Genomic DNA, 56,637 nt, shown 5'->3' on the forward strand with positions numbered 1-56,637 from the left:
CAGGCGTGAGGGTCACCTTGTGAACCACAAGCGGCTCTTCCGGCTCTATCGGGAAGAGAAGCTGACGGTACGCAAGCGCGGTGGTCGGAAACGAGCGATGGGCACACGAGCACCGATGCTGATCCCGTTTGCCGCCAATGATCGCTGGTCACTGGACTTCGTGTCGGATCAGTTGACCGATGGCCGCAGGTTCCGGATTTTGACGGTCGTCGACGATTGTACCAGGGAATGCCTTGGCCTCGTCGCCGATACGTCCCTTTCCGGCCTGCGGGTTGCCCGCGAGCTGGACCGGATCATCGAGGGACGAGGCAAGCCGAAGATGATCGTCAGCGACAATGGCACCGAGTTCACCAGCAACGCGGTCCTGCAATGGACGGATCGGACCAAGGTGGAATGGCACTACATCGCACCGGGCAAACCGATTCAGAATGCCTTCATCGAAAGCTTCAATGGGCGGCTGCGAGATGAGTTCCTGAATGAAACTCTCTTCTCGTCACTGACCCATGCTCGATCAGCGCTTTCAAACTGGCGCAGCGATTACAACGATCATCGACCACACTCTGGACTCGGCTGGATGACACCTGCTGAGTTCGCTCAGACAATCAACCCGCGACGTGATGCGGTGCTGCGCAGCCGGAATGGCTCCGCACCGCAACCCGCCGCTACCGCCCCGAATACAGCAACCCAAAACCGCTGGAGCGAACTCAAAACTGGATAAAACTTGGGGGCAAGGTCAGCTCGGGCCCTCGCCGGGGAGGCTAATGTTCGCTTCTTCTCCATCTCGGGCTCCGAATTCGTGGAGATGTTTGTCGGGGGTGGGGGCTGTGCGCGTTCGTGACCTCTTCCAGCAGGCCCGCGAGGCTGCGCCGTGCATCATTTTCATCGATGAACTCGACGCTCTTGGCGTGCTCGCAGCCAGATTGGTGGCTATGGGGAAATGACGAGAAGGAACAGACACTAAACCAGCTGCTGTCCGAGCGCGATGGCTTCGACCCGCGCGTTGGGATCGTGCTGGCGATGTCACGTTGTCTGTGGCTTAACGGTTCGCGGATAGTGGGGCGAGGATGAGTGAACCCACAGTTACAAGAATCACCGCTTTCCGCCGCAGATCATCGCCCATGCAATCTGGCTGTATTTTCGGTTCCCTCTGAGCCTGCGGCTGGTTGAGGAGATGCTATTGGAGCGTGGAATTGTTGTGTCGTATGAAACGATCCGGCAATCGGGCTGCAAATTCGGTGCGGCCTTCGCAAAGCGACTGCGCCGTAAGATGCCTCGGACGATGAAGGCTCGGCTGTAGCTCAGTTTCGTATGGGCAACCTGCAGCTTTGTGCGCTCATTGCCGATGATGGCCCAGTCCTCCGACAAGTCGAACTGGAACGCTTCACCGGGCTCGAAAGCAAAAGGCTCGAATGTGCCCGTCCTGTGGTCTGAAGTTCCCTCTGCCGATCCGCCTTCCATTCACGAGCAAAGGCTGCAACGCGATTATAGGAACCCTCGTAACCGGGGCTTATCAGGTCGGCATGCAGTTGCTTCATTGTCCGCTTCTGCTTGCGGCCCTTCTTGGATTCCGTCTTCAGCCATGCCGACAGCCGATCTGCGAACGGGTCAAGCTTGCTCGGCCGCTCCGGCACCTTGAACTTCGGCTCCCCGCCATCAAGGCGCAGGGTATTTGCGGACGGTGTTCCGGGACAAGAAGTCTGGACTATGGCCGCGGTGCAAAACACCGGCCGCTAGGACTTCAGCTCTCAAAGATTGCGCGGCGGAAGCGGTACAAGGCAAAGCCGAAGTAGACACTGCCGATGACGGTCATGGCTAGAATCTCCGGCCAGACAATCCAAAAATCCGCGCCGCGATAAAGCACGCCTTGGGCGAAAACCACAAAATGCGGCGTTGGGCTAATGATGTTCATGAGATACCGCAAAAACTCCGGCATGCTTTCCATCGGCGTCATTGCCCCGGAAAGCAGCATCAGCACCAGTATCACCGGAACCGCCAGCAGACCGAACTGGCCCATCGTGGCGGCAATGGTACCGAGAAGAATGCCTAGCGCTGCTACCGTGAACACATAAAAGCATGTCCCACCCAGAAAAAGCAGGATCGATCCGGCAATTGGGACGTGCAGCCACCATTGCACCACAAACACCAGCGACAGGCCGGTGGCAATCACGATGACAATGCCATTGGCCAGGATCTTTGAAAGCATGATCTCGGAGGGAACCACCGGCATTACAAGGAGATGCTCGACAGTCCCCTGTTCGCGCTCGCGGATCAACGCCGCGCCGGTCAGGATAATTGCCAACATTGTGATGTTGTTAATGATCTGCATGACCGAGGTGAACCAGGCGGACTTCAGGTTCGGGTTGAACTTCACGCGCGTCACCATTTTGACCGGTTCACCGCTCAATCCTTCGCGGTTCGTTACGAACTGTGTCACATGATTAAGGATGACGTTCTGGATGTACGTCATGCCATTGAAGGCTTGGGCAATCGCGGTGGCATCGATATTGATTAGAACGGAAGGCTGCCGTCCGACCAGAATATCCTCCTGCAACTTCGGGGGAATTTCGACAACGAAAAGGAAGCGTTGCGAATTCATCGCTGCGTCCATTTCCGTTGATTGTATCTCCACGGCCGGTTGGAACGTGGGAGGCGTGAGGCCGTCCGCAATACGCCGTGAGAGGTCGGAACGATCTTCGTCGACGATGCCAACCGAAAGGTTTGTCGCTTCGGTCGAGGCGCCAGTGGCAGCGTCGACCGCAACGGTGAAGGAAAAGGCGACAAGCGCCAGGACAACCGCGTCAGCGCGTACGCTGCGCATCTCCTTTATCGTCAGCCGGTACATGTTGGCCAAGTGTACCCACAGCTTTGCGAACCGTCGGGTCTTCGGCGGCGTCGCTCCTGGTACTGCAGGCGGTGTCGCCTGTCGCCGTGAATCTACCGTCTGGTCCGTTTGCGACATCTCAGTTCTCCTGCTTCCGCAGCAATACATGGGCGGCACCGAGATAGCTGACCCCAAAGACCGCGAGCATGAGCGCATTGAACCAGAGATCAGAATAGTCGAGACCCTTGGTGAAGGTGCCGACGCTGATCGGCTGATACCAAGCCGCTGGAAACATGAGGCCAATGCCCCGTCCCACGCCTGTTAGCGATGACACCGGGGTGAGCAGACCCGAAAAATTCACCGTGGGAATGATCGCTAGAACCGTGGTGGCAAAGACCGCCGCCACCTGGGTCCGGGTGAAGGTCGAGATGAGTTGTCCAAAACCGCAAGTGGAGAAAACATAGAGCAGTGTCCCGAGGGCTAGGGCTCCGTAAGACCCCCTGACCGGCACGTGGAAAAGGAAAAGCGCCATCAGCAGCATGATAGTGAATGCCATCATCGCGATGACGACATAGGGGACCAGCTTGCCCACCAAGAATTCGAATTTGCTGATGGGAGTGGAGCGAAAGTTGGCGATCGAGCCCGTTTCTTTCTCGCGCACGACAGCAATGGTCGCCATGACGGCCGGGATCAGAACAAGCACCATCACGATGGTGAGCGGAACCATTGCAAAAATGCTCTTGAACGCCTGATTATAGCGGAAGCGGTTTTCGATATTGACACTGCCGAGATAGACGTTTGATGGCGCATTGGGGCCGAAGCGCTCAACAATGAGATCCCGCGCGTAACGCTGCTCCAGGCCGGCTACGTACCCTCTCGTTGTCTCACCCCGGAATGGCATGGCGCCGTCGATCCAGAAGGCCACCTCGGGCGGACGCACATTTGCAACATCACGGCCGAAACCCGCGGGAATTTCAATGGCGACAGCGAGATCTCCGCTCCGCATGCGCTGCTCGAGTTCCGCGGTAGAGCTAATCGGAGGCCGCTCCTTGAAATAATGAGAGCCCGAGAAATTTTCCAGCAGCCTGCGGCTTTCGGGCGTCCGATCCTGGTCGAAGGCTGCAAATTTCAGGTTCTCAACGTCGAATGTGATGCCATAACCGAAAGCAATCATCAGAATCACGGGACCAATGAAGGCGAACGCCATCCTGATGGGATCGCGCAGAAGCTCCATCGTTTCGCGCCGGGCATAGGCCCATAGCCGCCCGAGGTCAAATTGCCTGGACGAAGTCGATTGGGTAGACTTGGTTGCCGTAACGCCCGCACGCGCCGAAGGTCGCGGCGCTGGTTCTGGCTTCTTCTTGTCTTTGCTTTCGCCGGCTTCCTCCAGATAGGAGATGAAGGTGTCCTCGAGAGAATCGTTGCCGCGCTCCTTCACCAGCTCCTTCGGAGCTCCGACGGCGAGCACGCGTCCGCGATGCATTAGCGAAATACGGTCGCAGCGCTCGGCCTCGTTCATGAAATGGGTCGAGAGAAAGATGGTGACGCCATCGTTGCGGGAGAGATCGATCAGCGTGCGCCAGAAGGCGTCACGCGCGACCGGATCAACGCCTGAAGTCGGCTCGTCGAGAATCAGGATCGGCGGCCGGTGGAGCACGGCCACCGCGAGCTGCAGCCGCTGCTTGACGCCGAGGGGCAGGCTTTCCGGCTTCTCATCCGCCACGTTTTTCAGATCGTACCGCTCGAGCAGCTCGTTGAGCCGTGTGTCGATCTCGTTCGACGGCAAATGGTAGAGCCGCGCGTGCAGATCGAGGTTCTGCCAAACCGTAAGCTCGCCGTAGAGTGAAAACGCCTGCGACATGTAGCCGACGTTTTGCCGCGCCTTCATGTCGTTGGCGCCCATCGGCCTGCCGAATAGCTTGGCCGAGCCTTCGGTGACCGGCAGCAGCCCGGTCATCATTTTCATGGTGGTGGTCTTGCCGCAGCCATTCGAGCCGAGAAACCCGAAAATCTCACCGCGTGCGATTCGAAAGCTCACATGGTCGACTGCGACGAAATCGCCGAACCGGCGCGTAAGCCCTTCGGCTTCGATTGCAGGCGTCTTGTCCTCGGGTTCGACGCGCGGCCGCACGACCACCTCCTCGTGCATGCCGCGCTTTTCGGGCGGAAGTAGCGCAATGAAGGCGTCGTCGAGATTAGTCTTTTGCGCTTTGACGAGGATCTCCTTCGGAGCGCCATGCGCGATGACCGCGCCGTCGTCCATGGCGGCAAGCCAATCGAACCGGCCGGCCTCGTCCATGTAAGCGGTTGCGACAATTACGCTCATCTGCGGCCGACGCGCTCGGATGGAATCAATGAGCTCCCAGAATTGCCGCCGCGAGAGCGGATCAACTCCTGTGGTAGGCTCGTCTAATACGAGCACGTCAGGATCGTGCATCAGAGAGCAGCAGAGGCTGGCTTTCTGCTTCATGCCGCCGGAGAGCTTGCCGCAGGGTCGATCTGCAAACGGGTCAAGCCCGGTGGCTACCAGAAGCTCGTCGATGCGCGCGCGCCGCTCCGCTGCGCCCTGGCCAAACAACCGCCCGAAAAAATCAATGTTGTCGAAAACGCTGAGCGTCGGATAAAGATTGCGACCAAGCCCCTGCGGCATGTAGGCGATGCGGCCGTAGCTCGCCCGCCGATGGCCCTCATCCTGCATGTTTCCGCCGAGCACCGTAACCTGGCCGGTTTGAATCTTGCGCACTCCTGAGATGAGGGCGAGCAAGGTGGATTTGCCGACGCCGTCGGGCCCGATCATTCCCACCATGCAATTGGCGGGAATATCAAGGGTCAGGTCGTTAAGCGCGAACGTTTTTCCATAGCGGTGAGTGACATGCTGGACACTTGCGACAATGGTCGTGCTCATTCTGGCAGCCTCACGCTCAATTCCCCAGGCCAAGGCACCCTTGGATCGGTGCGGACAAACCCAAGCCCGCGCACCCCGGTCTTTACCTGGCGATGGTACTTATCGAGCACCTGAGCATCGCCCTGGAGTTTGACCCGGAACATCAATTTCTCCCGCTCCTCAGTGGTCTCGACACTCTTCGGCGTGAACTGGGCCTCGGTCGCCACGAAGCTGATCGTTGAGGGGAACACATATTGGGGTACGGGATCGAGAATTATGCGTGCGTCGTCTCCCAGCGCGAGCTTGCCGGCGTCGTCCGCGGGCAGATAGATGGTAAGGTAGACATCGTTCAGATCAAGAATGGTCAGAACGCGTTGTCCTGCAGCGACGACCTCACCGGCGCGCGCGAGCCGGTACTGCACCCGCCCACTTCTGGGCGAGACGAGCACGAGATCGACGAGAATTGACTGGTAACGTTCGACGTCAGATTGAGCTACGTCAATTGCGAAACTGGCCTGATCACGCTGAGCATTTGCCGCAACGTAGGCAGCCTCCGCTGCTTCGAACCTGTTGCGACGCTGATCAAACACCTGTGCCGATAGATTCCGGTCCGCAATTTGCTTCTTTCCGCGCTCATAGTCGCCTCTGGCGAAATCCAAATCGCTTTTGCGCTGTGCTATCAGCGCGTTCGCTTCCGCCAGTGCCTGTTTGGATTTCAGGACTTGCGCTTGCGCGCCGCGTAACTGTGCCTCCGTTTCCGGCGACGAGATGGTGGCGACGACCTGTCCAGCCGTGACTTCGTCACCCTCGTCCACGGTCAAGGTAGCCAGCCGGCCGGGATATTTCGCCGCAACATCGACTTGCGTTGCTTCGATTCGACCGTTCGACTTGACAATGCCGTCGGGCATCTCGTTGCCGCGCAACCGCGCGATCAGGCTCTCCACCGCCGATTGGGCTCGTTCGAGAGGGTTCTGTTGGTGCGATTGCGCCCGCGCCTTGCCGATTAGAGATTCTCCCTGAGAAAGGCCGAGCGTAGACGCGACCAATGACACAGAGACGGACACGATGACAGCGCTCAGCACGCCGACGATCAACGGCCGAAAAGACATTCGACTCTCCTTCGAGTGTGCTTGAGCACCTTGTAATCAGGTCAAGTGTTGCCAACATAAGTGCCAAGCGACCGCTCGCATTGATTTAGATCATATTTGGATCAAGAGCTAACGGCGAAGATCGTCGTGCCGTAGCCCACTTGAGGGGCTTGCATATGGTATCCGCCATCGACATAGACAGTTTCTCCAATGATCAGTTTGGCATAGTCGGTTGCCAGGAAGGCCGTTGCGATGCCGTCACCAGCAGAAGAATCGCTCCACGCCACCCTATCAGCCACGATTTGCAGGGGACCGCGCGCGCATGCCTGAGAGGTTCTTGCTGAACCCCGCGGCATATAGGCGATGTGCTTGCCTGCGTCTTGGCGCTGGCCTGTGGGGCTGAGTTCTCGATATGTCGGGAGGTCAAACTTCTCCGCGGCGGCGAGATCTCTGTGTCACACCCGTTTGCCAGCGGCCGCATACCGGATTCTGACGTCAAAGCCTAAGAATCGTTAGCCAGCATGCTGTAACGTCAGCACAGTTCGAGGAATGAACCAGCCATCCTGGCCGAAGCGGGTCCCCGACGGCGCGGGCCGCGCACTCGAACCTCTACGTCGTGCGCAGCTGGATCACTTGCGTCTCACGTTCCGCAGTGGGCCAGAGGTTTTCCACAACTGGTCTCGGTACTTTGATTCATATCAATTTGAGAACCTGGCCGCCGTGTTAGTGAAACTTCAAGCTAGACCAGCCGTCGCAGGGGGCTGCCTCGACCGTGCCAACCAGCCCGCCCGAGATGCGTTCAGGAAGACCGCTGCCCGAGCTTGCTCCTCGGACGGTGCTCAGTGTTACTACATCCGGACAAGCGTGACGTGAGGGATCACTCCATTTATCTTCCGCGCGCGATTAAAACTCTTACTCCGGAAGGAGAATAAAGGAGAACAGATTTGTTAGTAACAGCTCGCAACGAACGGATGCTCCCCTAGCTCGTGCGGAGCAGGCCGGATCGTCACAAGGTTTCGACTATGCGCGATACGCAGCCAAGGGCAATACCTGACACGTTCTCGATCGCAGACTTCGCCGAGTTACCGACGGACTGGAGTCTGCTGCTGCAATTCACCACGTTGCTGTACTACCTGCAGGTCACGAATCCGGATAACGGCCTGATCCGGGACAAGACCGAGCCGAATGCCCCGGCAAGCATCGCGGCGATCGGGATGGCCTTGGCGGCAAGTCCCGTTGGCGTGGAACGCGGCGTGGTCACCCGCGAATTTGCCGCGAAGGTCGCTCGCAGACAATTAAGATATCTGATGGAATTACCGCAGGGACCGGAGACAGACGCGTCTGGCTACAAGGGCTTCTTTTACCATTTTCTGGACATCGAAACCGGTCGCCGAGTTTGGCAATGCGAATTGTCCACCATAGATTCGGCATTCCTGTTCGCAGGTGCTCTGACAGTTGCCACCTATTTCGATCGCGACACCGCCGAGGAAGCGCAAGTACGCCAGTTTGCCAATGAGCTCTACGAGCGTGCGGACTGGAACTGGGCCTGCAACAGCGAGCCCACGCTGACGCATGGCTGGATGCCGGAAACCGGATTCATCCCTCACCGCTGGCGCGGCTACGACGAGGGCTTGCTGCTCTACTTCCTCGGCCTGGGTTCGCCGACCCACCCGCTGGAGCCCGAGAGCTACACTGCATACACGGCGACTTACGAATGGAAAAACATCTACGGGCGCGAGCTACTCTATTCAGGCCCGCTTTTCACCCATCAGTTGTCGCATCTGTGGGTGGACTTTCGGGGAATCCGCGACGATTTCATGCGCGGGCGTGATAGCGACTATTTTGAGAACAGCCGGCGAGCGACTTTCGTTCAGCAGGAGTATGCCATCCGTAATCCGATGAACTTCGTCGGCTACGGGCAATATTGCTGGGGCTTCACGGCGTGCGATGGCCCCGGTTGGATCACGCGCGAGGTCAATGGAACCGAGCGGCAGTTCTTCGACTACCTAGCCCGCGGTGCTCCCTTTGGCCCTGACGACGGGACGATCGCACCGTGGGTTGTCATTGCCTCGTTACCGTTCGCACCAGAAATAGTCGTCCCCACGATCCGCAACTTTGCACGAATGAACCTTGGAATGACCCGCCTTTACGGATTCAACCCGTCATTCAATCAGTCATTTGCAGTGAAGGACAGTCCGACCGGATGGTGGAGATCTCCGTATCATTTCGGTATAGACCAGGGACCGGTCGTGCTAGCGATCGAGAACTACCGGACGGGCTTGCTGTGGAACATCATGCGCCGCTGTCCGCCGATTTTGGCCGGCCTGAAAAGGGCGGGCTTTGCGGGCGGATGGCTCGCTGCGATCTGATTGAGCACCGTGCCCTTCCAAGGCGTTCCGCATTTGAAGTTTCGATCACGCGTCTTATTATTACCTACCCGGGGTGGCCGCGCAAAAGGGGCTTCACAACTGATAGCGCCTTCCCTCGGTCTTGAGGGGTAGTCCAGAATCGGGCTCGGTTCGGTGTCCACTTCCACCCTCCGTCCTCAACCACTCTGCTGTTGATATGGTATGCGCCGAGCCGTCACATAGGAGAAACCTCGTGAACGCATACATCTCGGCTCTGATTGGCCTCGCCGGCGTCGCAATCGGCAGCCTGACTTCGTTTGCCACGACCTGGATCACACAGGAGTTTCAGGTGAAGGCAAGACATCGGGAGGTTGAGATCGCCAAGCGCGAAAAGCTCTTTTCGGATTTCATCACCGAAGCCACCCGTCTTTATGGCGATGCAATTAGCCATCAGAAGGATGACGTTTCCGACCTCGTGCTGCTCTATGCATTAGTCGCCCAGATGCGTCTGTTTTCATCCCGTCCGGTTTTGGACGCAGCCGAGCTGGTAATGGACCGGATCGTCGAAACTTACCTCGCGCCCAATCGCTCCCTGTCCGAGATCAAGGATCTCGCGCGTTCCGGTGCAATGAACTTTCTCCTCGAATTCGGTGAGGCTTGTCGGGAGGAGTTGGCGGCAGGGCGGCCTGGCCGTTGACCGGAGGGTAAGTCGTAGCTGACCGAATGAACGCTCGAACTCAGCCGTGGGCGGCAAGCTTGACGAGGAGTTGAGTCGCATGAAAGAGATTATGAGCGATTATAGCAGCGATGCGCTGTTGCTGTTCAACGAATCCTTCGCAGCAACCAACGAGCGGGAAGGCACGGAGATCGCCAGGCAGATCGTAGGCAGCTTGCTCGACGATCGCGCGCGCATGTTCTTCGTCACCCACATGTACGAGTTCGCCAACGGCTTCGCCGAAGAAGGCCGGCCCGATGTGGCATTCCTGCGCGCTGAACGCCGGGACGACGGAACCCGCAGTTTCAATCTCATCGAGGCAGAACCGTTGCGCACAAGCTTTGGCGAGGATCGCTACAAGGAGATTTTCGCGCCGGCCGGCGGCTCCCGGCAATTGATCGGCTGACCTTGAACACTCCAGCGCCCCGGCGGCGTTGCGAGCCATGCGACGCGGGCGTAGAATGAAGTTCTGTGGACCAGGAGCGATCGAAGCATCGTGGAAGGAGGTCCGACATGAACAATGCGCTCTCCAATGGCGACTCGCGGAGACCGCCGCAACAGGCTGGCGTCATCTTCGCCGACCATGTGCATGAAGTAGCCGTCCATGCCGATGTCCTCGCCTTGCTCCCTGATCCCGCAACTGCGCGGTCTTGCCTTGATATCGCCGAGGATGCCGCAGGTGCCATCCATGGCACCATGGCCGCTGCTCATGTGGGCGCCGACCCCGAAAAGATGATCGCCGCAGCTGAGGAAATCGACCTGCAGAGGATGAGAGAGCACGATGAAGGCTCGCCGCTGAAGCGCCTTGAACGGGTCACGCGCGCCTTCGAGGATTGGAAACACCACAAGCCCGAACGAGAGCGTCTCCTTCTCGACGACTGCCGTGGTGATCTCGGCCGTTGCGTGACGAGCGAATGCCATGAGACGGCGCTCGTCATCGCCCCTTGCTATGGCAATTTGGATGCCCGCGACACGTTTCACGACATCGTATTCAACGAACACAAGCTGGTGCTGGTGCCGCCACCCGGCCACTATCACGGCAACCTCATGGGCCACGTCGTGATTGGCTGGAAGCCGCACGAGCATGCGCAGCACACCGTCGTTGCGGCGAGACGCTGGCTGGCGGCAGCCGATCGCATCACCGTTCTATGCGTCAACGACAAACCAAACGGAAGTTATCAGTTCACGGCCCGGGAGCTGCTGAAACAGCTCAGCCTTGACGGCGACGTTATCGCGATCAGCTCAGGCGGCCGCTCCGTCGGCGAAACGATCCTCGATTTCGCGAAAACCGCGAACGCCACCTGCCTGCTGGTCGGCGCCTTCAGACATGGCTATTTCCTGGAACTGCTGCTCGGTCGCGTCACCCGCTACCTGTTGTCGCATAGCACGCTTCCGATAATGATGAAGCATTAGCTAGATAGCCGTCGGCTGCCCCTCATTTGACGACCAGGACATGGCACGGCGCGACTTCGACCAATCTGTCGGTCGTGCTGCCGATCAGCCTGTTGTAGAGAGCCGAGTGACCCATAGAGCCTCAATACGCTACAAGTATACTTTTCTAAAACGCGCCTAGTTGCGGAGTAGACAAGCAGACATGAAAACCACGGCGCGCAATGCCGCGTACTGCTACGGTTTCAGCGTCGTTCATGATAAGGTTCTTTGTTTGTTTGCTGCCGATGAACCTAGACAGGGGGCGGCGATGAGGAAGACGCTGCTTTGGATCACTTCAGTGCTGATTTTGAGCATAAGCACGGCGGTTCAAGCCCACGAGTGCTCGGACATCGCGCTTGTCCTGGCCGTGGACGGTTCCGATAGCATCGATGACAACGAATATGCATTTCAGAAAGCAGCGATTTCCACTGCATTCCGCGACAAGGCGGTAATTTCAACGCTGCGAGAGGCAGGGGTCGTGGCGGTTTCGGCCGTTTTCTGGGGAGACGCCGAGTCCCCAACGCAAGAAGTGGGGTGGTTCATTATCACCGATGGTGAAGGCGCAGAGAGCTTTGCACGCGAAATCGACGACGATTCCCGCTTGGTCTTCGGGCATACCGACATCGGCAACGGCATCTGGTCAGCGCTGACTATGCTTTCGGACTCGAACTTGTGTCCGCGCAGAGCAATTATCGACATCTCGGGCGATGGCAGAGAGACAGGGGGGCTCCTCAAACGTCCGGACGTGATATCGCTGTACCAAGCACGTCTACGCGCCAAGCAAATGGATGTAAGAATCAATGCCTTGGCCGTCTCCGACGATGGCGGAGACCTGGCCAGCTACTACGCCAAGAATGTAATCCTCGGTTCCGATGCCTTCGTGATGGACATCAAAAATTATGCCGACTATTCCGCCGCCCTGAGAAAGAAACTGATAAGGGAACTGGCATCCAAAGCCGTGGACGTCCCGTTAAAAGCAAGCGCGGAATAGCGGCGCCAGGCGGCCGTGGCTTCCATACTGCCCAGTAGACAACGTCAGACGTTCCGAAGCTCTAACCCGGCCATTATGACGCAAGCCACAGAGTTTGCTGGCTCCGTACCTCTTGTCAGCGCCTGCTTAACAGGGGCGAGACCTCGGATTGCTTGGAAAATATTGTATACAAAATTCAGAAGACTTGATGTCGAAGTCTGAATGCCGTATTAACCCCTCCAGGATGGAGGAAATGATGAGCTTGAGCCAAAGCCAAATGCGGCCGGTCATTGCGCTAGCCATGGGAGATCCAGCAGGAATTAGCCCGGAACTTACGGCCAAGCTCTGCGCTCTTGAAGAGATCGCAGATATTGCACAATTGGCCGTCATCGGAGATCGTCGCATGTTCGGCAAAGGCGCTGCCGACGCCGGGCTGGACCTCACGATTGAAACAATGGCAGCGGGTCAATTTGCTGCGCTCAAGTCGGAGCGCCATGTCTTTATCGATCTTGCGCATCTTGACCCGTCAGAGTGCCCATTCCCGGCAGACACCGTCTTTCTGCGCGCGGTCAAAGAAGGCTACCGCGCCGTCCTGACGATGTATCATGATCAGGGGCAGATCGCGATGAAGCTTATGGGTTTCGATGAGGGCGTCACCATGATCGGCGGCCTGCCCTTCCCGCTCTGCACGCCTGCCCACAGTACTGCTTACGATATCGCCGGCAAGGGCATTGCAAACATCCGCGCGAGCCGCGAGGCGATTCTTCTGGCCGCGCGCATGGCGTCAAGGACGCACTTTGCTGCCGGATAGCCGTTCTTAAAGAATACCCGGTGCGAGGAGGTTCGTACCGGCTTCATCTAACAAGGAGGTAGAAGATGAAGACTTTGGCCATGAGCATGACTCTTGCAGCCGCGTTGGCGATGGCTGGCCAAGCATTGGCCTTCGAACCGACAAGGCCCGTCGAGTTTGTTGTTGCGTCCGGCGCTGGCGGCGGGACCGACAATTTCGCCCGCACGATCCAGTCAATCATCACCAAGCACAAACTCATGGGCAAGTCGATGGTGGTCTTGAACAAGGGTGGCGGCAGCGGCGCCGAGGCATTTCTTTACGCCAAGCAGAACGATGGCGACCCCAACAAGCTGTATTTTGGAACCAATAACGCCTATCTGCTGCCGCATGTTGCTAAGATGGCCTATTCGACGAAGGACCTGACACCGGTCGCGGCAATGGCTTTCGACGAGTTTCTGATCTGGGTCAAATCGGACTCTGAATATACGACGCCAGCAGCACTCGTGGACGCAGCCAAGGCGTCGCCAAACACCATTGCTTTTGCAGGAAGCCAGTCCAAGGACACTGACGAAACCCTGGTGGCGCTGATCGAGCAGGCCACAGGCGCTAAGTTCAAGTATCTGCCCTTCAACGGTGGCGGCGAAGTCGGTGTCCAGCTCGCGGGCGGCCACGTTGCCGCCAATGTCAACAACCCCAATGAGAATATCGGTCAATGGAAAGCCGGCGCCGTCAAGCCGCTCTGTGTCTTCTCCGACAAGCCGATGGCAAAAAGCGAGCCGATTTACGACGGCAAGGGCTGGGGCGACATTCCAATCTGCTCGTCGGTAGGCATCGCGATCCCGTCCTATAAGATGCCCCGCACCGTGTGGGTCGCCGCCGGGACGCCTGAAGATGCAGTCGCCTATTATGCCGATATCATGAAGAAGGTCAGCGAGACGCCGGAATGGGCGGAATATATCCGCAAGACCTCGCAAACCGGCGATTACCTTGACGGCGCGAAATTAACGGATTTCATCGGCACCAGCGAGACGAAAGCGGTGAACGTCTTCAAGACGGAAGGCTGGCTGGTTCAGTAAGCGAACTGACGGACAGGCGCCCAGGGGTCCGGCGGACACCGCCGGATCCCTTAGATGAAGGAAACCGATCATGCATATCAAGCGCCTCCATATGGAGGTCTTCGCCGCCGCCGGCGTGGCCGCAATCGGCGTGCTCGCAGCCACAGGCTCGTTGGAGCTTGGTGTGACCTGGGGGGATTCAGGGCCGCAGCCCGGCTACTTCCCATTTTATGTCGGCCTCATCGTCATCGCGGCGAGCATCGGCTGCGTCGTGCAGGCTATCTTGAAGGCAAGGAGCGCCGAGCAGCAGGAGACTTTTCTCGAGCCGGAGCAGACCCGGCGGCTTCTCTCCTTCTTTATTCCGATGATCGCCTTCGTCGTCGTGACGATCTATTTCGGTGTCTATGTTGGAAGCGCGTTGTATCTGTTCTATGTCGCCTGGCGCCAGGGAAAATACAAACCCCACCATGCGATCTTCATGGGCGTTGCTTTTTCGATCGTACTCTATTTGGTTTTCGAGACCGCGTTCCAGGTGCCGCTGCACAAAGGCCCACTCGAAGACATGCTTGGCATTTACTGAGCGCAGCGGGAGCATATCTCATGGAAAATTTCGGACTGCTGATCGACGGTTTTGGCATTGCGCTGACCCCCATGCACATCATGCTGATGGTTGCTGGCGTCCTGCTCGGCCTTGTGGTTGGCGTGCTTCCGGGGCTTGGTGCCCCCAACGGCGTCTCGCTGTTGATCCCTCTGACATTCTCGATGGATCCGGTATCGGCCATCATCCTTCTGGCATCCATGTATTGGGGTGCGCTGTTCGGCGGGTCGACGACCTCCATTCTTTTCAATATTCCCGGCGAACCAAGCTCCGTGGCGACGACCTTCGACGGATACCCGCTGGCGCGCTCCGGACAATCTACGCGTGCGCTTACCTTTGCCTTCATATCGGCCGGCATCGGCGCGCTTATTGGCGTTCTCGTCATCACGCTGTTGTCGTCCTGGGCCGCCCGCTTCGCGCTCCGATTCGGCGCTCCTGAGTATTTTGCGGTCTATTTCCTGGCCTTTTGCGCATTTGTCGGGATGGGAAGCGCTTCACCGCTGAAGACCGTCGTCTCGCTCGGACTTGGCCTGCTGCTATCGGCGGTCGGAATGGACACGGTGACTGGCTCGCTGCGGCTGACATTCGGCATCGACGCGCTTGTGAGCGGCATCAGCTTCCTTGTTGTTGTCATCGGCCTGTTCGGCATAGGCGAGTTGCTGGCGACGGTACAGGATGGTCTGAAATTTCGTGGCGTTTCCTCTCGCATCGATCCGCGTGATGTCTTTAAGACCATCTGCGAGATGCCGCGCTATTTCACGACGATCGTCCGCTCTTCCTTGGTCGGCATATGGATGGGAATCACACCCGGCGGGCCGACAGCCGCATCCTTCATGAGCTATGGCCTCGCCCGGCAATTGTCGAAGCCCGGCGCGAAGTTCGGAACCGGCCGCCCCGAAGGCATCATCGCTCCGGAAACAGCCGACCACTCGGCCGGAACCTGCGCCATGTTGCCGATGCTGGCGCTAGGGGTGCCGAGTTCCGCAACCGCGGCCGTCATGATGGGCGGCTTGATGATTTGGGGCCTGACGCCCGGTCCCATGCTGTTCACCACGAAGCCCGACTTCGTCTGGGGTCTGATCGCCAGCATGTATGTGTCGAATATCGTCGGCGTCTTCCTCGTCCTTTTAACCGTTCCATTTTTTGCTGCCCTATTGCGCATCCCATTCACTATTATTGGTCCGATCATCGTCGCGATCTGCTTCGTAGGCGCCTATACGGTTGCGAGCGCCACTTCCGATCTGTGGCTGGTGTTGATCTTCGGTGCTGTCGGCTTCATCTTCAACAAGCTTGAATTCCCGCTGGCACCGTTGGTTCTGGCGATGGTGCTTGGCAACAAGGCGGAAGAATCCTTTCACCAGTCCATGATCGTCTCGGATGGATCGCTCGCGGTGTTCTTCTCCAACTTTCTGGTCGGTACCATCATGACGATTGCGCTCGCGCTTCTCATCGTCCCGCAGGCCGCTAAGCTTTGCTCCCACCTCAAGCGGCGTCAAGAAGTCGACCCGGCGGCATGAGCCGCGTCGACTTGATTTTCACACTCGTCAGCAAGGTCCACATTATGAATTACCATAGCTATTTCGGCTCCAATGCCGAGGCGGTCGAATGCTGCATTGTCGGCACCGGGGGATTTGGCCGGACCTTTCTCGCCCAAAGCCTGAAGACGCCGCTTATCAGCACGCGGGTCGCCGTCGATGTAAGAGCGGAGATGGCTTTCGACGTCCTTCGCGGTCTCGACATCGATGACGCCAGGATCGCGCGGTGTGACACGGTTGCTAAAGCGAAAGCCGCATGGGAGAAGGGCTTCTTCATCGCAACCGGCGATATTGCAAACATTCTCGAACTGCCGATTTCCGTCGTCGTCGAGGCAACCGGCCACCCGGAAGCCGGCGCCCGCCATTCGCGGCTTGCGATCGATGCAGGCAAGCATGTGGCGTTGGTCTCGAAGGAGGTCGATAGCGTCGTTGGGGCTGGCCTTTCTTTGCGCGCACGCCGCAATAATGTCATCGTTACCCCGGTCGACGGCGATCAGCCAAGCCTGCTCATCGGCTTGATCACATGGGCGGAAGTATTAGGACTGGAGATCGTCGGCGCCGGCAAGGCGAGCGAATATGACTTCGTGTTTGACCCAGCGCTCAAGACCCTGAATTCAAACGGCAAAGTCATAGCCGCTCCCGAATTCGGGGACTGGATTGAGCCCACCAGCTTAGAGATATCGGCGGTCGCCGCGAAGCGCGCCGCGATCGCATCAGCGTTGCCGCAACGCGCAGTGCCGGACCTTTGCGAACTGACGGTTGTCGCCAATGCCACCGGTTTTCAGGTCGACAGATCCGACCTGCACGCGCCGATCGCCCGCATTTCCGAAGTCGCCGACTTCTTCTCCCCGCAAACGAGTGGCGGGCTGCTCAAGACGCCCAGAAGTCTCGAGGTGTTCCATTGCCTTCGCCTTCCCGGCGAAGTGAGCTTTGCCGGCGGCGTCTTCGTGACCGTGCGATGCGATGACGCGCTGACCTGGGAGATGCTTGCGGAAAAGGGCCATGTCGTCAGCCGCAAGGGCGATGTCGCGATGCTTTATATTCCCCGGCATCTTCTTGGCGTTGAAGCAGCCACCAGCATCCTGGAAGTAGGGCTGCGCGGCATCTCCAGTGGCGCATCAGAGCCGCAGCCGGTCATCGACCTCATCGCCTATGCCGATGCAGATATTCCCGCCGGCACCGTTTTGACCGCCAGCGGACACCATCATTCGATCGTGAACGTATCGGCCAGAATGGTGCCCGCAACCCGGCTGTCGGACCGAACCCCGGTACCGTTTTATCTCGCGGCAAACCGCAAGCTCGCGAGAGCCGTTTCGGCGGGTCAGCCGATCCTCTGCGGCGACGTCGAACTCGACGAGGCGTCGGAACTACTGTCACTCCGGCGGGAACAGGACGAAGCCTTTTTCTGACAAGCCTTAGGGCCTGTGGACAGTTAGGTTTCGGGCGCGGCGCGAGCCGGATTTTGTGGATGGCGAGGAGAAGGAACCGCCGCCGTGGAGCGCATCTCCACAAGGGGGCCGACGCTAAGGAATCAGAATCTCGGAAAGGAGTTTCAGCGTAGTGATGGACATCATCACCCTGACGTCTTTAGGGCCGACCGAGCCGGTCAGCCCCGCGCGTCAAGCGTCAGCGCGATCGCCCGATAAAATCGGATACCAGGGCCGCGACCATGGCAAGCGATACCGCGCCTGCATCCGGATGACCGATGCTCTTTTCCGCAAGCGGCCTTGCACGGCCGAGGCGGGGCGCGAGCTTTGAGGTTGCCTTGGCCGCGTCCTGTGCCGCTCCAGCAGCAGTGCTCCACGCTTGAGCAAGCGGCATGCCAGCCTTTGCCTCACCCGTCAGGGTTTCGACAAACGGAACAAGGGCATCCACCAGCGTCTTGTCACCCACGCGTGCTCGGCCCAGGCGGGTCACGCCCTGAAGCGCGAGCCATGCGCCTTCGATAATCGCCTTGTCGTGGGGCGCGTCGGCATCACTCAACGCATTGCTCCATGAGCGCAAGAGCAGACCCCAGATCGCCCCGGAGGTTCCGCCTGCCCGATCCGCCCAGGCGTCACCGCCACGTGCCAGTGCTGTTTGTGCACCGGCACCCGCTTCGACCGCAGCGGATATCGCTTGTGCTGCAGCATCCGAACCGCGTCGCATGCCTTGCCCATGGTCGCCGTCGCCTGCCACCGCATCGATCCGGCCCAGCTCAGCCTCCTGATCCTTGAGCATCGCTGCAATGCCGACAAACAGATCGCTGATGCAGCGTGCCGCCTTGCGGGACGCCTCGGAGGCGGCTGGAATGGCGGAGGCGGTTTCCTCGTCGACGCTGGTATCCGTCCTCAAATCTGCAGCACTCGTGCGTCCCATGCGGAAAGCAGGTGAATCGCAAGGCGCAAGCCAATAACCTTCCAGTTCCTCGTTCAGCCACGTCAGCGTCAGCGAGCAGCCCTGCATGTCGAGGCTGGTCACGAACTCTCCTACCTGAGGTTCAACCACATCGAGACCATCGGCCTTCAATCTGTCCCGTACCGCCGTCCACAGCACGAAAAGCTCTTCGTATTTGGTGGATCCGAGACCGTTCAGCACGGCGGCAACACGGTTACAGCCGGTCGGCCTTTCGGCAAGCAGCTTACCGGCCAGAACGCCTGCCAGATCGGTAGCGCTCGCAACATCCTGCTCGCTGATGCCCGGTTCGCCATGGATCCCGAGGCCAAGCGCCATGCGGCCCTTCGGCACGTTGAAAAGCGGCCCTTTCGCACCCGGCAGCGTGCACCCCCCAAAGGCGACACCAAAGGAGACGGTGCGGTCGTTGGCCAGCCGCGCAATCCTTTCGACCTCATCCAGCGACAAGCCCGCTTCGGCCGCCGCACCGGCTATCTTGAAAACAACAAGATCGCCGGCAATGCCACGCCGCATCGCATGCGTCTCCGCCGGAGCGCTGGCCACATCATCCGTCACTGCGATGATGCGCACGTCGATACCCTCGGCACGCAGGCGCTCGGCGGCAACGCCGAAATTCAAAACATCGCCGGCATAATTGCCGAAACCGAGAACAATGCCGCCGCCATTATCCGCGTGGCGGCAAACGCGAGCAATCGCGGCGGTCGAGGGCGATGCGAATACGTCGCCTGCAACGGCGGCATCCGCCAGGCCAGCTCCTACGTAACCGGCAAAGGCCGGATAGTGCCCGGAGCCACCGCCGACGACCACCGAAACCTTGCCTTTCGGCACGGTGGTCGCACGGACGACGCCGTTGCTAACAAGGCGAACATGGTTTGGGTAAATCTGGCAGAAACCGACAAGCGCAGTCGCCGCAAATTCCTCGGAAGCATTAAAGATCGTGGTCATGAAACGCTCCTCAGCTACGCGGCAGGATACGCCGGACGTAATCGCGATTGGCAGCGCTGACGGATAGCCCGTCACCGCCATAATGCTCGCACAGAAAGGGGCTTTCGAAGCCATGCTGAAGCGCCAGCTTGATTGCGGTCCGGTAGTTGATCAATCCGCATTCAAGCGGGACCGGATGGGTACCGATCAGGCCGGACGCCTCGTCCTCGATACGCATGTAGTTCTTCACGTGCCAGTATTTCGCATAGGGCGCGACCTTGGTCATCATCGCCAACCAGTGCTCGACAGGCCGGTGAAGGCGAATGAGATTGCCGAGGTCGGCGTTGATGCCGACATTGTCGAGCCCCACGTCCTCGACGAAGCGGACGGAACTGTCTGCTGTGCCGAGATAGGTGTCCTCGTACATCTCAAGAGACACCTCGAGACCAACCTCGGCCGCGTGCCGGCCAAGCTCAGCGATGCGGGCAACGGCCTTGCGCCATATCGCCGGATCATCGGGGTTGTTCGCTCCCTGCTCGGTCCAGAACCACAAGGCGTTCTTCTGCTTTTCCGTCAGCGGCTCGAAAAAACCGAAGGAGACGCTGCCCGCCCCCATCTCGACGGCGACATCGATGAGACGATGGCTATAGGCGAGATAGTCGTCGCCATGGGACGCATCGATCACGCTTCGCCGAGCGGTGGAGATCGCCGGTATGGTCAGACCATGAGCAGCTACGATATCTTGAAATTCGCGGCGGCGTGACGGTGAAAGATCGGCAACCCTGAGCCAGCTATCGGTTGGGTCGATCTCGGTAAAGCCGGCATCGGCGACATCGCTTATGGTCTCCGCCCACTCGTCTGCCGTTTGGTCCTGAACGGAGCGGCCGTCTGGCAGCATGTTCGGATACTGGATCATTGCCGCGGCAATCGGCCAGTTATCACGCGTCCATTTTTTGTTAGCGCTCGTCAACGTCATCCTCCCTTAGACAGTTAGCCCGCGTCCTCCCGGGCATACGGCCGGCGACAGCGCCGGCCGCCGGATAGTCAGGCCGCCTTGGCATCCTTGCGCTGGCGGGACGCAATGCGTGCAGCAAGCAGGATTGCCTCGCGGCTGGCTCCCACATCGGCAATGCCCTTGCCGGCAATGTCATACGCCGTTCCATGGGCTGGCGTGCAAAGCGGGAAAGGCAAGCCGCCCATCATCGTCACGCCCTTGTCGAAGCCGATCAGCTTCATCGCGATCTGTCCCTGGTCGTGATACATGGTCAAGACGGCATTGAAGCCTTCCTTGAGGGCGCGGAGGAAGACGGTGTCGGCCGGGAACGGTCCTTCGACGGCAAGTCCCCGCGCTTGTGCGGTAGCCACGGCAGGCTCGATAATGTCGATTTCTTCCCTACCGAAGCTACCGCCGTCGCCAGCATGTGGATTGAGGCCTGCAACCGCGATCCTTGGCTGGTTAATTCCCGCCGCCTTGAGGCAAGACAGGGTCAATTCCAGCTCGGCCATGATCCGATCGACGGACAGGTTGGCGGACACTTCCTTGAGCGGAATGTGGGAACTGACCCGGGCGTTCCAGATCTTTTCCAGCACATTGAACTCGCGGACCTTACCCGTAAACGACAGAACGTCAGAAACAAACCGGATCTCGTCGTCATAACCGGGATAAGCGTAACGCATCGCCTTCTTGTTGAAAGGCGTGAAGCAAACGGCATCGGCCTTGCCCGCCTGTGCGAGTTCGAGCGCCGTGCGGAAGTTCCGCGTAGCGAAGGTACCTCCTGCCAACGTCGCCTCTCCGCGCGTCACCTCCTCAGGCGACAGGTGAGCGAGATCGACGAACACATGCCGTGAACGATCCGTGCTGCTCAGACCGTCAAGCGCCGCAGCCGCTAGATCGAGCTCGACACCGGCTTCGTGCGCCCCCTTATCGAGGATCCGGCGATCTCCGATTGCGATGATATGGGCTGCGTCCGCGACGTCGCCCAGCGCAAGAAGGCTCGCCGTGAGCTCGGGGCTTATCCCGGCAGGATCTCCCATCGCAAGCGCAATGGTGGGTCGACTATCTGCATTCGCGGTGATGTCCAAGGTCCGTCCTCCAGAAATGATTGGAGGCTTTTAGGACATCAGCACGCCAAGAACAAGTCTTTTGCATTTTGTATACAGAATTTTTCAATTTGGAACTCGCCCGCATCTGGTGTAACCATAAGGAGCGGATCATCGATCCGAGCAGAGGTGGGAATTTGGTTTTCGAAGATGAGTGAAATGCTGTCTGAACTGTCGACCTCGAATACCGGCCGCATCCAGCGGACGGCGCTGCATGACACCCTCGTCGGTAGGCTTCGCGATATGATCATCGAAGGAGATCTGGCGCCGGGCACCAGGCTTCACGAAACCCATCTCGGAGAACAGCTTGGTGTTTCGCGCACACCGCTGCGCGAAGCAATCAAATACCTCGCAAGCGAGGGCCTTGTGGAACTCGTCCCAAGTCGCGGGGCAATGGTCAAACGGTTCAGCGGCAAGGACGTGCACGATATGCTGATCGTGCTGAAGAGCCTGGAGGAGCTCGCCGGAAGCCTAGCATGCGCCACGGCCACGGATTCAGAGATCGCGGCGGTTAGACGCCTTCATGACGAGATGCTGCGCTGCTACGAATCCAGAGATCGGCTGCGCTATTACAAATTGAACCAGGAAATCCATACCGAGATAAGCCGGATCGCGCATAATGCGGCTCTGAGCGATATGCAGGCGCTATTACAATCTCGCCTGAAAAGAATACGCTTCATCGGTCACGAAGGTGCTGAAAAATGGGCGGCTGCAGTAGCTGAACATGAAGAAATGATCGCGGCTCTCGAAGCGCGCGATGGGACGGCCTTATCGGAAGCTCTGGGACGCCATCTCCTAAATGCCTGGGAGCGTGTCAAAGAGGCCGTGTAGCTCTACCGTTCGCTAGCTAAAATCTTAATTGACTTAAGGGGAATGGGGCTCAAGACTCGTTCTGGCCTGACGTCCCGGGATCCAGGCTTCCCGCAAAACTCTTCCGGAGTTCAAAGAGCACGGCGGGACGATTTCCTCAAGCGACAGGAGTGAACGAACTCTTCTCAAAAGAGCGGAGCCGAATAAGCGATCGTCGTCTTGCCCTATTAGGCCTGCGGAATGCATTGTGGTGATAACGATCCGCTCTCATTTCCCTGAGGATATCAAACTGTGGCAAATGTCTTACTTCGTCGGCATGGGGCGAAGGCTTTAAGACATCGCGTCTATCTGCCCACAGGTGGCATCGTCCTTTCACGGACGCGAAAGCCATAGCGGCTTCTCGTCTGTCGCACTGCGCGCGGATCATGAAGCCCGCGCGAATGCCGGAGGAGATCGTCGCCTTAACGGTTACGGTGGTAGTGCTGGCATGACCAAGCGTCCGCCGACCGATCTCGCACCTCTCCGCTACAAACGCCACCGCTTTCGAGCGGAGGTCATAGCGCATACGGTTTGGCTGTACTTTCGATTTCCCCGCAGCCTCCGCCATGTCGAGGACCTGCTTGCCGAGCGCGGCATTGAGGTCTCATTCCAGACCGTCTCGGAGTGGGCTGGCAAGTTCGGTCGCGAATATGCCTGTCAAATTCGGCGGCGGTCGCGAGGCAGCTTTGCTGACAAATGGCATCTCGACGAGATGGTCGGTTCCATCAAAGGCAAGAAATATTGGCTCTGGCGGGCCGTGGACGCCCAAGGCCATGTTCTCGATGCCCTCTTGCAAAGCCGCCGAAACAAGACGGCGTCCCTGCCGCTGATCCGCAAGCTGCTGAAAGGTCAAGGTGTCACGCCGCGCGTCATGGTGACCGACAAGCTCCGCTCGTACTCTGCTGCGAAAGCCGAATTGATCCCATACGTCGAGCATCGTTCGCACAAGGGCCTCAACAACCGCGCTGAGAATTCTCATCTTTTCATTCGACGACGAGAACGGGACATGATGCGGTTCAAGTCCACTCGCCAATGCCAGCGTTTCATTTCAATTCAAGGTCCAGTCGCTAACCTCTTCCATCTGCACCGCAAACATCTGAGCGCCTCCGATCACCGAGAATGCCGTGCCGCTGCCATGACAGCCTGGCGCGACATCACCTTATCGGCCGCCGCATAGCGATCGCTAGCCGCCGCAGCGAAGCTCGCGACCTCGAAGGCGATCAACACAAGCAGGGGATACATGTCCATCCGGCAAAAGATGGAGGGAACCGCCGACGAGGCAAGCGAGTCCCTCCGCAGGTCCTATCGGTTCTGGCCAGCAGCGAACTCGCCGGAGCCCATTGCAGAAAACAGGGGGATGATCTGCCAGGCCGCCGATAGCCCTACCAGCAGGCAAACGATCCGGGCGAGCCCCGAGGCAGCCCCGAAGATGGCGGCCACGAGGTCAAAGCTAAATAGTCCGACCAGCCCCCAGTTCAGCCCGCCTACGATTACGAGGATGAGCGTGAAGATGTTGATAAACTTCATGGATCTTCTCCAGGTCGCGGGATGAGAAGTCAGCCTTCCGGCGGCATGATCACCTTGTCGATGACATGGATGACCCCGTTCGAGGCAGCAATGTCGGCAGCAGTGACAGCGGCGTCATTGACCGAGCCGTCGATGGCTCCAGCGTGCAATCCCACCGGGACCGATGACGCAAACCGGCCGCACCTCGACGCCATGCTCACGGGCGTCGCGGACGATCTGGGCAGGCGCATAGAAGCGCATGGGCTGCGAATTCAGGAGCGCAGCCCAAACCACATCTGGGTAATGGCACTTGATGTAGTTCGAGGCATAGGCGATCAGCACGAAGGAGGCTGCGTGGCTCTCCGGGAAACCACACCTGCCGAAACCTTCCAATTGACTGAAAGTCTTCTCCGCAAACTTCGGGGTGTAGCCGTTTTTGACCATCCCGCTAACGATCTTGTCTTTGAACCTGCTCACGCCGTCTGACCGTTCTCCGCTTCTGTCGACCGATTGAAGCAGCGGCAGAAGATTAGCTTTATCTGAATTATTGTCCACTCTCGGGCGGAACTATTGGTCGTCGAGGTTGTTAGCGATCACACGGCTGCGGCTCCATGTCGTTGCCGCACCCAAGCTTGACAGGCGACCGAGGCCCTACGGCGAACTTTTCGGACTTTGAGTCCGACAACAAACCGCGCGGTAACTCTCCGCCCTTACAAAGGAAATGGACGATGTCCCAGCCCGCCACCTCGCGATTGCCACGAGATGCCGACTATGTAGCAGACCCTCGCGTTACCGCCTCCCACCATAAGATATCGTGGGGTGCGATCTTTGCGGGCGTAATCCTGGCACTTTCCACCCAGTTCCTGCTCAATCTGCTAGGCGTCGGAATTGGGGCCGCAGTTCTTGATCCTGCAACTTCGGACAATCCCGCAGCGTCAACTTTTTCCATCATCGGCGGGCTCTGGTTTGTCGCCGCTGGGATAGTCGCTGCCTATATCGGCGGATACGTGTCGAGCCAAGTGTCCGGGCGGCCGGACAAATCTACGGGCGGGTTCCATGGCGTGGCTGCCTGGGGCCTAACGACGCTCGTCGTGCTTTATCTGCTGACTACCTCGGTTGGCGCTCTTGTCGGGGGTGCCTTCAGCGGTCTGTCGAGTATCGTCGGCGGTGTCGGCCAGACGGCCGCATCGGTGGCATCAACGGCTGCCCCGTCAATTGCCGCCTCCACCGACCCAATGGGCAACATCGAGCGGCAAATTCGTGATGCCAGCGGTGGAAACGACCCACGAGCACTTCAGAATGCGGCCATGGCGGCAATGCGGGCTGTCGTGACTGGCGATCAGTCCAAGATCGACGAAGCTAAAACCAGGGCCGCAGACGCCCTCGCCAAGGCACAAAACATCCCTGTCGACCAGGCGAGAGCTAAGGTCGACGAATACCAGAAAAGCTATTCGGACTCCGTGGACGAAGCAAAGCGGCAGGCATTGGACGCTGCTCAGACAACGGCAACCGTCGTTTCACGAGGCGCACTACTTGGCTTCGTGGCGCTAGTTCTAGGAGCACTCGCCGGTTGGTTCGGAGGCGTCGCAGGCATCGTACGCTCGACGGCGGTCCAGCAGCATCCCGTAGCAAGAAATCCCTAATTCTAATAAAGGAACACGAATATGGCACCCTCAAAACACCTGAACGACCTCCTCTATGAAACCATGAAGGACATTTACTTCGCCGAGAAGCAAATCCTCAACGCTCTCCCTAAGATGGCTGATGCGGCGCAGTCCCCGGACCTCAAGGTGGCCTTCGAGACACATCGCGACCAAACCGAGGATCATGTTCAACGGCTGGAGCAAGCCTTTGAATTGATCGGAAAGCCTGCCGAGCAAAAGACCTGCAACGCCATCCTTGGCATCATTGCTGAAGGCAAGGAAGTGATGGAGGAGTTGGATGGAACCGACGCACTGGACCCTGGCCTCCTGGCTGGCGCACAAGCCGTCGAGCATTACGAGATCAGTCGATATGGCACGATGGTAACCTGGGCGAAGACACTTGGCCTCGATGAAGTGGCGGAGCTGCTTGCTCAGACCCTCGACGAGGAGGAGGAAACAGACCAATTGCTTTCTCAAATTGCCGAAACGACAGTGAATGCGGCCGCGGCATAATCAGCGCGGGCCGCGTCGAAAGGCCCGGCCTCGCACCACCAGACATCGAAATGGAGGTAAGGAAGAAGTCCACCCCGCCGATCGAGGCTGAGCAACGAGATGAACGACGTCCCCTTTCGCTGAATTCGACCGTTGATCGCCATCATCGACGAGCCAAGGACGACTTGGCGGCGGCGTTCGAACAACGATGGCTAAACGACAACATTCGCTGGTCCGGCCTCGTCCTCGATCGTGATGAACATGACACCCTTCGCGCTGCCAGGCTTCTGCCTGACAAGCACAAGGCCCGCTGCCATCATCCAGCGGCCGTCCCGAGCATTCATGGCCTCTGCGCAGGTGACGATGTGGCGCTCCGACAAATCCTTCCTCAAGAAAGCAATCGGATGCTCGCGAAGCGTCAGACCGAGATGACCGTACGGTTTCATCCGACCATCCGGCTTTTGGCAGCGGATGGAGTCGGGAGTTGAGGAGAGTGGACACCATTGCCCGCGTTCGACGAGCCTTCCATGTTCAAGGCTGGTCGGTGAAGAAGATCACCCGTCTTGATGTCGGGCAAACTTGTCACAACGATTGCGGAGGACGGCTAAACGCTGGTTATACCGGTTGATTGTTTTCTTGGATTTTGAGGCCTCATCTCTCAGTAAGAAAAGCTTCCCCATTGAAGTGGCGTGGGTCTTTGAAAACGGCCAATCGCGATCGGCGCTGATCCGCCCTGCCCCAGACTGGACGGACTGGTCGCCTGAGGCCGAAGCTATCCATGGCATTCCACGCCGACGCCTTCTGGATGAAGGTCTGTCTGTCGGCATCATTGCGACCGAGATGATCGATGCACTGAGCGGACACAAGCTCTATGCCAGCGCACCGTGCTGGGATGGAAAATGGCTGAGTGCGCTTCTCAGGGCGGCGGGATATCAACGACATGCCCTCCGGCTTGCCCGGTCAGAGGAAGCTTTTTTCGATTCCGCGCGTATGGCCGCCGGAGCCAAACTTACGGACGCGGAAATTTCGGCGTTGGTCGCAACGATCCTCCTGAAGACCGAACCCGTTGTCCTCGCGCACCGTGCCCTGCCAGATGCCGTGCTCGAATTGGGACGGTGGAGGTCGATCCGAGCTATCGGCGGTGTCCCGACAGGCAAAATCTGAGAGCGATTGTTGCCTGCTCCGCCGGTCTCTTCGGCGAACCCTGCCGAGCCGCCCGAGATCAGTCAACAGTCATCAAGGTTCGTGAGCTACTCCGTCTTGCTGATGGGAGCATTGAAGCGGCCTAAGGCCACGCTGAGTGACTGCGGTCGCTGAATTTTTGGGGTTCTACGAGAACGCTGCTCGTCAATGCTTTGAAGAAGACGTTGGCGCGTTGATCCTCATGGAATTTTTGCCAATAAATTTTGTGATCAACAGCGTCGATAGCTCCTCCTGAGTTCGATGCCCTTGGTTGAATAACTCAACTGCGGTGTTGCAGAGCAACTGTGAAGCCTGTTCATTCGGCGTCATTCGATAGTGGCGGTACCAAGCCTGGACAGCGCTTGACACGATCCTCAAGTCGCTCTCTCTCACCGATACACTTAGATCGATCATCTCATCCTCCTTATTTAGCCACTCCTACTTCACGCTACTGAAGTAGTGAGCTTCATCAATGACGAACAATCGTGTGCGTTTCCGTGAAGTCCCGCATCCTGTTCTGACAAGATCGCACCGCTCTTAGCTGGCGATCAGCCGAACCCAAGAAGTTTCACGAGAAGAGGACTGGGTTCAAATAAAGGCGGAGCCCCCATCCCGGCACAGCGACAACGGTGGACGTGAGATACCGTCTTATTCGGCAGCTGCTAGATAAAAGCTTGTTTGTGAGGAAGAGGCCAAAGCATGTCCCCTGGCTTCGACCTTTGTGATCAGCTGATAGAATTCGTCCTCTGCTTTAACATCCGGTTATTGAAGACCGATAGCATCAGAGAAGTCACTTTGCTCAGCCAGACCCAAGATTAAAGGGCTTACCCGGCGTGACATATCTGCCAGTCGCGCCGCGTCGATATATGAACGGTGCCTTCATCAAGCTAGCTTGGCGGGGATGTCCTCGGCGGGTTTGCGCCAAGAGTGGTCATCAGCAGGCCGATCGGGGCGCATGACTCGTTTCGACCCGTTGCGGACCGTGGCTCAGTTACCAACAATAATGGCCTGCCAGAAGGATTCTCTAACCGATGAATTATCTAGCTACGAAAATCCGCATGACCTGTGATGAAACGACAGTCCGAGCGTGGGCCGCCTACATGATCGAGCATCTCGAAGAGGTCTCCGTAGCTCTGCGGAATGAGAACTGAGGCATGAAATGTGGTTTATCGGCAGGGATTGTTCGCTGTTCATCGTGGGGGTTATGGACGTTGACGATCACCCACCTCACAAGCAGTGGCAGCCAAGTCAGAACTATCGGTAGACGAAGTACACAAGAATTTCAAAGCGCACTGGGACAAGGGCAGCGCCGAAAGGCTCAGCATTGATCTAGCCAGAAGTCCTCGATTAGATGATTGCGAACTCCTTTTCGAGGCGTATGCCTGACGCCCGCTTCTGTGCGAGGTCCGCTTGGGGCCGATAGTGTTGAAAAACTCGGGGTTGCCTGCACCGCAAATCACTGATTCACCTCTAATATCTGAAGTGGAGCGAAGCAGATGCTGGGACCGAGGCAAGTCGATCAGGCCGCATTGTTTTACGAATATCTCCATCGAGGGCCACATCCCCATATGCTTCGCTCGATCGACCGTTTTGGCGACCGGTCGGCGGTTCGAGGAGAGCTGATGAGTTTCGCTAGACGCCGGAACATTCGATAGACTAGGCGGTTTATTATTTGGGATCGCTGATTGTTTCGCCCCTTCCTTGCCCTTGGAAGGCCGCGCGATCCTCTGGATCAGACTGCCCCGTTTTTTTTTGGCCTACCCTTGCCGAGCACCGGAACATTGCGGAACTCAGCTTGTTATAGACGTAGGCCACGCGGCCATCTTTCTCATCGTGATGCCCGCTGGTTCCAAGTGCCGCAGGGGCTGCCCTGCGGTATTAGGTGCGACAGGGCTCGCTTTGTGAACTCTTTGACAAGCCCTAGTCGTACCACTTTCGATCTTGTCTCCCGCGTGGTAGAGTTGCCCAAGGTTGGGCAGGCCTTCGATGATCCAAGAACGGGTATTTTCAATACCGATGGAGAATGGCGACGTGGCAATATGCCAGCGAAGTTTGCCGACGTGTGATCGGCCCGCAGTTCGAGCCTTTCTTGCTCTAACGAGCTCTCAGCGTAATCCCAATTGATTATTGACGAGCAGGCGTTGCCTGCGTTTTAGTTTTAGCCGCTGTAGCCCCCAAGCACAGCATTCAACCCCACGGCAACCCTTCAGGTTCAAACTGCCTACGCCGTGGTATGCGACAGGGCTCGCCATTTTTGAACCTTTTGGACGAGCCCTGGTCGTGCCAGTCTTCTCACGACGCACGTGTGGAGCGGACAATGAGAGACCGAGGAGATCCTTCGGGGAGCAGAGGGAGCCAATTTGGCCCGTATGGCTACTACTGACGGCCGGCGCGATCGGAATGGCTTTGAGTATCGTCATCGATTTCCAATCCTTTCGGGGCTATTCGACTGAACTTGAGGCGGGCTGTTGACAGAACCGCGGCGGCTCTGTCCGCATTACAGCGGCATACTCGCACTCTCAACTCGCCCCGGCCGCGCGCTGGGGCGCTTTTTTGGCTTTGCCTCGTGCTGGTGCCGCGCGGTCCCCGTCTGTTTGCCGCCAGTTCCATGCTGTAGGCTCTGAGGAACACCTATAGCATGGGCAACAAGGGCTCGCGAGACCATCAATATGCTTGGCCGGAAACACCGACCGGCCCTGATCTCGTTGACATCTGGTCGGATGTGCTCACCCGCCCGATCGTCTATGGCGGCGATGATCTCACAGGCTTCGAGCAGAACCTCGCGGCAATCATGCCGAAATAGATGGCTTACGAGATGCGGCTGATGGCTGACAGCTATGTCAGCGACGCCGTGGTTCCGGAACGGAGCGATGCCGAGCGGCTACCGCTATCCTTGGCCGCCCGCTCCATACCTACCGCGCTTTTGCCGAGGCAATCGCCGAGCGCGATGCAGCTTGCAGGCAAGGGCGTGTTCGGCCCTCCACGCGATCGCGCGGAAGCCAGCATGTTCTTCGCCCGCTCGGCTATTGCTCTTGCGACCCGCGCTCCGGCTCTTCCGGCACAAGGCAATATGGCGGCCGACCGCATCATCATCACCGATCCGCTCTCCGGTCTTCCTGCGAGGTCTCGCTTTACGAGCAGTATCGCCAGATCCAGTACGACATCGCAGCGGCCTGGGGCTGCGCAGTGATCAAGAAAACATCGGTCTGCTGCTCGGCTGACCGGCCTGAACAACCGGCCGGGGCTTCGACCTTGGCCTCATTCGCTGCGACGGCTAGGTTGCGATGCGCGCGTAGGTTTGCAAGCCAACCGCCATTCACTTGCGCCGATCTATCAAGTGGATCATAATTTGACCGTGAGATTGGCGGTAGGCAGGCGGTGGTTACGGTTCACGACCGCCCGATCGTTTGAAGGCTGACACACGCGGATATCCTGACTGCCCCCCAACCGCAATCCGGGACAAGTTGCATCGATGGGAGGATCAATCATGAAGCCGCGATTCCTCAGCGCGCGCCGTATAAGCGTACTTATGTTCTCACTGTGTGCTTTTGGGCTGATGACGTCAGCCCCGTCGTCCGAAGAAAGCAAGTTCTTAGTCAAGCCGGTGGTTGAAAAAAAGGTGAAGGATCTGCCTTCCGGACCGTTGTACTGGCGGCTGGAGAATTTCCCGACACTGAAGCAAGCCCAGGCCGCCGCTGGCCCGACCTCGCTTGCCGCGGAAGTTGCGGACAAGATCTGGCTGTTCACGCTCGGATCCAAGGATGGGTCCACAGCAGGCGGAACCAAGGTCGTCGAAATTGGCCCCCTTCCGCCGATCAGCGCGAATGAATATTTGCTGCGCGTCAATCGCGCCGGTGGAGCGCCCGGCACCAAGACAGCAATCCATACGCATCCGGGATCAGAGGCATTCTACGTGCTGGCCGGCAAGCTCGGTCAGAAAACGCCCCACGGCGTGACCTATACTGAAGCCGGCATGACTAGGACCGGACACGGGCCCGACACGCCGATGGAGGTGTTCAACGCCGGCACAACCGATCTCGATGAGTTGGCCATCTTCGTGGTGGACGCCAATCGGCCGTTCTCGTCGCCGGCCAAGCTCGACTAGAGGGAGTGGCGTTCCCAGTGGCATCTCGGCAACCAGACTGGTGGGGGTTTCGATAACGTCCCAGCCGGGCAGCAAATCGCGCGTCAGTTTTATCTGTTGGTGCTCATCGGGTTATCGCAGTCTTGGATGATTTGTTCCAAGCGAAAGTGCCGCTGCGGGCGAGACCTGAAAGCGCTGGATGCGCGCTCTTCCCCGTCATAATGCGGTGGCAAGCACTGAGATGGGAAAGGCCCGCCTGGGGAGAGGCGGGCCAGTTATCGGGCTCGGGAGGGGGAGGAAGAGCCCACGCACCAACCGAGGTGCGATTGCCTATGAGGGGGCATCCACAGAAGAGCATTTTTGTACCTGCCAAGAAAGAGATGCATTCGCATCGGGCGAGCTATCCACTCGTATACCCTTCCATCCAACAGGAGAACGAACATGGAAACGATGAAGGTCAAGCCGTGGTCCAACCATCAAGGCGATCATGTGCTGATCAACAAGGCGGATTTCGATCCGGAGATCCATGGTAAGCTGGTCGAGATCACCCGCACCGGTCCCGCCCCAATTGCGGAGAAAGGCGTGAAGCGGATCGGGGAACTTTATCATCGAGGCCGAGTTGCGCGGTTTCGACCCCGAAGCTCGCCCATCTGGAAGGCAAGCGCGATCAACACCGCTGATCGCCGATATGCAAACCTGGCTCACCCATCGCCGTGCTCGCGTCGCTGCCAAATCTCCGCTTCTGCCTCGCCACATAAGCTCGCACTGGATACCACTAAGCCCGGATTCTGGCACCCATAAGTGTGGACTGAGGGTCGCTACCGAGCGGCCCCTGCAGCGGAGTCGCACAAGGATTCGGCTTTGCGAATGCTCTGTCCGTCAGCGAAGATCAATCCTGATCGCAATTGATTCGAATCCTCGCAAGAGGCCTGACTCGCGCAGTCTGACCGGGGTCAAACGCGCCGCACACACAAGAAGTGTCCGCGGGCAGAAATCACTCATCTGCGGACTTCTAAAATTTTGCCACGGTGCCGTTCGAAGATCGGCGGCTTATGATCCAAAGCGGGTCCTGGTGAAACCTACTCGCTTTTCCGGTCACATCTTATATTCCTGCGACTTGAAAGACAGGTGCTGGGCGTTGCCCGGAGTATTAGAAATCTTGCGGATCGCGCCCCAGGTCTGCTTGTAGTTGGGAATGATCAGTTCGTTCGTTCCGGGATTGACCACGTTGCCCTGGACGCCCATCGGATACGCGAACAGCATGAACGCCTCCTTTGGCTTCGCAGTCGGCGTCGGGTAGACCGTTGCCTGGGTGGACCCGCTCTCGTTGTACACCTCGACGAGATCTCCGCCCTTCAGATCGAGCTCGGTCATGTCAGCCGGGTTCAACTGCAGGAACGGATAGGGCCACCGGTCGACGACCAGCTCTTCCTGCTGGTCGAGGTAGGCGCTTTGCCAGACATGGTTCGTGCGGCCGTTGTTGATGAGGAACGGCCACTTGGCCTTTTCCTCTTGCTTGCCGCGAGCCTGGAGGCCGCGCCATGGCGCATCGATGAACCGGGCCTTGCCGTCGTCGGTAGAAAAGACGCCGTCCGTGTAGAGCCGCTGCGTTCCGACGATCTGGCCGTCTGCGAAGCCCGTGGCGGGTTCCTGGAACCCGTTGTTGCCCATCGCGCGCAGCCGATCGTAGGTCACGAACTCCCCGCCTTTGGCGTCGGTATGGTAGCCGTCCATGAACGCGTCCTCCTCTGTCTTCCAGTCGAAGCCCTTGAACTTGTCGGCGAGGTCATCCTTGCTCATCTCTCGGAATACCGGCGGCTTTCACGCTGGTGGTGATGGGGGGCACAGAACGAGAAAAGTTTGAGGAGAGGCGCTACCTCTGGCGTCCGCAAGTGGTCAAGCTCTACGACGAATCCAAAACCTATATCGATGGAAAGTGGCTGACCATTCCTATTTTGTCGGCGGACGATCTGCACGACGTGACGAAACTTCTTATTATGAAGCGGCCGGCGGCGCACAGCAGTTCGAGGCCAAAGCCGTCGCGGAAAGTATCGAGCCGATAACCAGTTGCGCGAGAGATCGACAAGATCTCGCACGCACACCTTTCGCACCGAAGCAACATCGGCAGTCTCGCAGGAGGGCCGGAGGGAACGATGCTATTAGCCTTTGCCCACAACGATCCTCATAGAGAACGCGCGAGCTGGAAGCACGGCACTCATCGCGACAACTGGACCGTCGACGTCAAGCTTCTAGCGGCTGGATCATACTGCCAGATGAGCGCCTGAAGTCGTCAGCAATGACGTCTCGGCCTGTGAGCCGTGATTCCGAAGTAACGCGATGAACAGGAACGTTCCCAGAGAAGAGTGATAGGTGCGCGCATGAATGTACGACACCTCCGCTATGTCGTTGCTGCTTCGGAACATGGAAGTTTCCGGAAGGCGGCGTTCGCCTGACCGTCGCTGGACAGCGCCTTTTGTCGAAGGCGCGAAAGGTCCTCCGCTATGTCAACGAAGGCGTAGAGATTGTCGACGCCGTCGGCCGCGTGCAGGAAGGTCGCCTACGTGTTGGAATCTTGACGTCCTTAGCGTCGGGATTCCTCCTCGAGCTGATGCGGAACTTTGCCGAGAAGCATCGCTTCGCGAACCACACCAGCCAAATGCGTGAACACCTGAATTGCCGGTGCTTTGCTTTCAGAGAGCAACATTGCCACCCTCAATCGTAGGCCAGGATGACAGCACCTCGCTTTCAATGGCCGTCGCCGCCAAGTGTCTGCCAGCCAGCTTTCGTATTCCTGATCGTCCGTATTCTCAATTACCAGGCATATGGGAACGAGGATTCGATCGCTGCCGTCGGCTAACCCAGAATGGATGAGGTTGAGGTTATTCGCCATGACAAGATCAAATGTTTCGCTGCGTACGGCTACTCCATGCTTACTGTTCAAGGAACGCCAGTTAATTCCGAGGGTGTCGTTCAGAGAATTGCAAAATAGACGCCCTTGCGCCACAGCGCATTCGCCACAACCACAATCAGCGACCATTTTCCGCAACGCCGGGAACCGATCATAGTCTTCGGACGGGAAATCCGCCTCACCAGCGTGCGGCGCCAATGCGTTGTACTCTTTTACTCGGCTGGCCAATGCAGCAGGGAGAGTCAGATAATTGATCGATCTCCCGCTGCGAGCGGCCAACCCCGCTATTCTTGCATTCCGAAAACGCTTACCGGCGCCTCCAAACCCCTGAGAGAATGTGACCCAAGATCAACAAATTGCTTCGATGCGCATGCTATTTTGACGAACTCGGATGAAAGCAGCACCGGCCGTTTGATCACTTTAGTCAGTTCCTCCAGCCGCGACGCCACATTGACCGCAGGGCCGATGGCGGTGAAATCCAGACGCTTCCGCGAGCCGATATTACCGTACATAACATCGCCTACATGGACGCCAATTCCATACCTCAGTTCCGGTTTCCCGCTTTCCGCAAGTTTAGCATTCAGGGCGCCCATCCGCTCCCTACCGTCGCAAATCGCCTGAAGCAGGTCTGCACACGCGTTAGGGTTGCTGAGCGGGAAGATGGCCAGGAGACCGTCGCCCATGAATTTCAATATTTCACCTCCGCGAACCTCGACGGGTTCGCATAAGGCGTCAAAGTATCCATTGAGGATGTCGATGACATCGTCACGGGGCCATAGGTCGGATAGCGCGGTGAAATCGCGCAAGTCGCAGATCATAATAGCAGCGTTCACAGTCTTGCCACTACCACGCGTTGTTGCTCCCGCAAGGATTTCCGCGCTCGCATGTGGTCCTACATAAGTTTCCAGGAGCGTGCGGGCCATCGCGTTCTTCATCCGGATTTCGCTAGCCAAAGCAAGCGCAGGCAACAGATCCATGAGATAGGCGATCTCATATTCGGAGAAGCCACCCTGTTGCTTGGTTGCGAAAGTCACAACATGCCGTCTTCCCAATGTATGCTCGATCGGCCAGGCCACATAGTCGGTGAAGCCGTCCCGCTGAAGCTCTTCGAAAAGCGGATATCGGACGAGGTCGTTGTCACCGGCATGAAGGTGTTGTCGGATCACTGATGCACCATCATATATTTCCGTAGCTGGTCGACGGAGAAACAGTTCAGTAGTGTCGACGTCGTAATCGAAGGTGTCGATATTCGCTTCTCCGATACCCGGCAGCCAAAGGATACGGGCACCTTGCCATTGTGGGTGCTGTATTCTCAGATGAAGCGATGACCTGGCTACTGGTATCCCCGCGGCTACCAAACGTTCGCACATTTCGACAAGTAGATTATCAAGGAAACGCTGCGAACTCGTTTCGTTCATGAGCCAGTCGAGGACTGGCCGGCGTTCACGGGGCCATGTGCCAATGCTCTCAGGTGACGGGAAATGCGAAATGATGGTCATCAGAATCCTCCGAGGCACGCACTTTAAGCCCGTTGCGAAGGACGGGGAAGACGATATCGTCGACATTGTGAAGCCGGGTCATCGTCGAGTGAAGGAAATCAACAGCGTTTTCGCAGGACAAGACAATTGTCGGCACCGGCCCTGTTTGGGGGCGTCCGCATAGCGTTCCGCTAGCAAGATCCGGCAACTGCGTTCATCAACGGTTACAACCTCTCGCCGTCAGCCGACGTCCCGACGCTTGCCCTGATAAAGCGCGGCTTTCGATAGTCCAGCTAGCCAATCCGACGCTAATCGCGTTGAGCCAGAGCTTCGGCGAGTGGTGACTTGCGCGTGTTGCGGACACTGTGCTCTCACCGTGTGCGGATGCCAGCTATCAACGGCACTGATATTGTGACTGCCTCGCGGCTAACTGCACCAATAAAGGGTCGTTGGGTTCTCAACAAGAATACGCTGTTCGATGCCGCGATCATTGATCCAACTGCGGAAGAGGCCCAACAGATCTTTCATTTCAGGTTGCCAGGCAGGATAGCGGACGAAGGGAAAGTCCGATGCCCAAACCAGCCTGCGGTCTTCGGCCATGATGAAGGCGTCATGGAATGGCCGCACCTTGGCAAAAGAGGCATCACCGAACTGCCGCCGGCAAACTGCGAGCTTGATCCAGACCTTTCCATCGGAAACCAAATCCAGCAAACGTTGAAAGTCTCTATGTTCGACGCCGAGTGAAACATCGAAGGCGCCCATATGATCGAGCACGATCGGAATCCGGCAGGCCTCGATGCGAGACCATTGCGACAGAACGGTCGCGAGCGGCGCCCAAATCTCTGCATGCATATCAAGCTGCGCAAGTTTCAGCGCCAGGCGTTCGAATAGCTGCTCCAGCGGGATGGTACCGGGTATTCTCGATTGGTCGGCAAGTCGGGTTTCGACAAAACGAAGCCCGCGTATTCCGGCTTCCTTCATGCTCGCGAGGTCTTCGATGCTTGTGGAGCCATCTGCGACCGCAATACCCCTGGCTTGGTCTTTGAGCTGCTGCACTCGAAAGCGGAACCCCGAGTGGTGCCATTGAGGATCACCATAGCAAAATCGACTTTCAGTCCGCGAAGCAGCGTATCGAGCAACGCTTCGACGACGAGTATCTCGTGCTCCAACCGCGATGAAATCCCCGACATAACCTTGCCGCTCGGTACACGCCATGACGCAACGCACGCCATCATACTTGGCAAACAACCGTATATGAAGGTGGCGCTTGATCGCGATCGAAATTACTGGGAAATAAAAATGCCCAGCCTACTGTGCAAATGTGAACATCGAGTTTGGCACGGTGGGATCCCCTGTCCCGACTGGTGGGTATCTATGTCCGACGAGGCGTACGATCAATTTTCAGGAGAGGTCGTTCTTAAAGCACCCCAATTGTGGACGGATGTGGGTATTTTGGGAGGGCTTCGCAAAGCCTCCAACGGCATATAAGGCAGAATAATCTCGTATTCTATCGACGCGGGTCAGCCGTGGATCAGGCGTCGCGACATTGATGGAGCTCATCGGTGAGAGCGGCGCGAAACGCCTGCCGACATAGCAGCAGCGAAACCTCGGCGCGTCCATTCACGGAGATTGGGCAAGCGTGGTAGGAGTTTGTGCTAAGCGGTTCAAAGGCGGACCGGTTACAACATACGGTGAAGACCATCACCTTCAGTTGGTTTTGTAGATCGAAACAGCACTGCGAGACCATCATACTCCTGCAAGCCAGTTGCGCGGATCAACTGACGCCGTTTAATACCACCATCTTGTCGTCGGCCATCTCCTCCATCGTCCAGGGAATACCCCCGACACCATATCCCGACTGCCTGCGCCCGGCAAAAGGCATCCAGTCGGTTCGAAAGGCCGTGTGGTCGTTGACGAGCACTGCCGATGCATCCAGATGCCTTGCCGCCTTGAGCGCGACGGCTATATCGGTGGAAAAGACGCTCGCCTGGAATGCGTAAGGCAGCGAGTTGGCTACATGGATCGCCTCGTCAATGTCGCTATAGCCATAGACACAGGTCAGAGGTCCGAATACCTCGAGCCGCGACACCTTGGCGTCCGCTGGCGGATCGAGCAGGACGGAGGGCAGAAGCGTGGTCTCGGACAGCCGTCCTCCCCCGAATTGCCTTGCTCCCGCATCGGTCGCTTCCTTGATCCAGCTTGCGACACGTTCCGTCTCGCGCGGCAGGATCAGCGGCCCGACTTCCATCTCCTTCAACGTGGGATCGCCGACACGGAGGCTTGCGACCTTGGCGGCGAGCGCGTCGGTGAAGTTGGATAGGATGTCATTGTGCACGAAGAGGCGCTGCACCGACACGCAGACCTGCCCCGCGTGATAATACCCGCCTTTGACGATCGTCCCGACGATTGCATCGACACTGGCGCTGCGATCGACGATGACAGGGGCTGCTCCGCCATGTTCCAGCGCGCATCTCGTGCCTGGCGGCAGCTTACTTTTCAGATACCAGCCGACCTTCGCCGAGCCGATGAAGCTCAGGAAGGCAACACGCTGATCCGTAGCAAAGCTCTCGGCAAGCGCATTGTCCTCCGTGATGACGGTCTGGCACCAGCGCTCGTCCAGTCCCGCCTCCCAGAACAGCTTGACGATCTCGATGCAGGAAATCGGCGTGGTCGCCGCCGGCTTGACGATGACAGGGCAGCCAACGGCCACTGCGGGCGCAATCTGGTGGATGATGAGATTGAGGGGGTGGTTGAACGCCGATATCGCCGCCACGACGCCGATCGGCTCCTTGGTGGTGAAGGCCCATCGGTTGGTGCTGGCAGCGGTCAGGCCCATCGGGATTTCCTTGCCGCCAAAATTGCGCAGCTCGTCTGCCGCGTTGACGAGACCATCGATCGCGCGCGTCACCTCGATGATCGCATCCGTCAGCGGCTTGCCACCTTCACGGGCGATCATGATGGCAAAGCGGTCACGGTTCTCGGAGAGAAGCTCGGACACCCTTCTTAGGATAGCCATCCTGCGATGCGCCGGCAGCCAGGCCCTACGATCGGCATAGGCTTTCGCGGCAACATCGAGCTTATGCTCGAGAACGGCGGCATCATCGGCCGGTATTTCGGTAATGAGCGCGCGATCGAATGCCTGATAGACCTTCAGGTTAGGCGTCATCTTGATCCTCCAGAATGGCGGGAAGCCGCTCGCGCAATTCCTTCACCAGCACACGTTCGTTTTCCGAGTAATCGACGGGGACGTTCACCAGATGAACGCCACCGCCGGAAAAGGCATCTTCGAGCGCCTGCTTGAACTGGCTGATGTCGTTGACCCTCGTTCCCTTGGCGCCATAGGATTGCGCATATTTCACGAAATCCGGGTTGCCGAACGTCATTCCAAAGTCCGGAAACTCGTCCACCGCCTGTTTCCAGCGGATCATGCCATAGGCATCATCCTCGATGACGAGGATGACGAGGTTCAGCTTCAGCCGGACGGCCGTTTCGATCTCCTGCGAATTCATCATGAAGCCGCCATCCCCGCAGACCGCCATGACACGCCGCTCGGGATAGAGCATTGAGGCGACCATGGCCGAAGGGAGCCCGGCACCCATTGTCGCAAGGGCATTGTCGAGCAGCAGCGTGTTCGCCATGCGCGTCCGATAGTTCCGTGCGAACCAGATCTTGTACATGCCATTGTCAAGCGCCAGGATGCCATCATGCGGCATGACTTCCCGGATGTCATGGACCAGCCGCTGCGGCGTAAAGCGATCTTCCGTCGCCCGAACGGCGATGCGCTCGAGGATGCGCTCCCGCAGGTGAAGAAGGGCTTGCGCGTTCGGCAGCTTGCCTTCGAGGCGATCCGCTAACGCTTTCAACGATGGGCCGATATCGCCGATGACTTCCGATTGCGGGAAATAGACCTGCTCGACGGTCGCCGGCTGATATCCGACATGGACGACGTTCGGACCACCCTTGCCCATGATAAAGGGCGGCTTCTCGATCGTGTCATGGCCGATGGTGATGATGAGATCGGCCTGCTCGATCGCCTCATGGACATAGTCCCGCTCCGACAGTGCGGCGGTGCCCATGTAGAGCTCGGTTCCGCCCGGGACCGTTCCCTTGCCCATCTGAGTCGTGAAGAATGGGATGCCGGTGCTGATGACGAATTGCGCGATATCAGACGTCGACCGAGGACGCGAAGCAGCTGCCCCGAGCATGAGGAGCGGGCGTTTTGCCGCGGTAATGAGGGCGGCCGCGCGATCGAGCGCCGCGTCACTTGCGATCGGCAGCTCCAGCTGATGCGGGGCGACGAGGGCGACCGGCGCGCATTCTTCGGCAGCGATGTCCTCCGGAAGCTCGAGATGGACCGGCCCCGGCCGCTCCTCCTGTGCGATCCGGAATGCCTCCCTGATCATCGTCGGGATCATTTGCGGCGAAACGATCTGCCTGGCAAGCTTGGTGAGCGGCTTCATCGACGCCACCACGTCTACCACCTGGAACCTAGCTTGCCGGGACGAAAGCACCCCTTTTTGGCCGGTGATCATCACCATCGGCATCGCGCCGAGGAACGCATATGCCGCGCCCGTCGAAAGGTTCAAGGCACCGGGGCCGAGCGTCGTCAGGCAGACGCCCGGCTTGCCCGTCAGACGGCCGTATGTCGCGGCCATGAACGCAGCCGCCTGCTCATGCCGGGTCAGCACCAGCTGGATCGACGATTTGCGGATAGACTCGACGACGTCGAGATTTTCTTCGCCTGGAATCCCGAAGATGCGGTCGACACCCTCGTGTTCGAGTGCGGCCACCAGAAGATCGGAGCCTTTGGTCATGATGGATGCCTCGTTTGGTTATCAGGTCGATCCATGAGCGATCGAGATGGAGCGAGTGCAAACATAAGCGCCTTCCCGATCCGATCCAACCGTAGTTCGGTGCATATATCCCAGATTAGGTGTGCTTAATCGGCCTGCAGAGGATCGCCGGAAAGGAGACACCTTTCGGCCCAATTCGGGGTACCGCAAATATTCGCCTTGAAGGGATTGGAACTGACTACCCAGTTGTTCCGAGTTCTCACTGAAGGTGAATTGCCCGGTAAAACAAGCGGTTGCCCGGCTTGCGGTGGCGGGGTTGGGCGCAACAGGAGACGATTCACTTTCGAGGCCAGTTATAGGGGAATGGCGGTCCGGCTGCCTGACGAGGACATCGCGTTGATCATGGCAATCGAAACTTGCATGAACCGAGCCCCGAAACACCGGGGCGCAATCAACTTCGCCGGGCACATCGACAGTCCCGCAAGGATGTATTCGAGACGGTACATGCCTTGAGCAAAGAAGGCCTGACCTGCTCGGACATTGCACGTCGTACAGGATATGGCCGACGAAGCATTACGAAATGGCTGACGTTCGAAACTGCACCCGATCGACGCAGAGGCGCGCTACAGCCGACGTCTCCTCTGTATTTCGAAGCGTTCCTCACCCAGAGTTGGAAGGATGGCAACCGCCGTGGGCGGCATCTGTTTTACGATATCAAGCACCGAGGATACACAGGCAGCTTTTCTAATCTGGAGCGCCTCCTGGCAACATGGCGCCGCGCCGAGAGACCGGAAACGGATGAGGATAAGGATGATGCGGCGCCCGCTCGGAATGGGCTCTCCGACAGAGCACCTGACAATTTGCCTGTCCGTGATCCGCAAACCGGTCATTTGATCTCACCCATTGTCGCCGCTACGCTTTGCATAAAGCCGCGCGGCGCATTGACGATTAATCAGGCGCGGAAGGTCGATGCACTTAAGCAGGGGTCACAAACATTCGCCGTTTTGCGCAGCTTCGCCATGCGAGTTCGCGGCATATTTCGCGGCCGAACCTCGGCGAAACTCGAGCAATGGATCGACGATGCCATTCATTCTGGTCTCGCCTTCCTAGCCCGTTTTGCCCGTGTACTTCGCCGTGATATCGACGCCGTCTGTAACGCCATCGACCTGCCCTGGAGCAACGGTCAGGCAGAAGGCCAGATCAACCGTTTGAAGACGATTAAGCGCGCAATGTACGGCAGAGCAGGCCCGGAGCTTCTGAGAGCGCGGATGATGCCGATCAAATTGGCTGAGCTCCACACAAAGTGAGGAAGACCCACTTAATCTGAGATTCTCGGCGCATAGAATCTCAATTTAAGTGCCAAGCATAAGAAAGAGCCGCATTCTTACGTTTAAGTGCTAAACGACATCAGGCAGGAATACTCGGCCAAAATCGGGGCGACGTCGGACGAAGCGGCGAAGCAAAAGTTGCAGACCGAAGCCAGCCAGCAGATGGTCCAGGCCGTTGAAGCCTCTCCGGACATGTCTGTCAAGGAATACACATCGATTCTAACGGCTGCGCAGAACGATCCTGCTTTGGCCAAGAAGATTCAAGAAAAGATGGGAAATCCGGCACCGTCGCAGCAATAACCTGCGCGGCCCGTAGGTCGCCACGAACGCGGCGCAACGGAAAGCCCTGCAGATCGCTACAAGAAGCGGTGCCGTTCCGGCTCGCAGTGCGGAGCCGTCAACAGGTTTAGCCAGGGCCATCCAACAGCCCACCTTCGCAAGCAATCGCGACGACGCGGGTGTCTTCAGCAGCACGGTCATCCGAGTTCAGGACCATTCGACTCTAACCGTCTAAAAACGCTTGAATGGCGCGGTCCGGGTCACGGCGTCTCATGCCGCGTTCGCCAATTCGACGCAGTTCCGGCCCGAAGTCTTCGCGCGATAGAGCGCCCTGTCGGCAGCCTCCATAGTCGCAACGATTTCGCTGCTGCCGCCGGAGACGCCGATGCTCACCGTAATTCTGATCGAGACATTGTCGACCATCAAATCTTCGGCCTCGATTGCGTGACGAATCTTCTCCGCCACCGTCGATGCATCGCCCTCGGTGGTGTCCGGGAGAAGAACGACGATCTCCTCGCCTCCGTAGCGCGCGGCAATATCGGTTTTCCGCACAGCCTGCCGGATGAGATCGGCGACCTTGGAGAGCACGGTGTCGCCCACGTGGTGCCCCCAGGTATCGTTGATCTTCTTGAAGTGATCGATATCGAGCATAATGATCGAGAAGGGACGGCCCTGAGAGCTGGCGGCCTCGGCGCAGCGGTCGGCCGCCCGCTGAAACACGCGGCGATTTGGAAGTTTGGTCAGAGGGTCGACGCTCGCTTCATTCTCGAGCGCACGCACTATCTGAATCCGCTGCTTTTCACGTTCGAGGAGATCAGCGAGAAGGAGAACTCCGAGAATATTGGCGAGCATGATGGGAGCGACAGAATTTAGAAAGATGCCCTCGGCAATATCCCAAGGCAGAAAGGCAACACCGATGAAGGAGGAGACGGTGGCGAAGCCGAGCAACAGTGACCTCCCCAAGCCGGCGCGCATACGATAACGGCGTATGAGGGTGCAGGCGTAACCGATGAGCGGGACAAGAAATACACTCGCGACCCCCGTTGCGCCGATGCCGCCCAAGCTGAGGCGATAGATTCCCATCATCATAGCGGCGATGACCGTGCCGACTGGTCCTGCGTATATGGGGGACAAGACCAGAAGAATGGACCGTGCGTCATAGATGAGCCCCGGCCCCACCACGAGCGGATCATTCATGGAAAGAACGCCGCCGAGACCGAACAGCAGGCCGACCATGACGCTCCGGCTCGATCTTCGAACTATGATACGGACCGTCCAGGCATAACCATAGATCACCAAGGCAGCCAGAGCTAAGACTCGTATGTAGGACGTGAAGAGTTCGCCGATTTCCATGCCTATTACTTATCGGATTTCAATTATCGGGTTCCAGATTGCGATGGCGAAAGGCTGAAAATAATCGTGGATGGTACATAGTTCTTCGTAACTTGACAGCTACCGCGAGCAGGACAAGGGCATCCAGTTGGATAAATTTTTGCGAGCCCCTAGGAGACCGCTTGAACAGCGGGACCTCCACAACGCGACCTCCGAGGTGGCGGACCAGTTTGACGTCTAGGCATGTTTAGAGGACCACGACGCCTGTTCTTCAGGGGCGGATAGCGCCGTGGTCCAGGAGGAACGCTGCCTTTGGGGTTGCAGCAAGGAAGCAGCTAGCGCGCCACTCCGTTCTTTCAAGCCGTCAAGCCACCTAATATGATTAATCCGCCTGACGTTTGCCGATAGGGCTAGCTGTCGCCCTGCCGTTCAACCAACACACGGGGCGTTGGGGTCGACGAGGAGATTGCCGGAATTGAGGCGGTGATCGGCCCGAAATCAGTATTGATCGGGCAAACTGCCAAGCGTTTGGCGCTGCATGATCGCTTCAATATCAATCTGCTCGCAGTAAGCCGAAGCAGCGAGCGCTTCACCGAGCGATTGCGCGACATCGTGTTAAGACCTGGCGACGTTCTCGTTTTGAAGGGCGATCTCGTACTTCTCCCGGCCAGGCTGATGGAACTCGGTCTTCTGCCTTTGGTCGGGCGTGAAATCCGCTTGGGGAACCCCCGGAAAAGCCTGATTCCGGTGGTGGTCCTGGCTGGTGCCATGCTGCTAACCGCATTCGGCCTGCTGCCCGTCCCCACGGCCTTCTTTACGGCTGCGATTCTGACGGTACTGCTCGGTTCACTTTCGCTTCGGGAAGCTTACGAGGCTGTCGATTGGCCCATCTTGATAATGCTCGGCGCTCTCATTCCGGTCAGCGAGTCGATTCGTGCGACCGGTGGTGCCGACCTTATCGCCGGCGGCCTCGCTCAATTTGCTACCACCTTGCCCCCTTATGGGGCCCTTGCAATGATTATGGTGGTCGCAATGGCAGCAACCCCGTTTCTGAACAATGCCGCCACGGTTCTCGTAGTTGCCCCGATTGCGGTTACCTTTGCTGAGCGCCTTGGCTACAATCCCGACGCTTTTCTTATGGCAGTCGCGGTGGGGGCGGCCTGCGATTTTCTTACGCCTGTTGGACACCAGTGCAACACTTTGGTGCTAGGTCCTGGCGGCTATCGCTTCGGCGACTATTGGAAACTGGGGCTGCCGCTCTCGTTCATTGTGATCTTGCTGGGCGTGCCTCTGATCCTATTGTTTTGGCCGCCCGTTTAGCGCGCAAGCGTCGTTTCAATTCCGATTTCAGGTTCAACCGTGGCGGCGGTTTAAATTCTGCCGTAGGGCAGAACCATCGCCACGACGCCAATGCTGCCGTGCCGTGCCGTAACGTAGCCATGGCCTCCGATATCAACCGCTAAGACCTTACAATTAGTAGCATTTCTGTGATTTCTAACAACTGGACGTATATCGGTAGAAAAGCGCCGCTTCCAAGCAATCGTCTTCTGTGTGACTGCGATGCGATCTGCCCCCACTTGAGATCCGTGCATAACTAAGAGCGAGGGCGCATCTCGACGGGTGTCCCGCTTGTCGATGGAGTATTATCGCAAGGAACCGGAGGAGGAGTCATGATTCCTCTAAGCAGACTGGTCGAGCAGCTTCTGGGCGTCGGATGTCGCGCTGGCGCCCTCGGCCTCGCGGAGGCGGCTAACAAGTTGCTCAAAGCGATCATCTAGCTCCAGTACCTGATGCTGTGGCAGGTTTTGAATTGAACGGCGTACAGATGGGTCGAACGCCAGTATGGAGACTGGATCTGATAAATTGATGGTCATGATTGCGGCTCGCCCCTGTGAAGCACTAAGAACGCCCCCGCCGGCATCTTGTTCAATCCGAGATAGATGAGGCTGCTGATAGAGAGGCCAAGCTCGGAGACTTCAGCCCCATCGATCTTGTTGCCGAATGTTAAGACGTTACGACCCACAAATGGCTTGAACTCGCGCTTGGCGTGTCATTCGCGCAATCCCATAGATTTTTCAAGGATTGCTGCCAACTCGCCTATCTTACGCCTTGAAAGGGGTCGAACCGACGACGAAGCGATTTCCCTCGTGTGGCATATGGTTGATTTATGGAACCGTCGGGCGGGCCGGGGTATGTTTCGACTTCAATGCGGTCGCAATTCGATGGCATTAATCCAGTGGGAATATGGTAAAATACCAAAACCCAACGTTCTTCGAGGGCTGTCAACGGTTAGAACCTTGGTACTAATTGAACTTCCTACCAGTTCGTCACGGAGCCATCGCGGCGCTTGAGATGCGGTGCCTCCCAATATTCGAAGCTCTGCCTGGCGATGAGCTCCTCATTGACTTCGATCCCGAGGCCCGGAGCGTCCGAAACCGCATAATGCGCGCCTTCGAGCCGCGGCTGTACCGGAAAGAACTCGGAATTGTCGAAGCCTAGATGCGTTTCGGCCGGGCTGGCGCGGGTCTCCAGCCAGGAGAAATTCGGAACCGCTGCGGAGAAGTGAATGGTCGCGGCGGTGCAGACAGGCCCCAACGGATTATGCGGCATCATGTCGACATAATGCGTCTCGCTCCAGCCGGCGACCTTCATCGACTCTGTCAGGCCGCCGACATTGCAGACGTCAAGGCGGTTGAACTGATGGATGTCGCGCTCGATGTAAGGCAGGAACTGCCACTTCGAGGAGAATTCCTCACCGATCGCGAAAGGAATATCCGTCATACGCCTGAGTGCCTCATAGGCGCCCGGTGTCTCGTCGCGGATCGGTTCTTCCAGGAAGTCGAGCGTACCCTTCGGCATTTTCTGGCAGAAGCTTGCGGCCTCAGCCACCGTCAGGCGGTGATGATAGTCGATGCCGAGAACGACGTCGTCACCCAGCGTCTCGCGTGCCTTCACGCACCATCTGGCGGTATTGGCGACATGCTCGCGCGGCTCGTAGATCTCCTTGTTCTCATGGCCCGATGGCGACAAGCGCATGGCCGTCCAGCCATGTTCCACAAGCATCTGCGCTTGCTCGATCATCGCATGCCCGGGCTCGGCGAAGGTCGTTGCAAAGGTCGGAATGCGGTCGCGCTGCTTGCCGCCAAGCAATTCATAGACCGGAACGCCGAGCGCCTTGCCCTTGATGTCGTGAAGGGCGATATCGATGGCGGAGATGGCCGCCTGCAGCACGCGGCCGCCTTCGAAATACTGGCTGCGATACATTTCCTGCCAGAGCGCACCGATCTTGAACGGATCTTGGCCGCGCAGGAATTCCGCGTAGTGTTCAAGAGCGCCGACCACAGCCTTCTCGCGGCCGGAGAGCCCGCTCTCGCCCCAGCCAAAAATTCCCTCGTCCGTCTCAATCTTCACCAGAAGCTGGTTGCGGATGCCGACCTTGACGGCATAGGTCTTGAGCGCTGCAATCTTCATCTCTTCCTCCTCCTACCAATGCCACAGCGTGCCGTCTTCCAGACGGTTCACAGGCAGGTAGGCACGCTGGTATGGATATTTCTCGGCAAGTTTCTCATCGATATCGACGCCGTGGCCGATAGCTTCACCTGGATGCAGATAGCCATCATTGAGGCTCCAGGCGCTCGGGAAGACTTCGAGGATTTCGGTCAGGTAGCCGGAATATTCCTGGATGCCGAAGTTCGGAACCCAGAGATCGAGATGCAGGTTGGCGCCAAGGCAGATCGGCGACATGTCCATCGCGCCGTGGCAGGCAGTGCGCACATTGTAGACGCTGGCGTAATCCATGATGCGGCGGAGTGCCGTGATTCCGCCAGCATGCACCGTCGTGGTGCGGATATAGTCGATCAACTGCTCTTCGATCAGCAGGCGCGCATCCCAGATCGTGTTGAAGACTTCGCCAACGGCAAGCGGCGTCGTCGTATGCTTGCGGATCAGGCGAAAGCCTTCCTGGTGTTCTGCTGCGACCGTATCTTCCAGCCAGAAGAGACGGGCAAATTCGAGATCCTTGCCAAGGCGAGCCGCTTCAATCGGCGTCAGGCGATGATGGGTGTCATGCAGCAGTTCGATGTCAGGACCATGGGCCTCGCGAACGGCTTCGAACAGCTTGGGGATGTGGCGCAGATATTTTGAGGTCGACCAGACTTCCTCATGCGGTACGGCGTCATCATCGGCATTGTTGGTGACGGATTTCTTGCCGGTACCATAAACGTCAGGCAGGCCAGGAATGCCGACCTGCACGCGGATCGCCTTGTAACCCTGCTCGATGCGCTTGCCGACGGCCTCGACGGCTTCGGCGATATCGGTACCCTGGGCGTGCGTATAGCACAGCACCTTCTCGCGGCTCGCGCCGCCGAGCAGCTGGTAGAGCGGCATATTGGCGGCCTTGGCCTTGATATCCCAAAGGGCCGTGTCGATGCCGGCGATTGCCGCCATCGTCACCGGGCCGCGGCGCCAGTAGGCCCCCTTGTAGAAATACTGCCAGATATCCTCGATGCGAGAGGGATCGCGGCCGATCAGAAGCGGCGCCAGATGATCCTGCAGATAGGCGACGACGGCCTTTTCTCGGCCGTTCAGCGTCGCGTCACCGACGCCCGTCAGGCCTTCGTCGGTGAAGATCTTGACGGTGACGAAATTGCGTCCCGGCGAGCAGACAATGATTTTGACGTCGGTAATTTTCATGACTTATCCGTTGGCTGAAACTGTGCCCGAAGGCTTAAGCGTGGGGTCGTAGCGGAACCGGTTGTGGATGCGCCGGTCGCGCGGGTCGGGATGGGGAATGGCCGAGAGCAGCGCGCGCGTGTAGTCATGCGCCGGATTGTTGACGACCTGATCGGTCTCTCCGGCCTCGACGATCTTTCCGCGATACATGACCGCCACGCGGTCGCACATGTATCGAATGACCGACATGTCGTGGGAGATGAAGACATAGGAGAGGCCGAGCTCGTCCTGCAGCTTCATCATCAGGTCCAGCATCTGCGAGCGCAGGGAAACGTCGAGCGCTGAGGTCGCCTCGTCGGCGATGATCAGGCGCGGCCTGACGGCGATCGCCCGGGCAATACCGATGCGCTGGCGCTGGCCGCCGGAGAAGGCATGCGGATAGCGCTCCCGCCATGCGGGTTCGAGGCCGACCTGCTGCATGAGTTCGGACACTCGCTCATCGAGCGGCCTGCCCTTCAGGCCGGCGAGTTTCAGCGGCTCGGCGATGATCTGGCCGACCGTCTTGCGGGGGCTGAGCGAACCGACCGGATCCTGAAAGATCATGCGGATATCGCGCCTGACATCCTTCAGCGTCGCCTTGTCGGTGGTGCGCAGCTCCACAGTGCTGCCGTCCTTGCGGCGGTAATCCATGGCGCCGGATTGCGGATCGTAGATGCGCAGCATGCAGCGGCCCATCGTCGTCTTGCCGGAACCGGACTCGCCGACGATGCCGAGCGTTTCGCCGGGCCGGACGATCAGCGACACGTCATCGACGGCGCGAAGCCCTGATGGGAATGTCAGCGAGAGGTTCTTTACTTCGAGCAGTGGTGGCGCTTCCACCGGGATCGGCGGCCGCGACAGGCGAACTTCCGCCTTGCGCTCCAGCTTGACGACCGAGCCGATCAGCCGGCGTGTATAATCGTCCTGCGGGGCGTGGAAGATCTGGTCGACCGATCCTCGCTCCATCACCTTGCCACGATACATGACGAGGACCTCGTCGGCGATCTCGGCAACGACACCCATGTCATGGGTGATGAACAGCACGGCCATGCCGTGGCTCTGCTGCAACTTGCGGATCAGGTCGAGAATTTCGGCCTGCGTCGTCACGTCGAGCGCCGTGGTCGGCTCGTCGGCAATCAGCACTGACGGATTGCATGCAAGGGCCATGGCGATCATCACACGCTGGCGCATGCCACCGGAGAATTCGAACGTGTAGCGGTCGATTGCCGTTTCCGGCTGCGGAATTTCCACCTGCCGCAGGAGTTCGAGCACACGCTCACGCTGCTGCTGGCCGCGGATACCGAAATGAATACGCAGCGCCTCACCGATTTGCGTGCCGATGCGGTGCACCGGTGAGAGCGAACTCATCGGCTCCTGGAAGATCATGGCGATCTCCTTGCCGCGCACATTTCGAATGTCTTTGCCGCGCGGGTCTAGCTTGGCAAGGTCGGTCGATGTGCCATCGGTCCGCGTCAGGACGATCGAGCCGCCCTCGATCCGGCCAGGCCGATCGACGATCTGCAGGATGGAGCGCGCCGTCACCGACTTGCCGGATCCGGATTCGCCGACGACGCAGAGTGTCTTGCCGCGCTTCAGCTCGAAGGAGACCCCATCGACCGCCTTGAAGATGCCGGTGCGGGTCGGAAAATAGGTCTTGAGGTCATCGACCTTGAGGATCGTATCGTCTGTCATGGTCATGAAACGGACTCGTAGGGATCTGCGGCATCGCGAAGACCGTCGCCGAGGAAGTTGAGGGAAAGCACCGAGATGACGATGGCGGCTGCCGGCGTGAACAGGAGCCACGGCGCCTGTGCCACGGCGCGGATATTCTGCGCCTCCTGCAACAGTACGCCCCAGGAGATGATTGGCGGCTGCAGACCGATACCAAGGAAAGAGAGCGCCGTCTCGGCAAGGATCATCGAAGGGATCGCCAGCGTCAGCGTCGCGATAATGTGGCTCATGAAGGACGGAACGAGGTGATTGAAGATGATGCCGATCTCGCTCATGCCGTCGAGACGGGCGGCAATGACGAAATCCTCGTTGCGCAGCGACAGGAACTTGCCACGCACTTCACGCGCCAGGCTCGTCCAGCCGATCAGCGAGACGATCAACGTGATGACGAAATAGGTACGAAGCGGCGGCCAGCCGACCGGAATGGCGGCGGCAAGGCCCATCCACAGCGGAATCGTCGGGATGGAGCGTAGGAGTTCGATCATGCGCTGGATGCCGAGATCGACCCATCCACCGAAGAACCCGGAAATACCGCCGATCGTGACCCCGAGCAGAAGGCTCATGAAGACGCCGACAAGGCCGATCGACAGCGAGATCTTGGCGCCATGGACGACACGCGAGAAGATATCGCGGCCGAGACGGTCAGCGCCAAAAATATACATGCTGTCGCCGGGCATCGGGTTCTTGAGGCCGAAGAGCTTGGTCTGCATCGGGATGAAGCCGAGCAGATAATAGGGCTGCGGCGCCTTGACGAAGAAGCCGACATCGACAGGCTTCGTCGGATCGGGCGTAAATTCGCGTCGCATGGATTCCGTATTCAGCGTCATCTTGAGCTGGCTGACATGCGGGTGGAAGGAGCCGTCGAGCAGCAAGGAAAGCCCCTGCGGTGGCGCATAGGTGAAGCGCGCATTCGTTGCGTTTGGATCGAGCGGCGCGATGAAATCAGCAAAAGCCGCCACGAGATACATGAAGACGATGACGACGAGGCTCGCCAGCGCGATCTTGTGCTTCTTGAACTTCAGCCAGAAGAGCTGCCACTGGCCGGCAACGGCAATATCCTTGCCGCTGAGATTGATGGACGGGCCGGCATCCGGCGGGAGGTGGGTGATATCTGTCATTGGAACCGGATCCGCGGGTCGGTGATGGCGAGCAGGATGTCGGAAATCAGCGTGCCGATGATCGTCAGCACCGAAATCAAAAGGATGAGCGAGCCGGCGAGATACATGTCCTGGGCAAGCAGAGCGCGTAGCAGCAGCGGGCCCGTCGTCGGCAGGCTCATGACGACGGAGACGATGATCTCGCCTGAAATGACCGCCGGCAGGATCCAGCCGAGCGTCGAGATCAGCGGGTTGAGCGCAAGGCGCACCGGATAGCGGATCAGGAGTTCGAATTCCGACATGCCTTTGGCGCGTGCCGTCGTCACATAGGGTTTCGACAATTCGTCGAGCAGGTTGGCGCGCATGATGCGGACAAGGGCTGCGAGCGATCCGAGGCCGATGATGATCACCGGCAGCCAGACATGCTGGGCAAAATCGATGAGCTTGCCGAAACTCCAGGACGCATCGACATAGGCGGGCGAGAAAAGGCCGCCAACGCTCTGACCGAAATAAGCCGACATGACATACATGGCCGAAAGCGCCATGAGGAAGTCGGGCACGGCGAGAAAGAAGAAGGCGAGGAAGGTCGCCGAATAATCGGAGATCGAATATTGCCGCACCGCCGAGAGTATGCCGATCGGGATTGCGACGGCCCAGACGAAGCAAAGCGTCAGGAAGGAGAGCAGCAGCGAGAAACCGAGGCGGCCCCAGATCAGCTCCGTGACCGGCTTGCCGAGCTCGAAGGAGATGCCGAAATCGCCATGCAGCAGGATGCCGGCAATCCACTTGTAATATTGGAAGTACATCGGCTGATCGAGGCCGTAGCGCTCGCGCATGGCGGCAACGGTGCCCTCTTCCACCGCACCGCCCTGGCTTGCCCAGTCGGCCATGAGCGTCGTCAGGTAGTCCCCCGGCGGCAGCTGGATGATGATGAAGGCGATGATGGAGACGGCAAAAAGTGTCGGGATCGCGAACACAAGCCGCTTAGCAATATAACGAAGCATGAGATTTGACCGTTCGACGGTATCGAAGGGATGGCCGACGGGGAAACGAGTTCCCCGCCGGACCTGGGAGGAGCCTTACTTGGTCGGCTTGTCGAAGTACCATTGGGTCAGCGTCGGCGCCGGATGCCAGAGGTTGCCGGTGATCGGGATGCCGTTGACGACATTCTTCAGGTTCTTCGACACCATCATGTATTTCGGCATCGGGCGCGAAATACCGATATTGAGGAAGTTGTCGGCCGACAGGTTGAGGAATTCCTTCATCTTGTCGCGGCGGTCGTCATCGTTGACGGCGGCATTGACCTTGTCATAGGCAGCCATCAGCGCCTTGATCTCAGCCGGCGGCTCTTCGCCCGTCGCGTGGTTGGAATACCATTCGCTCCAGCGCATTGCGAAGAAGATGTCCGCCTTCTGGAAAGGCATGTAGCAGCGCGGATCGGTATAGACTTCCGAGAGGCCGCCAACGCAGTTCCAGATATAGGCATCCTGCTCGTTGGCCGACCACATCGTATTCAGGCGGGCGCGGTCCGTTGTGCGCAGCTGGATGTCGATGCCGACATCCTTGGCGTATTTCTGCACCATCTGCATGACGTCGGGGTAAGAGAGACCGAAGACATCTGCCACCATGAAGTTGATGGTGAAGCGCTTGCCGCTGTCATCGAGACGGAAACCTTCGGCATCCTTCTTCGGCATGATCTTGTCGAGCATCTCGTTGGAGAGCTTCGGATCGAATTCCGTAAACTGCGTCGCCTCGCGCTCGTTGAAGAGCTCGTGCTCCGGCTGCGTTGCGACCTGTGCCGGCGCGCCCTGGCCGACATAGACGAGATCGATGATCTCCTGACGGTTGATGGCGTGGCTGAGCGCGATGCGGAATTCCTTGTTCTGGAAGAGCTTGCGCTTCACCGCATCTGTCGAGTTGAGGTTCAGCAGGATAACGGCGTCGTTGGCCGGCAGATCCTTCACGTCGACGAAGCGGTAGTTGCCGGTTTCCTGGCCGTCGAACAGAACCGACTTGAAGGTCGAATTGTTGATGTGGCGGAAGGAGAAGTCGAACTCGCCGGATGTCATCTTCAGCGCCATCAACTGCGGGTCGTCGAGCTTCGCCCATGTGATACCGTCGATATAGGGAAGCTGGTTCCCGTCCGGATCCACCTTCCAATAGTAGGGATTGCGGGTGGCCACGACGCGGTCGCTATCAGCGTAAGGCACCGTCAGGACCCAAGGGTTCATGGTCGGCAGCTCGAGGTTCTGCCAGAAAGGCGGCTGGAAAGTCAGCGAAACCTTGGAATTGAAGAGCGCCACCCAGTCGCCAGCGGCCGGATTGGCCTTCAACAGCGCCGGGATGCCATCCTTGTTATACTTCTCATGGAACTGCTGGAGGTAATGTTTCGGGTAAATGACCGGCAAATGGCCCTGGCCATAAGCGAGCTGCTGCAGGAAGAGACCATACGGCGCATCGAATTTGAACTCGACCGTCAGGTCGTCGATCTTGCGCACCTTGACGGGCTTGCCGGCAATGGTGAAGGTCGGGTTCTTGGCTGGCGAAAGCGCGTCGTTCATGAACACGTCTTCGTACCAGAACATGATGTCGTCAGTCGTAAACGGCTGGCCGTCGCTCCACTTCAGGCCCTTGCGCAGCTTGAAAGTGTAAGTCGTTGCATCCTCGGACGCGGTGAATTCCTCGGCGAGTGACGGTACGACCTTCTGCCAGGCCGGATCCCAGCGAACTAGCAGTTCGTTGGCGATGGTGCGGGTCAGATTGTACTGGTCGCCATTGGCAAGGATCGTGGTACGCAGCGTGCCACCATACTTTCCGATGCCATCGACCATGGTCTCGACATAGGGATGCTCCGGGAGACGGTCGGCAACAGCGGGCAGCTTGCCGCCCTTGACCTGCTCATCGAGCATCGGCGCCTGTTTGAAATCGACCGCCCAAGCCGGGACCATCGATCCCAGGATGGCAGCACCCAACAGCCCCGTCGACACGACGAGGCCACGCAGCGTTTGCTGGTAACCCATATATTTCCTCCTGATAACCGACCCTCTCCGCCGGCTTTGCATCTATCGTTGACGATGACCAACCCGTCCTCGTGTTGAACGGAAACTCTCAGATCATACATTCTATGTCAATCTGAATGTACAAAGTTATCTGTTTTGCCCTTGGCAAACACGACGAAAATGCATTAAAACGTAAAGTTATGAGCACGATAACGAGCATAAAACGAAGGCCTTACGAAGGTGATGAACTCGTCGAGGACGGCGGCGCTACCATTTACGAGCGGCTGCGGGACGACATCATCCACGGCCGTCTAAAGGCCAACGAACGCCTGAAGGTCGCAGAGCTCGCGAGCCGCATGGGAACCTCCACCAACCCGGTGCGCGAGGCTCTACAGCAATTGCGCGGGGAAGGCTTCGTCATCATCGCCCCGAATCGCGGCGCGCGCGTGCGGCCGATCGATGCGGACTTCGTGCGCGATATCTGCGAAATCGAAGTGCTGATCGAACCGGCCCTCACCCGCTGGTTCGTTAGTATCGCCACGAAGGGAGATGTCGAGGAACTGGAGCGCATCCAGGCAGAGATCGAGGCGCTTAATTTTGCCGACGAGATGAAGCACACAAATCTCGATATGCGCTTTCACAAGGTGATGTATGACCGGCACTACAATCGGCATGCCGTCGATCTTTGGATCCGCCACCGCGAGATTTTGTGGGCAATCGCCCGGGGGTTTCAGACCTCACTCAGCCGTCAAGCGAACGTGCTCGAAGAACACCGCGGACTGATTGCCTGCATTAAAGCGCAAGATGCGGAAGGGGCAGCGCAAACCATCGCTAAACATGTCGGCGGCTCTGGGCATCATATCATTGAACGCATGCGACTGGAAAAGCGGTACCGCTAATTCTTCGCCATGCTTTCGTCCTCTTCTGGAAAGCGAGAAAGTCGCGCGCTATCAACGCGGCGCTGCCCTCTCCGAAGCACAGGCATGGTAGGCTCCTATTCGGCTTAATTTTCGTCGATTGATAGACAGCCTCTGATCGCAATATGTTCACAGATCCGCATCAAAATGCCGGGGGTTCCAGTGTATAGTAACCCGCTATCCACAAATCTGCTATTTCCTCGAAACGAGCATCGCTCGCGCCGATTAGGCGCAAGTGCCTGGGAACACCCAGACCCGAGCATAATCGCTCGATCGCCGATACTGCAGCAGCAGAAGGCCCCTTCCATAGCCTGCGGTGTCGAGAGTGATCGCCGGCGGGTGATGTCAGGTTAACCGGCGATGAAGCTTTCGGCGGTAGTCGGCGGTCATGATCCAGGTCACTATCAGCTACAAGCGCCATCGTTTTCCACCCGCTGTGATCGCCCATGCGGTTTGGCTCTACTTCCGATTTCCGCTGAGCCTGCGTCTGGTGGAAGAGATGCTGGTGGAGCGTGGCATCGTCGTTTCCTACGAAACGATCCGCTGCTGGGCGAAGAAATTCGGACTGGAGTATGCCGGCCGCTTGCGACGAAAGCCTGCGAGCCCGAACGATGTCTGGCATCTTGACGAGGTGGTCGTGACGATCGGCGGGAGAAGACATTGGCTCTGGCGCGCCGTCGATCAGCACGGTTACGTGCTCGACGAGATCGTCCAGACCCGCCGCAACACCAAGGCTGCTAGACGCCTGCTGATCCGGCTGATGAAGAAGCAGGGATGCCTGCCGAAGCGCATTGTCACGGACAAGCTTCGCTCCTATGGCGCGGCACAGCGTCAGATCATGCCCAGGGTCGAGCATCGATCGCACAAGGGGCTGAACAATCGCGCCGAAAATTCGCATTTGCCACTGCGAAAACGGGAACGGCTGATGCAACGGTTTCGCTCGCCAGGCGCGCTGCAACGCTTCACAAGCGTCTTCTCGGCAGTCCGAAATCTCTTCGTGCCGCCGCGCTCGAAACACTCAGCTATCGCTGTCCATCTACACCGCCTCAGGGCGATCGCACATTGGAAGGCCGTGGCCGAGACAGTTGCCTGACCCACACGTCTTGTCGAACGCGTACTTCAAGAACTTAACCTGACATCACCAGACTGAGTCCTGACGTATGAGGCGACAGTCGCGAAAGTCGAACATCCTGATCCGTTGAACTATACAAACGGACTAACCCCTTTTACCTCCTCGTGGCGAGTTCTATATGGTGTTACAATTAATGCTCGTGGCGGTGTCGTAGAGACCGCGCCAAACGCAAGGTGGATATCGTTGGTTGCTAATGCGCGAGCCAGCGACTGAGAGCGGAAACTTTCGCCTTAAAGACACCAATCTCTGCCGGAATCTCCTCTGCTCGATTCCGGCGGCAATTTTTTGCCGAAGGAGAAATTCCATGCATCACGTTCCACGCCGCGAATTCATTGTTCAAGGCAGCGCGGCCCTCGCCTCGCTGGCGTTTCTCCATTCACGGTTTGCCCACGCCTTCCCAAGCCGGGCGGGTGAGACCGTGATCCCATGGCTTGATCAGCCGCCGCCCAATCCCGTTCCGGCGGTCATCCAGAACCAACTTGTCTGGGAGGATATGGATTCATGGGTGACACCCAATGACAAGT

At 58.3% G+C, this 56,637-nt stretch carries 43 protein-coding genes and 13 pseudogenes; 29 read left to right on the forward strand and 27 right to left on the reverse strand.

The genetic code is table 11. The features are described 5' to 3' along the window. The 3 genes and pseudogenes from HGP14_RS31305 to HGP14_RS36880 form a co-directional block, all read left to right on the forward strand. A partial coding sequence (locus tag HGP14_RS31305; protein WP_168833726.1) for an IS3 family transposase occupies positions 1-718 on the forward strand: 718 nt, incomplete at its 5' end. 18 nt (positions 719-736) lie between these two features. Beyond that, positions 737-1,014, forward strand: a pseudogene (locus HGP14_RS31310) (AAA family ATPase); the annotation flags it as partial. 94 nt (positions 1,015-1,108) lie between these two features. Continuing rightward, positions 1,109-1,273: pseudogene (locus HGP14_RS36880) on the forward strand (IS6 family transposase); the annotation flags it as partial. On the opposite strand, the pseudogene HGP14_RS35960 reads toward HGP14_RS36880, so the two are convergent. From HGP14_RS35960 to HGP14_RS31340, 5 genes and pseudogenes are all read right to left on the reverse strand, one after another. After that, a pseudogene (locus HGP14_RS35960) lies at positions 1,273-1,692 on the reverse strand (IS21 family transposase); the annotation flags it as partial. The pseudogenes HGP14_RS36880 and HGP14_RS35960 sit on opposite strands and share 1 nt — an antisense overlap. Before the next feature lie 46 nt (positions 1,693-1,738). Further along, positions 1,739-2,959 carry an ABC transporter permease gene (locus tag HGP14_RS31325; RefSeq protein WP_168833727.1) on the reverse strand — a complete coding sequence of 407 codons (1,221 nt, stop codon included), beginning with the start codon at positions 2,957-2,959 and terminating at the stop codon, positions 1,739-1,741. A 1-nt stretch (position 2,960) separates the two neighbouring features. Further along, positions 2,961-5,726 carry a ribosome-associated ATPase/putative transporter RbbA gene (gene rbbA / locus HGP14_RS31330; protein WP_168833728.1) on the reverse strand — a complete coding sequence of 922 codons (2,766 nt, stop codon included), beginning with the start codon at positions 5,724-5,726 and terminating at the stop codon, positions 2,961-2,963. Further along, the gene (locus HGP14_RS31335) at positions 5,723-6,709 is read right to left on the reverse strand and encodes an HlyD family efflux transporter periplasmic adaptor subunit (RefSeq protein WP_312862235.1); all 987 of its coding nucleotides are present in this window, start codon (positions 6,707-6,709) and stop codon (positions 5,723-5,725) included. Before HGP14_RS31335 ends, rbbA begins: the two co-directional genes overlap by 4 nt. A gap of 206 nt (positions 6,710-6,915) precedes the next feature. Continuing rightward, entirely contained in the window at positions 6,916-7,080 is a 165-nt protein-coding gene (locus HGP14_RS31340) for a hypothetical protein (RefSeq protein WP_168833725.1), read from the reverse strand. A gap of 735 nt (positions 7,081-7,815) precedes the next feature. Between HGP14_RS31340 and HGP14_RS31345 the strand changes: the two genes are divergently transcribed. The 4 genes from HGP14_RS31345 to HGP14_RS31360 all read left to right on the forward strand — a co-directional run bounded on the left by HGP14_RS31345 (position 7,816) and on the right by HGP14_RS31360 (position 11,269). Continuing rightward, on the forward strand, positions 7,816-9,162 hold the full coding sequence (locus HGP14_RS31345) for a glucoamylase family protein (protein ID WP_168833730.1): 1,347 nt from the start codon (positions 7,816-7,818) through the stop codon (positions 9,160-9,162). 232 nt (positions 9,163-9,394) lie between these two features. Beyond that, a complete protein-coding gene (locus HGP14_RS31350) occupies positions 9,395-9,838 on the forward strand; it encodes a hypothetical protein (RefSeq protein ID WP_168833731.1) in 444 nt (147 codons plus the stop codon). A 79-nt stretch (positions 9,839-9,917) separates the two neighbouring features. Next, positions 9,918-10,262 carry a hypothetical protein gene (locus HGP14_RS31355; protein WP_168833732.1) on the forward strand — a complete coding sequence of 115 codons (345 nt, stop codon included), beginning with the start codon at positions 9,918-9,920 and terminating at the stop codon, positions 10,260-10,262. A 107-nt stretch (positions 10,263-10,369) separates the two neighbouring features. Beyond that, positions 10,370-11,269 (forward strand): universal stress protein, encoded by a 900-nt coding sequence (locus tag HGP14_RS31360; protein WP_168833733.1) that lies wholly within the window; start codon positions 10,370-10,372, stop codon positions 11,267-11,269. A 22-nt stretch (positions 11,270-11,291) separates the two neighbouring features. On the opposite strand, the gene HGP14_RS36885 is transcribed toward HGP14_RS31360, so the two are convergent. Then, positions 11,292-11,384, reverse strand: a complete 93-nt coding sequence (locus HGP14_RS36885) for a universal stress protein (protein ID WP_168833734.1) — start codon at positions 11,382-11,384, stop codon at positions 11,292-11,294. Positions 11,385-11,450: 66 nt separating this feature from the next. Between HGP14_RS36885 and HGP14_RS31370 the strand changes: the two genes are divergently transcribed. From HGP14_RS31370 to HGP14_RS31395, 6 genes are all read left to right on the forward strand, one after another. After that, positions 11,451-12,278, forward strand: coding sequence for a DUF1194 domain-containing protein (locus tag HGP14_RS31370; protein WP_168833735.1), 828 nt, complete (start codon positions 11,451-11,453; stop codon positions 12,276-12,278). Between the two features lie 235 nt (positions 12,279-12,513). Continuing rightward, positions 12,514-13,068, forward strand: coding sequence for a 4-hydroxythreonine-4-phosphate dehydrogenase PdxA (locus HGP14_RS31375; protein WP_168833764.1), 555 nt, complete (start codon positions 12,514-12,516; stop codon positions 13,066-13,068). An 80-nt stretch (positions 13,069-13,148) separates the two neighbouring features. Continuing rightward, a complete protein-coding gene (locus HGP14_RS31380) occupies positions 13,149-14,123 on the forward strand; it encodes a tripartite tricarboxylate transporter substrate binding protein (protein WP_168833765.1) in 975 nt (324 codons plus the stop codon). Between the two features lie 70 nt (positions 14,124-14,193). Beyond that, a complete protein-coding gene (locus HGP14_RS31385; RefSeq protein ID WP_168833736.1) occupies positions 14,194-14,682 on the forward strand; it encodes a tripartite tricarboxylate transporter TctB family protein in 489 nt (162 codons plus the stop codon). A 20-nt stretch (positions 14,683-14,702) separates the two neighbouring features. Beyond that, positions 14,703-16,217: a tripartite tricarboxylate transporter permease gene (locus HGP14_RS31390; RefSeq protein WP_168833737.1), complete on the forward strand. Its 1,515-nt coding sequence runs from the start codon at positions 14,703-14,705 to the stop codon at positions 16,215-16,217. Between the two features lie 44 nt (positions 16,218-16,261). Next, entirely contained in the window at positions 16,262-17,644 is a 1,383-nt protein-coding gene (locus HGP14_RS31395; RefSeq protein ID WP_168833766.1) for an NAD(P)H-dependent oxidoreductase, read from the forward strand. A 217-nt stretch (positions 17,645-17,861) separates the two neighbouring features. Here HGP14_RS31395 and HGP14_RS31400 read toward each other — a convergent pair whose 3' ends face one another. From HGP14_RS31400 to HGP14_RS31410, 3 genes are all read right to left on the reverse strand, one after another. Continuing rightward, positions 17,862-19,574: a dihydroxyacetone kinase family protein gene (locus HGP14_RS31400; RefSeq protein ID WP_168833738.1), complete on the reverse strand. Its 1,713-nt coding sequence runs from the start codon at positions 19,572-19,574 to the stop codon at positions 17,862-17,864. 10 nt (positions 19,575-19,584) lie between these two features. Continuing rightward, positions 19,585-20,469 (reverse strand): sugar phosphate isomerase/epimerase family protein, encoded by an 885-nt coding sequence (locus HGP14_RS31405; protein ID WP_409527117.1) that lies wholly within the window; start codon positions 20,467-20,469, stop codon positions 19,585-19,587. Positions 20,470-20,597: 128 nt separating this feature from the next. Further along, positions 20,598-21,587 (reverse strand): 4-hydroxythreonine-4-phosphate dehydrogenase PdxA, encoded by a 990-nt coding sequence (locus HGP14_RS31410; RefSeq protein WP_168833767.1) that lies wholly within the window; start codon positions 21,585-21,587, stop codon positions 20,598-20,600. A 216-nt stretch (positions 21,588-21,803) separates the two neighbouring features. On the opposite strand from HGP14_RS31410, the gene HGP14_RS31415 reads away from it, so the two are divergent. Together HGP14_RS31415 and HGP14_RS31420 are read left to right on the forward strand one after the other, a co-directional pair. Further along, complete coding sequence (locus HGP14_RS31415) at positions 21,804-22,484, forward strand: GntR family transcriptional regulator (RefSeq protein WP_168833740.1); 681 nt, start codon at positions 21,804-21,806, stop codon at positions 22,482-22,484. A gap of 466 nt (positions 22,485-22,950) precedes the next feature. Further along, positions 22,951-23,679: an IS6 family transposase gene (locus tag HGP14_RS31420; RefSeq protein ID WP_168833741.1), complete on the forward strand. Its 729-nt coding sequence runs from the start codon at positions 22,951-22,953 to the stop codon at positions 23,677-23,679. Positions 23,680-23,804: 125 nt separating this feature from the next. Here the strand turns inward: HGP14_RS31420 and HGP14_RS31425 are convergent, their stop codons facing one another. The 3 genes and pseudogenes from HGP14_RS31425 to dnaE2 (HGP14_RS31435) form a co-directional block, all read right to left on the reverse strand. Then, positions 23,805-24,029, reverse strand: coding sequence for a DUF378 domain-containing protein (locus HGP14_RS31425; protein ID WP_168833742.1), 225 nt, complete (start codon positions 24,027-24,029; stop codon positions 23,805-23,807). Between the two features lie 29 nt (positions 24,030-24,058). Further along, positions 24,059-24,157: pseudogene (locus tag HGP14_RS31430) on the reverse strand (fasciclin domain-containing protein); the annotation flags it as partial. 8 nt (positions 24,158-24,165) lie between these two features. Next, positions 24,166-24,488: pseudogene (dnaE2, locus tag HGP14_RS31435) on the reverse strand (error-prone DNA polymerase); the annotation flags it as partial. Positions 24,489-24,736: 248 nt separating this feature from the next. Between dnaE2 (HGP14_RS31435) and HGP14_RS31440 the strand changes: the two are divergent. Together HGP14_RS31440 and HGP14_RS31445 are read left to right on the forward strand one after the other, a co-directional pair. After that, the gene (locus tag HGP14_RS31440; protein ID WP_168833743.1) at positions 24,737-25,651 is read left to right on the forward strand and encodes a PhnA-like protein; all 915 of its coding nucleotides are present in this window, start codon (positions 24,737-24,739) and stop codon (positions 25,649-25,651) included. A gap of 21 nt (positions 25,652-25,672) precedes the next feature. Further along, the gene (locus tag HGP14_RS31445) at positions 25,673-26,164 is read left to right on the forward strand and encodes a ferritin-like domain-containing protein (protein WP_168833744.1); all 492 of its coding nucleotides are present in this window, start codon (positions 25,673-25,675) and stop codon (positions 26,162-26,164) included. Here HGP14_RS31445 and dnaE2 (HGP14_RS31450) read toward each other — a convergent pair. After that, positions 26,165-26,580, reverse strand: a pseudogene (gene dnaE2, locus HGP14_RS31450) (error-prone DNA polymerase); the annotation flags it as partial. Between the two features lie 187 nt (positions 26,581-26,767). On the opposite strand from dnaE2 (HGP14_RS31450), the gene HGP14_RS31455 reads away from it, so the two are divergent. From HGP14_RS31455 to HGP14_RS31475, 5 genes and pseudogenes are all read left to right on the forward strand, one after another. Continuing rightward, positions 26,768-27,307: a transcriptional regulator gene (locus tag HGP14_RS31455; RefSeq protein ID WP_168833768.1), complete on the forward strand. Its 540-nt coding sequence runs from the start codon at positions 26,768-26,770 to the stop codon at positions 27,305-27,307. A gap of 2,656 nt (positions 27,308-29,963) precedes the next feature. After that, positions 29,964-30,128, forward strand: a complete 165-nt coding sequence (locus tag HGP14_RS31460; RefSeq protein WP_168833745.1) for a hypothetical protein — start codon at positions 29,964-29,966, stop codon at positions 30,126-30,128. A 21-nt stretch (positions 30,129-30,149) separates the two neighbouring features. After that, positions 30,150-30,515, forward strand: coding sequence for a hypothetical protein (locus HGP14_RS35305; protein ID WP_205927423.1), 366 nt, complete (start codon positions 30,150-30,152; stop codon positions 30,513-30,515). A 297-nt stretch (positions 30,516-30,812) separates the two neighbouring features. Next, positions 30,813-31,430, forward strand: a complete 618-nt coding sequence (locus tag HGP14_RS31470; RefSeq protein ID WP_168833746.1) for a cupin domain-containing protein — start codon at positions 30,813-30,815, stop codon at positions 31,428-31,430. A 510-nt stretch (positions 31,431-31,940) separates the two neighbouring features. After that, positions 31,941-32,178: pseudogene (locus tag HGP14_RS31475) on the forward strand (transposase); the annotation flags it as partial. Positions 32,179-32,504: 326 nt separating this feature from the next. On the opposite strand, the pseudogene HGP14_RS31480 reads toward HGP14_RS31475, so the two are convergent. Then, positions 32,505-33,221, reverse strand: a pseudogene (locus HGP14_RS31480) (molybdopterin dinucleotide binding domain-containing protein); the annotation flags it as partial. Positions 33,222-33,235: 14 nt separating this feature from the next. On the opposite strand from HGP14_RS31480, the pseudogene HGP14_RS31485 reads away from it, so the two are divergent. Further along, positions 33,236-33,472: pseudogene (locus HGP14_RS31485) on the forward strand (DUF3788 family protein); the annotation flags it as partial. 518 nt (positions 33,473-33,990) lie between these two features. Here the strand turns inward: HGP14_RS31485 and HGP14_RS31490 are convergent. The 5 genes from HGP14_RS31490 to HGP14_RS31510 all read right to left on the reverse strand — a co-directional run bounded on the left by HGP14_RS31490 (position 33,991) and on the right by HGP14_RS31510 (position 40,609). After that, positions 33,991-34,596 carry a hypothetical protein gene (locus HGP14_RS31490; protein WP_168833749.1) on the reverse strand — a complete coding sequence of 202 codons (606 nt, stop codon included), beginning with the start codon at positions 34,594-34,596 and terminating at the stop codon, positions 33,991-33,993. Positions 34,597-34,601: 5 nt separating this feature from the next. Further along, positions 34,602-35,816: an adenylate/guanylate cyclase domain-containing protein gene (locus HGP14_RS31495; RefSeq protein ID WP_168833750.1), complete on the reverse strand. Its 1,215-nt coding sequence runs from the start codon at positions 35,814-35,816 to the stop codon at positions 34,602-34,604. 405 nt (positions 35,817-36,221) lie between these two features. Further along, positions 36,222-37,010 carry an amidohydrolase family protein gene (locus tag HGP14_RS31500; protein WP_205927424.1) on the reverse strand — a complete coding sequence of 263 codons (789 nt, stop codon included), beginning with the start codon at positions 37,008-37,010 and terminating at the stop codon, positions 36,222-36,224. Positions 37,011-37,569: 559 nt separating this feature from the next. Beyond that, a complete protein-coding gene (locus tag HGP14_RS31505; RefSeq protein WP_168833752.1) occupies positions 37,570-38,961 on the reverse strand; it encodes an aldehyde dehydrogenase family protein in 1,392 nt (463 codons plus the stop codon). Continuing rightward, complete coding sequence (locus tag HGP14_RS31510; protein WP_168833753.1) at positions 38,951-40,609, reverse strand: acetolactate synthase large subunit; 1,659 nt, start codon at positions 40,607-40,609, stop codon at positions 38,951-38,953. Before HGP14_RS31510 ends, HGP14_RS31505 begins: the two co-directional genes overlap by 11 nt. 425 nt (positions 40,610-41,034) lie before the next feature. Between HGP14_RS31510 and HGP14_RS31515 the strand changes: the two are divergent. Both HGP14_RS31515 and HGP14_RS31520 read left to right on the forward strand, forming a co-directional pair. Beyond that, positions 41,035-41,895: pseudogene (locus HGP14_RS31515) on the forward strand (transposase); the annotation flags it as partial. 90 nt (positions 41,896-41,985) lie between these two features. Beyond that, positions 41,986-42,216, forward strand: a pseudogene (locus HGP14_RS31520) (DUF4168 domain-containing protein); the annotation flags it as partial. A gap of 249 nt (positions 42,217-42,465) precedes the next feature. Here the strand turns inward: HGP14_RS31520 and HGP14_RS31525 are convergent. After that, the gene (locus tag HGP14_RS31525; RefSeq protein ID WP_168833755.1) at positions 42,466-43,548 is read right to left on the reverse strand and encodes a GGDEF domain-containing protein; all 1,083 of its coding nucleotides are present in this window, start codon (positions 43,546-43,548) and stop codon (positions 42,466-42,468) included. Between the two features lie 417 nt (positions 43,549-43,965). Here HGP14_RS31525 and HGP14_RS31530 point away from each other — a divergent pair. Next, positions 43,966-44,847: pseudogene (locus tag HGP14_RS31530) on the forward strand (SLC13 family permease); the annotation flags it as partial. 359 nt (positions 44,848-45,206) lie between these two features. On the opposite strand, the gene HGP14_RS31535 reads toward HGP14_RS31530, so the two are convergent. The 7 genes from HGP14_RS31535 to HGP14_RS31565 all read right to left on the reverse strand — a co-directional run bounded on the left by HGP14_RS31535 (position 45,207) and on the right by HGP14_RS31565 (position 54,085). Then, complete coding sequence (locus HGP14_RS31535; protein ID WP_168833756.1) at positions 45,207-45,401, reverse strand: hypothetical protein; 195 nt, start codon at positions 45,399-45,401, stop codon at positions 45,207-45,209. Positions 45,402-45,843: 442 nt separating this feature from the next. Then, the gene (locus tag HGP14_RS31540) at positions 45,844-46,998 is read right to left on the reverse strand and encodes a mandelate racemase/muconate lactonizing enzyme family protein (RefSeq protein WP_168833757.1); all 1,155 of its coding nucleotides are present in this window, start codon (positions 46,996-46,998) and stop codon (positions 45,844-45,846) included. Between the two features lie 12 nt (positions 46,999-47,010). Beyond that, positions 47,011-48,219, reverse strand: a complete 1,209-nt coding sequence (gene manD / locus HGP14_RS31545; RefSeq protein ID WP_168833758.1) for a D-mannonate dehydratase ManD — start codon at positions 48,217-48,219, stop codon at positions 47,011-47,013. Between the two features lie 3 nt (positions 48,220-48,222). Beyond that, positions 48,223-49,935: an ABC transporter ATP-binding protein gene (locus HGP14_RS31550; RefSeq protein ID WP_168833759.1), complete on the reverse strand. Its 1,713-nt coding sequence runs from the start codon at positions 49,933-49,935 to the stop codon at positions 48,223-48,225. Then, on the reverse strand, positions 49,932-51,086 hold the full coding sequence (locus tag HGP14_RS31555; protein ID WP_168833760.1) for an ABC transporter permease: 1,155 nt from the start codon (positions 51,084-51,086) through the stop codon (positions 49,932-49,934). Before HGP14_RS31555 ends, HGP14_RS31550 begins: the two co-directional genes overlap by 4 nt. Beyond that, on the reverse strand, positions 51,083-52,069 hold the full coding sequence (locus tag HGP14_RS31560) for an ABC transporter permease (protein ID WP_168833761.1): 987 nt from the start codon (positions 52,067-52,069) through the stop codon (positions 51,083-51,085). The genes HGP14_RS31555 and HGP14_RS31560 overlap by 4 nt, the downstream gene beginning before the upstream one ends. Before the next feature lie 75 nt (positions 52,070-52,144). After that, a complete protein-coding gene (locus HGP14_RS31565) occupies positions 52,145-54,085 on the reverse strand; it encodes an ABC transporter substrate-binding protein (RefSeq protein WP_168833762.1) in 1,941 nt (646 codons plus the stop codon). Positions 54,086-54,264: 179 nt separating this feature from the next. Here HGP14_RS31565 and HGP14_RS31570 point away from each other — a divergent pair, with 179 nt between their 5' ends. The 3 genes and pseudogenes from HGP14_RS31570 to HGP14_RS31580 all read left to right on the forward strand — a co-directional run. Then, complete coding sequence (locus HGP14_RS31570) at positions 54,265-54,963, forward strand: GntR family transcriptional regulator (RefSeq protein ID WP_168833769.1); 699 nt, start codon at positions 54,265-54,267, stop codon at positions 54,961-54,963. A 406-nt stretch (positions 54,964-55,369) separates the two neighbouring features. Further along, complete coding sequence (locus HGP14_RS31575) at positions 55,370-56,074, forward strand: IS6 family transposase (RefSeq protein ID WP_168833763.1); 705 nt, start codon at positions 55,370-55,372, stop codon at positions 56,072-56,074. A 343-nt stretch (positions 56,075-56,417) separates the two neighbouring features. After that, a pseudogene (locus HGP14_RS31580) lies at positions 56,418-56,637 on the forward strand (sulfite oxidase); the annotation flags it as partial.

It is taken from the genome of Rhizobium sp. P32RR-XVIII (assembly GCF_012641395.1).
In the GTDB taxonomy this organism is placed as follows: domain Bacteria; phylum Pseudomonadota; class Alphaproteobacteria; order Rhizobiales; family Rhizobiaceae; genus Rhizobium.

Bases quoted from the DNA above. Each gene is read 5' to 3' on its own strand.
- HGP14_RS31460 (WP_168833745.1), top strand. From the start codon at position 29,964: ATGGGCAACAAGGGCTCGCGAGACCATCAATATGCTTGGCCGGAAACA.
- HGP14_RS31345 (WP_168833730.1), top strand. From the start codon at position 7,816: ATGCGCGATACGCAGCCAAGGGCAATACCTGACACGTTCTCGATCGCA.
- HGP14_RS31565 (WP_168833762.1), bottom strand. From the start codon at position 54,085: ATGGGTTACCAGCAAACGCTGCGTGGCCTCGTCGTGTCGACGGGGCTG.
- HGP14_RS31440 (WP_168833743.1), top strand. From the start codon at position 24,737: ATGTCCCAGCCCGCCACCTCGCGATTGCCACGAGATGCCGACTATGTA.
- rbbA (WP_168833728.1), bottom strand. From the start codon at position 5,726: ATGAGCACGACCATTGTCGCAAGTGTCCAGCATGTCACTCACCGCTAT.
- HGP14_RS31390 (WP_168833737.1), top strand. From the start codon at position 14,703: ATGGAAAATTTCGGACTGCTGATCGACGGTTTTGGCATTGCGCTGACC.
- HGP14_RS31535 (WP_168833756.1), bottom strand. From the start codon at position 45,401: ATGACCATCAATTTATCAGATCCAGTCTCCATACTGGCGTTCGACCCA.
- HGP14_RS31355 (WP_168833732.1), top strand. From the start codon at position 9,918: ATGAAAGAGATTATGAGCGATTATAGCAGCGATGCGCTGTTGCTGTTC.
- HGP14_RS31420 (WP_168833741.1), top strand. From the start codon at position 22,951: ATGACCAAGCGTCCGCCGACCGATCTCGCACCTCTCCGCTACAAACGC.
- HGP14_RS31470 (WP_168833746.1), top strand. From the start codon at position 30,813: ATGAAGCCGCGATTCCTCAGCGCGCGCCGTATAAGCGTACTTATGTTC.
- HGP14_RS31325 (WP_168833727.1), bottom strand. From the start codon at position 2,959: ATGTCGCAAACGGACCAGACGGTAGATTCACGGCGACAGGCGACACCG.
- HGP14_RS31405 (WP_409527117.1), bottom strand. From the start codon at position 20,469: ATGATCCAGTATCCGAACATGCTGCCAGACGGCCGCTCCGTTCAGGAC.
- HGP14_RS31400 (WP_168833738.1), bottom strand. From the start codon at position 19,574: ATGACCACGATCTTTAATGCTTCCGAGGAATTTGCGGCGACTGCGCTT.
- HGP14_RS31575 (WP_168833763.1), top strand. From the start codon at position 55,370: ATGATCCAGGTCACTATCAGCTACAAGCGCCATCGTTTTCCACCCGCT.
- HGP14_RS31410 (WP_168833767.1), bottom strand. From the start codon at position 21,587: ATGGGAGATCCTGCCGGGATAAGCCCCGAGCTCACGGCGAGCCTTCTT.
- HGP14_RS35305 (WP_205927423.1), top strand. From the start codon at position 30,150: ATGGCTGACAGCTATGTCAGCGACGCCGTGGTTCCGGAACGGAGCGAT.
- HGP14_RS31380 (WP_168833765.1), top strand. From the start codon at position 13,149: ATGAGCATGACTCTTGCAGCCGCGTTGGCGATGGCTGGCCAAGCATTG.
- HGP14_RS31415 (WP_168833740.1), top strand. From the start codon at position 21,804: ATGAGTGAAATGCTGTCTGAACTGTCGACCTCGAATACCGGCCGCATC.
- HGP14_RS31505 (WP_168833752.1), bottom strand. From the start codon at position 38,961: ATGACGCCTAACCTGAAGGTCTATCAGGCATTCGATCGCGCGCTCATT.
- HGP14_RS31385 (WP_168833736.1), top strand. From the start codon at position 14,194: ATGCATATCAAGCGCCTCCATATGGAGGTCTTCGCCGCCGCCGGCGTG.
- HGP14_RS31560 (WP_168833761.1), bottom strand. From the start codon at position 52,069: ATGCTTCGTTATATTGCTAAGCGGCTTGTGTTCGCGATCCCGACACTT.
- HGP14_RS31425 (WP_168833742.1), bottom strand. From the start codon at position 24,029: ATGAAGTTTATCAACATCTTCACGCTCATCCTCGTAATCGTAGGCGGG.
- HGP14_RS31555 (WP_168833760.1), bottom strand. From the start codon at position 51,086: ATGACAGATATCACCCACCTCCCGCCGGATGCCGGCCCGTCCATCAAT.
- HGP14_RS31495 (WP_168833750.1), bottom strand. From the start codon at position 35,816: ATGACCATCATTTCGCATTTCCCGTCACCTGAGAGCATTGGCACATGG.
- HGP14_RS31570 (WP_168833769.1), top strand. From the start codon at position 54,265: ATGAGCACGATAACGAGCATAAAACGAAGGCCTTACGAAGGTGATGAA.
- HGP14_RS31375 (WP_168833764.1), top strand. From the start codon at position 12,514: ATGAGCTTGAGCCAAAGCCAAATGCGGCCGGTCATTGCGCTAGCCATG.
- HGP14_RS31525 (WP_168833755.1), bottom strand. From the start codon at position 43,548: ATGGAAATCGGCGAACTCTTCACGTCCTACATACGAGTCTTAGCTCTG.
- manD (WP_168833758.1), bottom strand. From the start codon at position 48,219: ATGAAAATTACCGACGTCAAAATCATTGTCTGCTCGCCGGGACGCAAT.
- HGP14_RS31395 (WP_168833766.1), top strand. From the start codon at position 16,262: ATGAATTACCATAGCTATTTCGGCTCCAATGCCGAGGCGGTCGAATGC.
- HGP14_RS31550 (WP_168833759.1), bottom strand. From the start codon at position 49,935: ATGACCATGACAGACGATACGATCCTCAAGGTCGATGACCTCAAGACC.
- HGP14_RS31360 (WP_168833733.1), top strand. From the start codon at position 10,370: ATGAACAATGCGCTCTCCAATGGCGACTCGCGGAGACCGCCGCAACAG.
- HGP14_RS31500 (WP_205927424.1), bottom strand. From the start codon at position 37,010: ATGGCGTGTACCGAGCGGCAAGGTTATGTCGGGGATTTCATCGCGGTT.
- HGP14_RS31510 (WP_168833753.1), bottom strand. From the start codon at position 40,609: ATGACCAAAGGCTCCGATCTTCTGGTGGCCGCACTCGAACACGAGGGT.
- HGP14_RS31540 (WP_168833757.1), bottom strand. From the start codon at position 46,998: ATGAAGATTGCAGCGCTCAAGACCTATGCCGTCAAGGTCGGCATCCGC.
- HGP14_RS31370 (WP_168833735.1), top strand. From the start codon at position 11,451: ATGAAAACCACGGCGCGCAATGCCGCGTACTGCTACGGTTTCAGCGTC.
- HGP14_RS31445 (WP_168833744.1), top strand. From the start codon at position 25,673: ATGGCACCCTCAAAACACCTGAACGACCTCCTCTATGAAACCATGAAG.
- HGP14_RS36885 (WP_168833734.1), bottom strand. From the start codon at position 11,384: ATGGGTCACTCGGCTCTCTACAACAGGCTGATCGGCAGCACGACCGAC.